Genomic DNA, 54,788 nt, shown 5'->3' with positions numbered 1-54,788 from the left:
AGGAAACGCTGCCATTCTGTACCGGGTTCATCACGGGAGAGGAGGCGGAGACGATCCGAACGCCTCCGCATTGCCCGATCCATTCGGTGTGCCGGTGGCCGTGGAACACCACCAGCCTTTCGGCGAAGGGACGGAGCTGCCTGACGAACCAGGAGCCGTTGATGAGAGCCGTCCCAACGCGCTCTGAGAATGCCTTCGCCGGCGTCGGATATTCCACGAGATGGTGATGGAGTGCGACAATCCAGCCGGCACGCGGATATCGCTCCATCGCGGAGATAAGATCCTGCGCCTGAAGCACGGATATGATGCCAAGGGCATTCGTGAAGGAAAAATGCGCCTCGGCGTTCGAGTTGAGAAGCACCACGCCGATCCCATCATCTGTCCTCGGTGGAAGGATCAGGGGGAACACATCATCCCAGATCTGGGCCAGTCGTAGAGATTGGCGGATTCCTCCTGTATCGGCAAAGGCCTCGATGTCATCTCTGTAGGGCGCCAGCCTTTCCGTGAGCGTGGGGCCGAGGCGTCCAGCTTCGGAATCGAAGCAGAAGATTCTGTCTCCATGCAGAGCCTCGATGGCGGAGAGGGTGCGCAATTGGCGAAGGCGTTTCCCGGGACTTGTCGGCAGCTCGAGTCGGGCGGGATTGGCGCGGTCGACGACATTTACATCATGGTTTCCGGGAAGGATCAGTGTGCGCTCGGCAAGTCCAGGATAAACCGCGACGATGTCCATGAACTCCGCCCATTCCGCCGACCGGCCGGCATCCGTCATGTCGCCGGTGATCAAGACAAGGTCCAGAGGATGTTCTGTGTGCAATGCCTCCAGCCGATCGAAGACACGGCGCATTCTCTCGTTGCCCTGAGGTCCTATCCGGCCGCTTTCGATCCGGAAGCCGTATTGCTCTCCAACTGCATGGAGATCGGACAGATGTGCGACGCGCCAGGATCGAGCCTCCGATGGCATATCGGAAAAGACCATGAGATCGGCTGGCCGTCCCAGCGCAGCATCGGCAATCGCCCACACCAGGGCAGCTCCCATGACATAGCATCCGACGATGACCACGGCATTGGCGAGGGCAGGGACGATCAGCTGGTGCGGTGTCAGGACGTCTCCCGCTTCACCGACCCAGCGCGACGCGGGCCATGCAAGGGTGATGAACCAAAAGGACAAGGCGCTCACCAGGATGCCGCCCCCGACTGCCGCGATGGCATAAAGATGTGTGTGCCGACGGGGCCTGAGATCCGGACCGAGCTTGCCGATGATGTGCCGCAACCCTTCCCGAAACAGCGCGTAGATGGGCTGAACGGCCAGTGCATTGAGGGACCAGAAGCTCTGTTCGGCCGCGCGCAACACAGGCTTGCCGCCGATCCACGCCAGAATGAGGAGGCCACCGAGGATCAGCAGGGACCAGAAGCCCGCCAACGCAGTCGCGACCTGCGCAGATATTGTGGTCGCCCAGCCCAGAATGACCAACGGCGCAAGCCCGAGGAGGATGGCAGGAAGACCGATCAACATGATCCAGGCGAGAAAGAGCTTCGGAAGGCTGATTTCCGCGAGAAGCCGTCCGCCGATGGCAACAAGGGATCGGCTCTTGGTGCTCGCGATGTCATCCTCAGCATCGCCAAGGCGCGGATCGATCAGCATGGGCTTCCACAGATGCGTTCGTGGCACTGGAGTCGGCTCCTGCATATTCTTCCACCTGCCAAGCGCTGCCGCGGCGATCCGAACTACCGCGAGATCAAGTGCGCATTCCCGTTCCCTTAAGAGTTGAAACGGCATAGAGTGGCATGCGCTCACTCAATCCCTTGAGTGCAAAATCACCTCTTTCCTCTAGCGGCAGATCGGATCCGGCGACAAGATCACGTACCGTCCGCGAGACCAGAACGTTGCCGCCATCTGCCTGGGAGGCGATCCGGGCCGCGATGTGAACCGCAATGCCGCCGATGTCGTCGCCCTTCATCTCGATCTCGCCGGTATGGACGCCACATCGGACATTTAGGCTCAAGGGATACAGCGCATCGATGATCGCGCTCGCACATCGCACGGCGCGAGCGGGACCGTTGAAGGTCGCCGCTTCTGGCGTAGTGCGTGTCGACCGGCATGTCCTGGCTCCGAAACTGGCTGTCCAACGCGATCGTCGGAAGCAGGGGCATTCAGGTGGAGTCCGATGCTCCAGAGCAGAGACAAATGCTCTGCTCCGTGTCGCGTCATGTCAAATCGAAAAGCCTGAGAAACAAGATCATCCAGGATAAGCAATAATGTTCCATCGTCCCCCGGCGCGCTTGATGGGGTGGCGAATGGGGATGGCTGTCTTCTTCAAGCCGCCGACGATCTGCTGGGTGGGAGGGATTCCAGCGCGCCCGCCTCGTCGATGCGCCGCACGAGATCGTCCACTTCCTCTTCCGTCTGATAGATGCCGAAGCCGAGGCGCAGGCGTTGGCCGCGCACGTCGGTCACGGCGCGCAATTCCGCGAGGTCGCGATAGATCGCCTGCGCCTCCGGCGTTTGGAAGGTGAGGAAATTACCGCGCCGCATCTCGTCGGCCGGCACCACGAGCGAGGCGTGGTCGAACAGGGCTGAATCGCCGACGCGACGCAGGAAGTGCTGCTGCAGCGCCTTGGCGTGTGCATGAATGATGCCCGGCGTGATGCCCTCGTCCGCGAGCCAGCGCATCACTGCGTTGAAGCGATAGAGACCCGAGGGATCGAAAGTCGCGCCCATGAAACGCCAGGCGTCGTCGCTGTAGCCGACCTGTCCGTTCTGCGCATTGGTGAGGTTGCCGAAGGCCGCGTACCAGCCGGTGTCTCGCGGGCGCAGGCCCCATCCAGGCGGGCAGTGCATGAAGCATGCTCCTTCGCCTGCCATCGCATATTTGTAGCCGCCGGCGATGTAGAATACGCGTTCCGCAATGCTGCCGAGGTCCGTCGGTCGCGCCATGAAACCGTGATAACCGTCGATCACGATCATCGCGCCATCGCAGGCGCATTCCGCAAGCCGGCGCCCGTCCGGTGCGAACCCTGAATTGAAGAAGACCTGGCTGACGAAAACGAGATCATAGCCCTCCTGCGCAGCCGTGAAGAAGCGGTCCTCGAAAGTTGTGAAGGGTTCGGAGGGCACGCGCGTGACGTCAACGATTCGTTCTTCCTCCAAACGCGCAATCTGGCGCGTGAAGGAATGGAATTCTCCGTCCGAAGTGAGAATGCGGATTGGGCGATCCGCGGGGAAGCATGAGAGAATGCGCTTCAGGAATTCATGGGTGTTCGGCGCAACCGCGATAGTCGAGGGGGTGGGCAGATTGAGGTGCCCGGCCACATGGCCGCGAAACTCTTCCAAAACAGGACCTAGAACATGCTCCCATTTGTCGTCGATGAGACGGGCGGCGTCGTCCCAGGCCTGGAGCTGCGCGTCTCGCGTCACATCCGGCCAGGGATGATGGCTGTGGGCTGCAAAGTGTAGGCGGTCCGGCTCGGTGTTGAGGAAGCGGGAGAAATGCGAGCGAAGATCAAGCATAGCGCATCTGCTCCATCAAAGCTTGCCGCGCACGGACCAGAGTTCGGGAAAGAAGTAGCGCTCGAGCGCCTTGCGCAGATAGGTCACACCGGAACTGCCGCCTGTGCCGCTGCGCATGCCGATGATGCGCTCCACCGTCTTCATGTGCCGAAAGCGCCATTGCTGGAAAGCATCCTCGAGATCGACGAGTTCCTCGGCGAGTTCGTAGAGATCGAAATGCTCGCCCGCATGGCGGTAGATTTCTTCCCAGATGGCTTCGACGCCTGGATGGGCTGTGTAAGGCTGCGTCACGTCGCGGTCGAGGACCTCAGCAGGGATCGCATAGCCGCGTCGTGCTAGGAGGCGTAAGGACTCGTCATAGAGGCTCGGCGAGCGATAGGCCGCATCGAGCTGCTCCGCAAGGTCGCTCCGGTGGCGGTGTGGCGCCATCTTGATCGGGTCTTTGGCACCGAGCTTGAACTCCACGAGGCGGTATTGCCAGGACTGGAAGCCGGAGGATTTGCCGAGCGCCGGCCGGAAGCTCAGGTAATCGGAGGGTGTCATGGTCGAGAGCACTGTCCAGGCCTGAATCAGCTGCTCCTGAATCCGGTTGATGCGCGCGGTGCATTTGAAGGCGGGCTGCAGTTCATCGGCCCGGATATGGGCTAGCGCTGTATCGAGCTCCCGGTTCAGGAGCTTCAGCCAGAGCTCCATCACCTGATGGATGGTGATGAAGAGGAGTTCGTCGTGCTCGGCCGTCAGGGGAATCTGCGCGGAGAGGAGTGTGTCGAGCCGGAGATAGTCCCCATAGCTCATGCCTTCTGAAAAATCGGTGTGAATCCCGTCTGTCGCTGCGGACAAATCCATCTCCCTGATCTGCCTCCGCTTCCTCGCGGATTGTCGTGTTATTACCTTGGTCACCCTAGAAGAGTTCAACGAAAGTAGGACATCCCGAGAGGCTTGTCACGTCAGGTAAGCCGGATTTGGCTTTCGCATTCCAAGAGGGTAGGTTGCCGCCCCATATGACCCGTCCTGGAGACACTTTCGCATGAACGACGCGCTTCCCGACCGCCTGTCCTCGAACCCGAACAGCCCCTATTACAACGAGGAGTTGCTCGCAAAAGGGGTGGGTATCCGTTTCAACGGGGCCGAGAAGACCAACGTAGACGAGTATTGTGTCAGCGAGGGATGGATCCGCGTGACCGCGGGCAATGCCAAGGATCGCTTCGGCAATCCCATGACCATCAAGCTCAAGGGCAAGGTCGAGCCTTTTCTGCAGATCAAGGAATAATCTCTTATGGTCTGATAGAGGACTGGACGCGCAGACGAGCGCGGGCCAAGATCCAAGATGAGCTTGTCAATCGGGGAGGGGTCCTCGGGAAAGGCTTGTCCTAGATGGCCGGTGGCTGGCGGCGAACGATACTGGTGATGGCAGGCTGGCTCCTCACTGGGCCGGCCCTGGCCCATAGCTGGTATCCGACCTGGTGCTGCGACGATCATGATTGCCGCGAGCTGATCGAGGCCATGGGCGAAACCGTGACCGAGACGGCGGAAGGCTGGAGGCTCTGGGACGGGCGCCTCATCGGGCGAGACTACGCCAAGATGTCTCCGGATACGAAATTCCACATCTGCGAGGAGCCAACGACGAGGGCGATCATCTGCTTCTTCGCTCCACAGGGATCGTCGTGACGTCTTTGGCCGGAGAGACCGAATCTTCCAAAAAAGAAAGCGCCCGCTTTTCAGGGGCGCTTAAGGTCCGACCCGTAGGGGCAAATATGAAGGTCGGTGGCCCTATCTATTTGTGGAGTAATTTGGCCAAATTGTGACGGTTCGTGACGCCAATGAGGCGTGTCAATAGAATAGCCGCGATATTCTGACGCCACTGAAGAGTTAATTGCAAACTATTGGGGCTTGATACGGCGTAATATATGATTTATGTCGAGCCAGCCGTAGGGGCAAATACGGTTTTAAGGGTCGCGAACACGGTCGTTTAATGACTGGGCGCGGCCCTTTTCTCTATATGGCTATCTTTTCTCTTTATTGCTAGCGTCGACTACCTCTGAGAATAAGATCCGTTACTTGGCCTTGCTGCGCACCGCTTGCAGCCGCTCCATCGTCGCCTTGATCTCTTCCGCTGCTTTCAGCCCACGGATGCCGATCACCCCGCGATCGATGCTCCGCCCGTTCTCGTCCTTCCGTCCGTTGAAGAAGACGTCCCGTTGCTCTTTGGACATCTTGAGAACGGTGCGCGCCTCCGTCTCGATCCGCCATTCCTCGGACCAGGTGCTGATGGATTGGCCAGTGAATTCGGAGGTGGCTTTGGTGTCGCGGGAATAGGTCATGACGATGCTTATGACACGCAGCAATGAACAAAGGCTTTCGTCCCGGCCACCGATCATCGCGTCAATGCATGAACCTTTGCGACCGGCTCATTCCGTCAGACCCGAAAGCACCTGGTGCGCCGCCTTTACCCGCGCCTCGTTCGGATAGCCCTTGTTCGCCAGCATAACGATGCCGATTTTCTTCTCGGGAATGAAGGCGACATAGGCTCCGAAGCCGCTGGTCGATCCGGTCTTGTTGATGATCACGTCTCGCCGCGGCGCCATGGGCGGATCGATCACGGTTGCCGGATGCACTTTCTGGTTCATCGTGTTGCCAGCGATGATCTGGTGCAGCGCAACCGGATAGGGATATTGCTCCCAGATGAGGTCCTGGATCAGTTCGCCTGAGCGGAAATATCCGATATGCGTCGCGTCGACGGCGCGGGCAATCTTCGTCGGCATGGAGCCGATGCCCATATTCACCTCGAGAAAGCGGATCATGTCGACGGCGTTCGACTTCACGCCATAGGCTTCATTCGCGAGCGGGGCTTGAGAGACGCGGATGGACTTGCCATCGCGGTTGTAACCCCAGGCATATGATTTCATCTCTGCTGCTGGAACGTCGATATAGGTTCGCCGCAAGCCGAGTTCGTGGAACAGGCGCTCCGCCAGGGTCTCGAAGCTTGCGCCTATCGCTCTTGCCGTGACGATGCCGAGAAGACCGATGCTCGGGTTGGCATAGCTGCGATAGGTGCCGGGAGCATCTTTCGGATTCCACTCACGATAATAGGCGATGAGCTGCTTCTGATCCTTCACGTTCCCAGGCAATTGGAGCGGGAAGCCGCCAGCGGTATGTGTCGCGAGATCGCGCAGCCGCACCTTGTCGAGGGCGCTTCCTTTAAACTCGGGCATGTGTCGGCTGACGGCATCGTTCAGCGACAGCTTGCCTTCGATCTCGGCATAGGTCGCCAAAGTCGCGGTAAAGGTCTTGCTGATCGACCCCAGCTCGAAGAGCGTATCGCGCGTGACCGGAACCTGTGGATTCTTTGATGCCAGGCCATATTCGATGAAATGACGTTGTCCGTCGATTGTCACGGCGACTGCCAGTCCGGGAATTCCATATTGGTCGATCACCGGCTTCATCGCTTCATCGACAGCCTGCCGCACCTTTGTGGCTTGGTCGGAACCTGCGGCGGATCCATGGGACATGCCGAAGGTGAAAGCGAGAAGAACGGCTGCAAGCCTGTGATGAAGTCGCGACAGCAAAAACATCTCCTTATCGGTTCAGGGACAGCCGATGATGGCCGTGGTTTCGCGAAAATACGTTATGCCCAGGGTATGGCATCAAGGGATGAAGAGATGCTTACATTTGCACGGGCGCGACAGTGAGGCCGATTGAGTGTTGCGATAGGCCCAGTTGTGAGTACATGCGTCCAGTGGTGTAGTGGCCAATGAAAGCGCCCGTTGGACTTGGAGTTCAACTCTTTCAACAAAGACCTGCCCATCCCGCCACAAAGTCTTTACTTTGCGACCAACATCTTGAAACTTCTCTCGAAACTCTCCTGGAGCCTGACAATGCGCTATGTGACAATCGCTTCGCTTCTGATCTTCGGCTTGACGACCCAAGCTGTGGGCCAAACCGGTCCTGCGCCGTCGAATGACGCCGTGACCGCGAGCCGAACTGAGATGCACGAACTGATTGAGGCAATGCAGGCGACGGCAAAAGCATCCCGCGAGAATGTCGACTATGCCCGCGTCGTCCCGGACCTTCTCTATCAGATCCTGACGAAACTCGATAAGATCGAGGACAAGCTCGACAAGGTCGAGACGACGCTGAAAGAGACCCAGGCGCCTGCTTCCAGGAAGCGCTAGGCTGGTTATGGACCGCTCCGATAGAGGCGCGGTCTTCTCGCGATCTTTCTCTCCACGCTCACGCGCGGCCGAGCGGGCCGTCGATGATCACGTGGGGGGATTGGCGCGAGCAATGCTCGATGCGGCCTTCGACCTTGTAGATGCTCTGCAGTAGGGTAGAGGTGATCACCGTATTCACCGGGCCGCAGGTGACCATGGTTCCGGAATCGATCACCATCACCCGGTCCGCCACGCGCAAAACCTGGTTGAGGTCGTGGATGGCGAGGACGACGCAGATTCCGCACTCCTTTGCGAGCGAACGGATCAAGGCTAGCACCTCCACCTGCCGGTGCAGGTCGAGTGCGCTCGTCGGCTCGTCTAGGAGCAGGATCTTGGGGTCGCGCACCAGCACCTGGGCGAGCGAAACCAGCTGCCGTTGACCACCGCTCAGCTCATGCAGGCCCTTGAAGGAAATGGCTTCGATCTGCAGGCTGTAGAGGACGTGATCGACCTCTTCGAGATCCTCGTCCGTCACCTTGCGGGCGGCGCCTTGCTTGCGAGCGAGAAGCACTGACTCATAGACGGTCAGCACCGTGTTCACCGAAGTGTCCTGCGGCATGTAACAGACATGGCTCGGGCCGGGTCGGAGTGCTGCGTCATCGATGCGGATGATTCCGGGACCGTCGAGCAGGCCTGCGATGCGCCGGAACAGGCTCGACTTGCCGGCGGCGTTCGGCCCGATCACGGCCGTGACCTCGCCGCCCTTCAGCACCGGCGTGGTGACGCCGGAGAGAACCTCCTGCTTGCCGTAGCGAACGCCGACATCGGTGAGTTGCAGGGTCGCTACCATGAGCGCCTCCGGCTGGACATGATCAGGCTGAAGAGGAACGGCACGCCCACGAGGGCCGTGATGATACCGATGGGAAAGATCGTGCCCGGCACGATGGATTTGCTGATGACGGAGGTGAGCGACAGGATAGTCGCGCCGGAGAGGACGGAGGCCGGCAGGAAATAGCGCTGGTCCTCGCCCACCAGCATGCGGGCGATATGCGGGCCGACGAGGCCGATGAAGCCGATGGTGCCGACGAAGGCCACGGGCACGGCGGCGAGCAGGCTGATGATCATCATTGTCTCAAGACGCAGCCAGCGCACGTTGACGCCGAAGCTCGCCGCCTTGTCGTCACCGAGGCGAAGGGCGGTGAGCGCCCAGGCGCGGCGCATGAAGAGGGGGAGGGAGATCGCCAGCACGGCGGTGGTGATGGCAAGCTTCGGCCACGTGGCTCGGGTGAGGCTGCCCATGGTCCAGAACACCACGGCGGCGAGCGCCTGCTCGGAAGCGAGATACTGTACCAGTGCAAGGAGTGCGTTGAAGGTGAAGACGAGGGTGATGCCGAGGAGCACGATGGTCTCGACGGTCACGCCGCGCTTCTGGCTCATGAAATGAATGAAGAGGGCGGCCGCCAGGGCCATGAGCAGGGCATTGATCGACACGATGTAATCGATGGCCCAGGGCAGAAAGCCGACGCCGAAGACGAGAGCGACCGATGCGCCGAAGCTCGCTGCCGCCGAGATGCCGAGCGTGAAGGGGCTGGCGAGCGGATTGTTGAGGATGGTCTGCATCTGCGCGCCCGCTGCGGAGAGCGCAGCACCCACCACGACTGCCATGAGCGCCACGGGCATGCGGATGTCCCAGATCACCACGCTGATCTGCAGCGAGACATCGGGCGAACCCATCAGCGCCAGCACGACTTCGCGCATGGAGTAGCGGGCCGGCCCCAATCCGAGATCCGCGATCACGGAGAGGACCAGAACGAGACTCAGCGCAAGAAGCACGAGCTTCTTGCGCTGGACGAGGGCGCGGTAAGCTCCGCGTCCCTTAGGCATGGCGATGGCGGGCGAGTGGGCCAAGGACCTATTCCTTGTCGGTGAGGGAGACCCAGTAGCCGGTCTTGTACGGAACCGGCAGGAAGCGCTCATAGAGAACCTTCATGGTCTGCTCAGGGTCCACGTCCTTGAACAGATCCGGGTGCAGCCACTTGGCCATCGCCTGGATGGCGACGAACTGGTAGGGGCTGTTGTAGAACTGGTGCCAGATCGCGTGGACCTTGTTGTCCTTCACCGCCTTGACGCCGGTATAGGCGGGGCGCTTCATCAACGCAGCGAGCTTCTCGCGCGCCTTCGCCTTGTCAGCGCCGGAGCCGACGCCGACCCAGGCGCCGCCGGGAACATAGAGTTCCCAGTTCGAACCCGTGACGATGACCTGATCCGGATTGGACGCTATGATCTGCTCGGGATTCACGACACCGAAGGTGCCGGGAATGATCTTGGCGGCGAGGTTCTGGCCACCTGCGACTTCCACAAACTTGCCGAAATTCTCATTGCCGAAGGACATGCAGCAATCGTCGGAATAACCGCCTGCACGCTCCACCATCACCACCGGCTTCGCCGGGTTGGCCTTGGCGAGGCGTTCGGTCACGAGATCAATCTGCTGCTTGCGGAAGGCGATGAACTCCTCTGCGCGCGCCTCCTTGCCGAACAGCTTGCCGATCAGGCGCATGCTCGCATCGGTGTTCTCGAACGGCTTCTCGCGGAAATCCACGAACACGACCGGGATGTTGATCTTGGCGAGCTTCTCGATGAGCTTGGCGTCGTCGGTCGCCGTCTTCGCTTCGATGTTGAGGAGAATCACATCGGGCTTGAGCGAGACGGCCTGCTCGACGTCGAAGGTGCCCTCCTTGAAACCGCCGAAGGTCGGGATCTTGTCGATCTGCGGGTACTTGGCGAGATAGTCCTTGTAGCCGTCGAGATCGGCCTTCTGCAGATCGTCGCGCCAGCCGACCACGCGCTTGAAGGGCTGATCCGTGTCGAGGGTGGCGACAAAATACATCTGCCGCCCCTCTCCGAGGATTACTTTCTCAGCAGGCGCTTTTACCTCGACTTGGCGACCAGTAATGTCGGTCACCGTGATCTTGTCGGCCGCATGGGAGGGAACGGGCAGGAGCCCGACGAGCGCCATTGCGGCGCCGAAAGCCAGTTTGGAGAGTTGCATAACGCGCCTCGCATCTAGGGAAAGCGTGCCTTCCCTATGTCTCCAATAGTTGCCACGCAAGGAATATCTTTTAGAATTACTATAATGAGGATCAGTATTGGCATAGTTTATAATAATTCTATTCTATAGTTTATAAGAATTATAATTTGACGGCTCGCCGATTTGTGCCTAGAGCAACGCCGAAAATCACCTGCATTCACGGTCCTTCGATGAACTCGAACTACACTCTCCGGGATGAGATCCGCGACTACTGGTCTTTGCGTGCGCCGACCTTCGACGAGCAGGTCGGGCACGAGATATTCACGGAGGCGGAGCGGCAGGCGTGGCGGGATCTTTTTCTGCGCCATCTCGGGACGGGTGAGGGCCGCAGAGCGCTCGATCTCGCCAGCGGCACGGGTGTCATTTCCCATCTGTTACACGGTCTCGGCTTCGACGTCACGGGAATCGACTGGTCGGAGGCGATGCTGAACCAGGCGCGAACCAAGGCGGCCAAGCGCGGTGCCGATATCCGCTTCGTCATGGGTGATGCGGAGCGCACCCTGGAAAAGCCGGATAGCTACGACGTGCTCGTCACGCGCCATCTGGTGTGGACGCTGGTCGATCCGAAGGCGGCCTTCCGCGAATGGCATTCGTTGCTCAAGCCGGGCGGGCGGCTTCTCATCGTCGACGGCGACTTCGTATCGGACACGCTGGTCAAGCGCATGATCCGGTTCGTCGAGAAGCTGGTGCCGGGCTTCGCCGGAAATCCACATGCGCCCAATGCCATGCGCGAAACCCATGAGCGGATCCTGAGTCGTGTCTACTTTTCCAAGGGAGCGCGGGCGCAGGAGGTGGCGGGGCTGCTGCGCGAAGCAGGCTTTGCGCAAACCGTCATCGACCGCGACCTCAAGCCAATCCATCGTGCGCAGGCAAAGAACCTGCCGCTGCTCAAGGGGCTCGAGCGCGCAACGCAACACCGCTACGCGGTTCTGGCGGTAAAAGCCTCCACCTGAAAAGCCATGGCCTCGCGGGCCGGATCGTGCTCTCCTGATGCTCCCGTTATGAAGAGCGCATCGGGAGAAGGCATATGGAACAGGGCCTGATCAAGCTTTTCGTCATCTATGCTGCGCTGACAGGCGGGATCGCGTTCGACGCGCGTGCGCAGCAGAGCTCCGATGGTGATGTCGCCACGCCGGAAGGCCTGCCTGCCATCGGTAAATGGATGCTGACCGCGAAAGGAGTGCCCTCCGACTGGCTCGGCGAGATCTATGAGGGCAAGAACCTGCGCGAGCCGATCAACGTCATCATCATCGATCAGCGTGCCTCATCCGCCGATGACGCGAAGGCGAGGCTGCTGAGTGCCGCCGTCCGTGCCGGATACCCCATCCGGTTCGGTCATTCGACAGGCTACCAGGGCTCGATAGCCGGGCGGCTTTATCCGCAGCTGCCGCAGGGCAGGGACGATGCCTTCTCGAACGATCTCTTCGAGGTCAGCAACAATCACGGCCGCATCTTCGGCCCACATGAATTCGAGCAGGGCTATCTCTTCACCGCAGCCTTCAGCCGCGAGGAGATCGACCCGTTCCGCGATCCGCCACATAGCTATGGTTCGTTCAACCGGGCACGGGACGACTTCACGCAGCGTCTCGATCGGCATACTGACTACGAGGTGAGCCGCTTCGTCGATCTTGGCAACGCGCTGATCGGCAATCCCAAGCTCACGACCGGCGATCACGATGGGATTGCCGTCGTCGTGCGTGTCGGGCCTTGATGTGCAATGTTCCAACGCGAGCATCCAACATCCTCCCCGTTATCACCGGCCCTGTGCCGGTGATCTCGATGGGGCGAGGCGCGGCGTTTCACATGATCGGGATGGCCGGGGCTGAGCCCCGGATCAAGTCCGCGGACTGCCATGACGTGGAGGGTGTCATCCCCGGCGAGCGAAGCGAGGGAAGGGGATCTACGCACACGTTCAGCGCCATGGATTTTCTTTCTCTCCGATGGCTCCGCCATCTCCGGCCAGGAATGACATTGGAAAAACGGGTGCGAGGCTCCTCTAGCCCGCCAGGAATCCCGCGAGCGTTCTTGGATCCACGTTGCCGCCGCTGATGATGATGCCGACGCGTTTGCCCTTGCAGGGCACGACGCCGTGGAGAGCGGCTGCGGCCGCGAGGCAACCGGTGGGCTCGACCACGATCTTCATGCGCTCGACGAAGAAACGCATACCGTCCACCAATTGCGCATCCGACACGGTGAGGATGTCGTCCACGAGGGCGCGCATGATGGGAAAGGTCTTGTTGCCGACATAGGTCGTCTGCGCGCCGTCGGCGATGGTGGCGGGCACGGGAATCTTGACGATGGAACCCGTGCGGAAGGATTGCTGCGCATCATTGCCGGCCTCCGGCTCGATGCCGTATATCCGGCAATCGGGCGAGAGCGCCTTGGAGGCGAGCGCCGAACCGGCGAGCAATCCGCCGCCGCCGACGCAGACGAGCAGCATGTCGAGCGGGCCGACCTCCTCGATCAGCTCTTTCGTCGCGGTGCCCTGGCCGGCGATTACGTCTTCGTGGTCGTAGGGCGGGATGAGCGTCAAGCCGCGTTCCTGCGAAAGCTTGCGCCCGATGGCCTCGCGATCTTCCTTGTAGCGGTCGTAGAGCACCACCTCGCCGCCATAGCCCTTGGTGGCGGCGACCTTCATGGCCGGCGCGTCCTGTGGCATGATGATGACGGTCGGCACCTCCTGCAGCTGCCCGGCATAGGCGATGGCCTGAGCATGGTTGCCTGAGGAGAACGCGACAACCCCGCGCTCCCTCGCGTCGGGGGACAGCCGTGCGATGGCGTTGTACGCGCCGCGGAACTTGAACGCGCCGCCACGCTGGAAATTCTCAGCCTTGAAGAACAGCCTGCCGCCGGTGCGCTCATCGGCGGTGCGGGACGTGAGAACCGGTGTTCGATGGGCCACCCCGTTGATGCGCCACGCCGCTGTGACGACGTCGTCATAGGTCGGCAGGTTCACCGAGGCCGGGGCCACGGGCTCGAAGTTTTGCGGGGTCTGCACGTTCATCGGTCACTCACGCTCTTTTTCGAAGCTTCGGGTAACCCTCGCACCCCCAACCGCGCAAGGCACTGCTTCATTTTTGTCCATACCAAGTGTGCACAATCCTTGTCACCTTTGGGGCTTTTTTTAGAGCCGGGAGGTCTTTTGGATTAGGTTGGGCCAAAGACCATCGCCAACGGAACAGCCCATCCGCTCCGGCCGTTCATGCATATCAAGGCATGACAGGAGGCCTCCGATGGAATTGTGGCAGATGGTGGTAGCGGATCACGCGAATATCGAAGAGCTCTGCCGCGAGGTTTTGCGCGCTACGGGCAGCGGACCGAACAGCCGTGCCGAACTCTTCACCGACCTCCAGGACGAACTGGAGCGCCATATTGCAGCGCAGCAGAACGTGCTCTATCCGGTCCTGTCCGGGCACGAACGCACGGCGGCTTATCTGGCCGATCTTCAGGGCAAGCAGGATGAGATCCTGCGCGAGCTCGACCGGCTCGCCGCCCGCCCCGACAAGAACAGCGCCGATTGGGCGGCGGATTTCAAGGATCTCACCGGCTCGATCCGGCATGCCTTCACGCTCGAGGAAAACGGCGTGATGATCGTCGCCCGCAGCGCTTTCTCGCCGGAAGAGCTCAAACATTTGTGGCGCCGCTACGAGCGCGAGCGCATTGCGTCCTATGAGGCGGAGCGCTGGCATATGCCGCAAGCCATGATGCCGAGCCGCTATGGCTTGCCCACAGGGACTGTGTTCGGCGTTCTCGCAGGGCTTGCTGCCATCGGGGCCGGCGCGCTCCTGTGGAACGCAACCCGCTCTCACCGCCCGCGCCCGCGGCAGACCCGGCCGATGCGCGGGGAGCCCTGGTATCCCGAACCGCGCCCCCTGTCCGAGAGGGGCAGGTTCGAAAGCGACCCGGATCGATTCCGCCGCAGCGCGATGAGACGGTCATCCCCCGAGGCTCGGACATACCGGACGGGTGGCCAACAGGAATCGACCTCGGGCGATGATGCGCTGCTTCACGGTGCCGGCGCGATGCCTCCAGCGGCGGGCGGGAGCCCTTCGGACGACACCTGGTTCTCCTCGGCCCATCCGCCACGCGCGCCATCCGGGATCTCGACCCCGTTGCAGCCGGGTGGAACGATTCCCGCGGGCAGCACCGCATCCTCGGGCGCCCCTCAGACAGGCGGTGTCGATTCATCAGGATCGCCGAAACAGGACGCGCGGTAAGAAACGAATGGCCGGGTCAAGCCCGGACATAACGGCACAGGTTGTCATCCTCAGGCCAAGCGTAGCGGGGGAAGGGGATCCACTCACGGGCTCGGTCGCTATGGATTCCCTTCCCCTTCGCTGCGCTCCGGCCGGGAATGACAGCGTTTGTCCAACTATATCTTGGAGGAAGAGAGACTCCATCTGCTCTCGGTTCTTCTTCGGCCGAGCTATGCTTCCTTTACATTCGTTCCCCAGCGCCGATGCAGGAAGCGCTCCCATGGGGAGAACAGCAGCCGGTCGACGAGGAGGCCGATCACTACGATCACGATCATGATGCCGATGACCTGCTCCATGGCGTTCAACTCGCGTCCGTAATGCAGAAGGTGACCGAGGCCGAAGCCGGTGAGGATCGTCACATAGATCTCCGCCGCCATCAGCGAACGCCAGGCGAAGGCCCAGCCCTGCTTCATGCCGCTGACGAGGAAGGGCAGCGAGGCGGGGAGGATCACCCGTGTCCATTTATGAAAGCCCTCCGACCCCATGGTGCGCGCCGCGCGGGCATAGATCGGCGGAATGTTGCGTGCGCCGTGATCGGTGGCGATAATCACGGACCATACGGTGCCCATGATGACGACGAAGAGCATCGCGCCCTCGGTCTGGCCAAACCAGACGAGGGCGAGCGGCACCCAGCATACACTCGGCAAGGTCTGGAAGCCGAGAGCCAACGCTCCGATGGTGTCTTCGAAAACCTGTGACGTACTGGTCAGAAGTCCCAGTGGCAGGCCGATGAGGACGCCAGCGGCATAGCCGACCAGAAGCCGCTTGAGCGTAACCCAGGTGGATTCGAGAAGCGTTCCGTCGAGCAGTGCAGCCCAGATGTATTCGCCAACGAAGATGGGCGAGGGAAGAAGGACGATAGACCAGCGTCCGCTGCGCACGGCGAGCTCCCATAGGCCGATGAGAACAGCGAAGAAAAGGAGTGCGACGGCCACGCGTTTCATTCGGACACCGTTCCTTTCAAGGTGCCTTTGAGAGCGGATGCAATCGTCGATGTATAGCCGGCAAGGTCGGGGCTGTTGATGTCGCGCGGATGCAGCAGATCGATCTCGAACACTTGCGAGATGCGGCCCGGCGACGGCGACATGAGCACGACGCGATTTCCCAGGCACACCGCCTCGCGCACGTTATGCGTCACGAACACGATGGTCTTGCGGCTCTCCATCCAGATACGCTGGATGTCGTCGTAGAGCTGATCGCGGGTGAGCGCATCGAGCGCGGCGAAGGGCTCGTCCATGAGCAGCACCTGCGGATCAGGCGCAAGCGCGCGGGCCAGCGCAACGCGCTGCTTCATGCCGCCCGAGAGTTCGTGCACATGCGCGCGCTTGAATTTTTCGAGACCAACGAGCTGCAGGAAATGATTGGCGATGTCCTTGCGCTCCGCATGAGTCAGATCCGGCCGCAATTTCAGCCCGAACATCACATTGCCGAACGCATCGAGCCAGGGAAACAGGGCGGATTCCTGGAACATCACGAGACGCTGTCGTCCGGGACCTTCCACGAGCTTGCCGTCGGCGAGCACGCGGCCTGAATCCGGCATGGTCAGGCCCGCCATGATGTCGAGGAGAGTGGACTTTCCGCATCCGCTGGGCCCGATCAGGCAAACGAATTCACCTTCCGTCACGGTAAGGGATACGTTATCCAGCGCCTGCACGGTGGCACGCGATGATGTGAAGCGCTTGGACACGTTCTCCACGAGAAGTTTCGCAGGCGCAGCCGTGATGGAATCCAGACGGGATACCTCCATCAAGGCGCCTCAATCAGGCGTGACAGATCGGGTGTGCCGCGTAAGAAACCGACCTGCTGCGCGCTGGTCACGAAGGATTGGAAGGCTTCCCGTGACGTATCTGGTGTAATCACCATATGGCTCCAGGCACGTGCGACGAGTTCCGGCGACATGTCGAAGCGGAAGGACGCCTGCAATTCCTCGCGGGCGAGACGCTGCGCTTCATCCGGGTTCTTCTGGATCCAGTCGGTGAGCTCGCGATGGGCGACGACGAAGCGTTTGGCGAGATCTCGGTTCCTGGCGAGAAAAGCCGAGCTTGAGACCAGGATCGTGGTAATGGCATCCTTCTCCTCCACCAGCACCCTGCCGCCGGCCTCGGATTCGAGCCGCGAAACCCAGGGCTCCACGGTCCAGACCGCATCGAGTTGCTTGCCCTGGAACAGGGAGAGCTGATCGGGATTGCTGGTGGGCAGAACCTGCGCATCGCCGCCGGTCTGCGTGATGCGCAGTCCGCCAGCCACCAGCCATGCCCGGGCCGCTACGTCCTGTGTGTTGCCGAATTGGGGGGTAGCGATGCGCTTGCCCTTGAAATCGGCGGGCTTCGATAGAGTGGAATCCCCTTGAACCACGAGCGCGGAGCCACCGTTCACGGCACCCGCGATGACACGGATCTCATCCCCCCGGGAGCGGGCATAGGCATTGAGCGCCGGGTTGGGGCCCACATAGGTCAGGTCCAGCGAGTTGGCGAAAATCGCCTCCATGGCGCTAGGGCCGGCATTATAGGTGTACCACTCGATCTTCACTCCAGGCCCGAGCCGCTCACCGAACCAGCCGCGGCCTTGCCGCTCTAAGGCGCGGGCCACCAGGGCCTGCACATGGGTGATGTTGGGAAAATGCCCGACGCGCACCGTCGTGGCCTGCTGTGCGCGAACCGGCGCGTGCGCCACAACCAGTGATAACGCTGACAAGAGAAGAATTCGCCGTCCGTGCCGCATCGGGAGACCTCCAGTGACAACGAAACAAGGCTAGGGGCGCAGGTTCGAAGGTCAATGAAGAGAGATCTATGAGGTGGCCGGTATCACTCTATGCAATTCGGCACGGCGGATTTGCAATGAAACAACACAACCTCGGGGTTCCCCTTATTGTGTCTCCCGTGTGGCGAGATATAGGCTTTTATGAGGCACAAAATAGGAATGGGGGCCTGTATGCGTAAAATCATCACTACATCTGCTGTCGTTTTCTCGCTAATCCTTGGAACTATCGTCCCGGTGCAGGCTCAGCAAAATCCTTTTGGAGCTCTCCTGGGAGGGGCCGGCGGTGCCGCCGTTGGCGCAGCTGTCGGGAGGGGTAAGGCAGGAGGTATCATTGCGGGCGCTCTCGTTGGAGCGGTGCTCGGCCAAATTCTCGCAAATATGGATGCCCCGTCGAAGGCACAGCGCCAGCAGGCAGTGAACACTGCGGTGAAGAAGCCGGCAGGCTCGACGACAACCTGGAAGAGCAAGGAAGCCACCGGCTCCATCAAAGTCGCCAAGGTCGACAAGATGCCCGACGGAAAGACCTGCCGCACGATCCAGGAGACGATCACCTTCCAGGGCAAGCCCTCGACCGAGGAACGTCAAGAATGCGCCTGAGCCTCCCACGTCGCTTGGCGACGGCTGCTCTCGTCGGAGGAGGCTTCTACGGCCTCCTCTCGACCTCTCTCGCCCAGGAGTTCTCGCTCGACGGGTTCCGTACCTGCGCGCGTGCCGACAATGGCAATCATTATTGCAAGACGTCGGCTTCGGCGAACTGGCAGCGGGTCCCTGTCGAGTTCTACAATCGCTTTAAGCAGGCCGAAGCGGAGGCTGCTGCCGGAGGGGGATCGGGCCAGAGCAAGGAGATGCAGGAAATCGCGGATTTCCTGAATGATATCTCGCAATATCTGAAGGGCAGGGCCGCAGCAGGCGGCAGTCCGGCAAACCTCGCCGAGATCGCGAAGAGTGCTGTGGCGACCAAGGCGGCCGTTGACTCTCAAAACCTCGCAGAATCCCGCAAGGGAAAGAAGACGCTTGAAGCGTTCTTCAAGAATGATGCTACCTTCGGCGTCTTCATGAAGGGCCTCGCAGACGAACGGCAGCAGGCCCTCGACCGCCGGATCTCCGAGGCGGCGCTGGAGGCAGGCAAGAATGTCACCTTCATCGAATCCTATATCACCGGTAATATTCTTTCTTCACACACAGCTGAACTCACCAAGTTCGGCGAGCAGTTCGCCAAAGCCCTGAAGGAGCGGAACCTCAACGGTCTTAATCGCGCGAACAACGAGTTCTCCCGTTTCATAGACACGAAAAACCTGAAGGACGACTATCAGTCGGCGATGGTCGTGTGGACGGAGAAGAACACACCGAAGACATCGGAAGATCCCCAGACGGCGCTTGCCCGCCAGCTCGGCATCACCGAGCGCACGCGTTTCCTGATCGATGGAGACAACGAGGAACTGATCTTCCTCTACAACACTGCATCCGGACGCATCGTGAAAAGCCTCAAGGGCGACCTCGTCTTTAAGGACAGAAACCCGTCGATCTGCTTCGCCCAGGATCGCAGCGTCGAGCGGATCAAGGACTTGGAGCGCCTGACTATGGCGCAGATCCAGAGGCAGGAGCTGGATATCCAGGGAGTCAGGATTGCGCATGCGGCCTGCCCGATCGACGCGATGGAAGGCTATGATGTCATCGTCTTCCAGCGCATTGGCCTCCTGTCGCAGGCACCGGGTTATGTTGCATCCGTCGTCCGTAAGGTCGAAACCACCTTCAGCCGGCTGGCGTCGATCCCCGGTCCGGAGGTCGTGAAGGCTCTGCAGAACGAGGTCATGAGTTCGGCTGCCCTCGAGGCCCAGATCCTCAACGGAAAGAGCTCCGGCTTCGGTCTCATTCTCACTAATCCGAGTCAGGGACGTATCTGCCAGACCGTTGCCGAGGATTCCGAGGCACATCGGATCGCGGTTCTGGGCAAAACGAGCACCGTCTTCAACGTTTCGACCGACAACATCACTTTCACCAAGATGTCCCTCGACGATGCCTTTGCGGATTTCCAGACCCGCAAGTGCAACGCGATCTACGCCTCGGCCACGGATCTTGCAGAAATCGTCAAGGCCATGAAGCGTGAGCGTCTCGACTATGTCGTGGCACCGATGTGGGTCGATTCTCTGGAGATCAAGGCCGTTCTCCAGGCTGAGGCTACTCAAATGGCCAATGCCATGGCCAAGGAAGAGGAAGCCCGCAAGGCTCTGCAGCAGGAGGCAGCGATCTTAAAGCAGCGGGCTCTCGACGAGGCCTCTAGGCGGGAGAACATCGAGCGCGATCTGCAGTCTCGCAACCGCTCCTTCGCGCGTGCAGCACAGGATCAAGTTGCAGGCATTGTCGATACGTTTATCGCCGAGGTGAAGGCGAGCGGCGACAAGCGCGGTGACGGTGTCTTCGGCAAGGCCGCTGAGCTCTTCCCGCCGTTTGTGCGCTCCTTCAAGCAACTAATGCGTGATCGTTGGGAACTCGAGACAAAGACCTACTCGGTCGAGGATTTCGGCGATGCGGACTGGAGCAAGCGCAAGGTGGAGGCAGTCGTCGTCCGGGCCGAGTTCGTGCTGCAGAACAGACCTCTTGGGCGGCGGGACACGGTCTGTTTCCTGCTGGGGGCCGTCATCGATGCGGAGTTCACTTACCTCAGGGACGCTTTTACCCTGCCATGCGAAGGTTCTGAGGACGATGTGAAGCGGTGGCAGATCGGTTCCAAGTTCAGCTCCCGTTGGAGAGCCGCTGCCAACTAGGACCTCTTCCGAAGACGAAGAGAGGGTGCTATCGGCGCCCTTTTTCTTTTCAAGGCATATCATCCTATTCAGGTGTCAAAGCGTTGCGATTGCGCGGAAAACCTTGGTTTTCCAACAAAAAACTTGCTTTCGGCAGAAAATCTTAACCGGGCGGTAACCATAAGAGGCGCCGAATAAGCGGTATCACGTGGCGTAAGAAATCCGCGACAGCCTGATCCGCCTCCGCTCTCCGAACATGTTCTGCGGTCCTCCGGGGAACCTGCTGGTGATGCCGTCGCAGGAGCAGCTTTGTAGGGTGAGGAGAACCAAGGATGGCGAAAGTACTTGTCGTGACATCGGGCAAGGGCGGTGTCGGAAAGACGACCTCGACGGCGGCGCTGGGCGCGGCGCTGGCGCAGAGCGGCAAGAAAGTGGCCGTGGTCGATTTTGACGTCGGCCTGCGCAATCTCGATCTGATCATGGGCGCCGAGCGGCGCGTGGTGTTCGATCTCATCAACGTGGTCAAAGGCGATGCGAAGCTCGAGCAGGCGCTCATTCGCGACAAGCGTATCGAGACCCTTCATCTGCTTCCCGCATCCCAGACCCGCGACAAGGACAACCTCACCGAGGAAGGCGTCGAGCGCGTCATCAACGGCCTGCGCGAGAAGTTCGACTGGGTCATCTGCGACAGTCCAGCAGGTATCGAGCGCGGTGCGACGCTTGCCATGCGTCATGCGGATGTCGCTGTCGTCGTGACGAACCCGGAAGTCTCATCGATCCGGGATTCCGACCGCATCATCGGCCTGCTCGATTCCAAGACGGAAAAGGCGGAGAAGGGCGAGCAGGTGGAAAAGCATCTCCTGCTCACGCGCTACGACAATGCCCGCGCTCAACGCGGCGAGATCCTTAAGGTCGAGGATGTGCTCGAGATCCTCTCCATTCCGCTTCTCGCCATCATTCCCGAGAGCACGGAAGTGCTGCGCTCGTCGAATCTCGGTGCACCAGTGACGCTCGGCAGCCCGAATTCCGCACCGGCCCGGGCCTATCTCGACGCCGTGCGCAAGCTACAGGGCGAGACCATCGTCGAGGTGCAGAAGCAGCGCGGTCTCTTCAGCAAACTCTTCTCCCGGAGGGCCGCATGAACCTCTTCAGCTTCTTCAAGCGCAACACATCCGCGCCTGTCGCCCGCGAGCGGCTTCAGGTTCTGCTCGCCCATGAGCGCACCATCGTGGGTGGTGGCGAATCCGATCTCGTGGCCATCCTGCGTGAGGAGATCATGGCGGTGATCGCCAAGCACATGTCGGTTCCGCAGGACAACGTGCAGATCAAGATGGATCGCGGCGCATCCGTATCGACGCTCGAGGTCGATATCGAGATTCCGACAGCCATCGCGGCTGGCATGCGTCCGGCCGCATGATCGCCAAAGCCACCTGGAGCGGCGTGCATTTCTCTTGAAATGCCGACCGCTCCAGTCACCTGCTGCATTGATGCGTCTATTGACTTTGCATCCTCCCTAAGCCGCTCCGGTTGTCCGCTCCGAACGATGCTCTAGTTTTGCTGGAGTTCCGTTTCTCAAAGGAGCGCCTGATGGGTGACGCTTCCTGGCCTGAACTGCCTTATCCCGTCTGGCGGGACACGGCGGCCACGCTGCAGCTCTGGACGCAGATCGTAGGTAAGATCCGGCTGTCGCTCACGCCCTGGCTCAATCACGGCTGGCAGGTGCCGCTCTATGTCACCGCGCGGGGACTGAGCACCTCGACCATTCCCGCCGGCCACGAAATTCTGGAAATCCATTTCGACTTCATCTCCCATCTCCTGCGCGTGCGTACCAGTCGCGGGGACGAACGAGAGCTGCCACTGCAGCCGCAAAGCGTCGCGGATTTCTATTCACGACTCCTCGCCATCCTGAGCGACCTCGGCATCAAGGTTACCATCAACGAGATGCCGAACGAGCTGCCCGATCCAATCCGCTTTTCCGAGGATCGGGTTCACGCTGCTTACGATCGCGATGCCGCGCAGCGCTTCTGGCGAGCGCTCATGCAGGTGGACCGGGTGTTCAACCTCTTCCGCAGCGGCTTCCTGGGAAAATCTTCGCCGGTGCATTTCTTCTGGGGCAGCTTCGATCTCGCGGTGACGCGCTTTTCCGGGCGTCCCGCGCCTCTGCATCCCGGGGGCGTGCCCGGTTTGCCGGACGCTGTCACCCGCGAGGCCTATTCGCACGAGGTCTCGAGCGCAGGCTTCTGGCCCGGCAGCGATGCCTTTCCCCAACCGGCCTTCTATTCCTACGCCTATCCGGAGCCGCCGGGCTTCCGCGACGCCAAAGTCACGCCCGGCGCGTCCTTCGACACTACGCTCGGTGAGTTCATCCTGCCCTATGATACAGTACGCCAGGCGGATGACCCGGATGCAGTGCTGCTCGACTTTCTCGTCACGACCTACAACGCTGCAGCCGATGCGGGCAGCTGGGATCGCGCCGCGCTCGAATGCGCCATCGGCGCGCCTGCGCAGGTACGGGCGATCTGAAAGCAAACTTTCGAAAGGTGATGACGTTGCCCACCCAGGCCCCGGCTGCGTGCAAAAAATCCACACCTATTCAAAATCGCGGTTGAAGCTGCTTTTCAGGTCCTGATTGCCACGCCTGCGCCACATCCCCCGTCTAGCCCTGACCGACATCACGGTTCCGTCGTCGATGAGATGTGCGAGGATCCCATGCAGGTTGGCGATTTGTCCCGAACCCAAACGCCCCGCGAACCGCACGACAACGCGGCCCTTCAGGCCATGCGCGTTCTGCTGGTGATCGGTCTCATGAGCGCAGGGCTGCTGGCCCTGTGGCGGTTCCAGGACTTCGGCGCGACCACTGACGGCATGGTGGCCGTCGCCCCACCGCAGACGATCACCGTAGAGCCGAGACCCGCGCCCCCGCCCGATCGAACCGACCGCGTCCAAGTCGCCGATGCGGATCCATCCGCCCCGATTTCGCTGCTCAGGAACCGGCCGGCCGTTGCCCCTCCACTGGCGGCCGACGAGGAGGATTTTGACGAGACTCTGGTCGAACCCGCTATCGATCGCGCTTCAATCGAGATCTCTCGCGATCAGTCCCTGGCCGTCCTCAAACAATTCGAGGCCACCGTCGGACAAACCTCCCAGAGCAGACCCTCCAAGCCGTCTCCTGCACCTCGCACCGACATGAACCTAACGGGGACCGTGACCCAGCAGGCGAGCTTGGCGCAACCCTCCGTTCCATCCCCAGCTCCGACCTCTGCCCTCGTCGATCTCAACAAAGGCTCTCTCGAGCAGTTGAACACGCTCAAAGGTGCTGGCTCGCTCGGCCGCGCCATCATGAGAGGGCGTCCGTACAAATCCGTGGAAGATCTCGTGAAGAAGCGGGTGGTGCGCCGCACTGCCTACGAGAGGATCAAGGATCAGGTCACCGTTCAGTAGGAAACTTGATCCCACGTGGTGACTGTAAGCGACCGCTTGCCATGCTGTGAGAAAAGGTGCTAAGCAGGTCGCATCTGACAGGGGTGCTCCGTATTGCCGGGGCTGAGATGGCGGCGCGAAGCCGTTGGACCCTCAAGCTGATCTGGGTAATGCCAGCGGAGCGAGGTGACGATGTTTTCCGGCGCACAGATTTCCCTCTACCCGATGACCGACGATTTCGTCGATGTCATCCTCGGCGCTATCGGGGCACTTGAGCCGTACCGTCCCAACTTCAGAATCGAGACCGACGATATCTCGACGCTGATCGTCGGTCCGCCTGAGCAACTCTTTCCGGCCATGCGCGATCTGTTTCTCGCGGCCTCACACCGCGGCGTTCACTGTGTCCTGGCGGCCACCGTCTCGCGCGGCTGCCCGGGCGAGCCCGACGATCCGATCTGCCCGCCGATTGAAGGCTCGAACCACGATCAGCCGCTCGAGGCGCGCATCGCTGCCGCCGTAAGGTTTGTGGAGGCGGCTCCCAAGACCGGCCAGATAGTGGCTGCGCAATTCTCGCTCTATCCGCTCGGCAGCGGACACCACATGGACGAGATCTACGGCTGCATCGAGTTTCTGAAAAAGTCCGGCGTCTTCGATCGCTCGAAGAATTTCTGCACCAAGCTGCGTGGCGATGCGGGCTCGGTCTTCGCGACATTGAGCGAAGCCTTCCTGCGCTTCGGTGCACCGCAGGGCCATGTCGCGCTCGATCTCAAGGTCTCGGCGAACAGCCCGAGCAAAGCGTAATTTTTCGCAAGACTTTCGTCTCACAAAGGAGGTTGCCATGTCCGTGACCCGTGGCTGGACATTGAGGGAGACCCTCATCGTCACCGTGATCGGCGCGGTGTTCGCCGTGCTCTATCTCGGCTGGGTACAGGTGTGGTTGATCGCACAGGCGGCCTTCGGCCCCGTGACGATGGATGTGTTCATGGGCTTCTGGTTCGTCGCCTCGATGGTGGCCGCCGCCATCATCCGCAAGCCGGGCGCCGCCTTTGCGGCCGAAGTGCTGGCAGCCGCCGTGCAGGTGCTGCTGGGAAGTCCTGCCGGATTGCTGCTCATCGTCAGCGGCATCGTCCAGGGTGCAGGCGCGGAAGCGGTCTTCGCCGCAACGCGCTGGCGTAATTATTCGCTGCCGGTACTGATGGCAGCCGGTGTGGGCGCCGCGGTTTTCTCCTTCATCTATACCTGGATCCGGTTCGATTACGGCGCGCTGCAGCCGACGCTGCTCATAGCCATGTTCGCGCTGCGTACCTTAAGTGGCGCTTTGCTCGGCGGTTGGCTTGCGCACATCATCGTGCAGGCGCTCTATAAGACCGGCGCACTCGCGGGCCTTGCGATCGATGTCGAGAAGCGCTCCGCTGCCGCCTGAGTTTGCCGCGGAGTGGCGAGGGGTTGAAGCCCTCTATCCCTTCGCCAAGCACCCTGCGGTCGGGCCTGTAGATCTATCGATCCGGCAGGGCGAGCGGGTTCTCCTGCTTGGCCCGTCGGGCTCCGGCAAGTCCACGCTGCTGCTGACGCTGACGGGACTCATTCCCGACAGCATTCCGGCGGAGGTGAGCGGACAGATCCGCCTCTTCGGTCAGGATATCGGTACGCAGAAGCCGTGGGGCTGGGCTGCACAAGTCGCACAATACTTCCAGGATGCGGATCAGACGCTCTGCGGCATGCGGGTCGAGGACGAGATCGCCTTCGCGCTCGAGAACCGAGCCCTGCTGCCGGAGCGCATCGCGCAGGCGGTCACAGAGGCCATGCGAAAGGTCGGCGTGCCGGAGGAATGGCGCCAGCGTCGTTCCGCACAGCTCTCGGGCGGCGAGCGTCAGCTCGTGGCACTGGCGGCGACCCTCGTGCAGGGGGCACCGCTCTTCGTCGCCGATGAGCCGACCGCGCATCTGGCTCCTGAGGCTGCGTGTCGTCTGCATGCACTGCTGACGAGCGGGGAGGGCGGGCAGACCATCCTCATCGTCGATCACAGGCTCGACGGCCTGATCGAATCCATCGACCGCATGATTGTGCTCGGCCGCGACGGAACAATCATTGCCGAGGGCGAGCCGCGCGCAATCTTTCGCGACAAGCGCGCGCTGCTGCAATCGCACGGCATCTGGTGCCCCGCCGCAAGCGCGCTCGATGCGGAGTTGATGCGCGTCGGCATCGCAGCCCCGGTTGCGCCTCTCTCCATCGAAGAGGCGCTTACGCATCTCGATCCTGTGCGCGCTCCAAATGATCATCTCGATCAGGCCCGCCCGGCCGTCGAGGCCTTCGTCGCCTCTGCCATGCCGTCTATCGTCCTGCGCGACACGCCTACGCTCGTGCAACTGACTCAGGCCGATTGTGCGCCGTTCCTCGGCCCCACGGTGCTGCGCGGCATCGATCTTGCCATCCGCGAAGGCGAGATTCTGGGCGTGCTGGGCCGGAACGGTGCCGGCAAGTCGACGCTGGGCCTTTGCCTCGCCGGTCTCCTATCGTTGAAAGCCGGAAAATGCACAGGTCCACCCGGTGGCTATGCGTTCCAGCGTTCAGAAAACCAGTTCACTGCCGGCACGGTGCGCGAGGAATTGCTCACCGCATTGCCTGTGCGCATGAAAGCGGAGGAGAAGGCGGTTCGCGCCGATGCTGCGCTTGAATCCTGGGACCTTGTGCATCTGGCCAAGAACCATCCGTTCGAGCTGTCGCAGGGCCAGAAGCGCAAGCTCGCGCTGGCCTCGCTCACCCTGTCGGATCGTTGGCCACTCCTCGTGCTCGACGAGCCGATGGCTGGGCTCGATGCGCATGGTGCAGCGCTTCTCACGCAGGAGATCTTGGCGCTACACGAGAAGGGGCGCACCATTGCGCTGATCACGCACGACATGGATCTCGCGTTAAAACTCTGCCCGCGCTCCATCGTGGTCGGAGATGGCGGCATCCTGGCGGAAGGTCCTACGGAAAAGCTGATGCACGATGCAGCGCTTCTTGCCCGCGCTGGGCTCGCCGAGCCTGCATCGCTTGCGGCCATGCGCTGGCTGAAAGCCGTTGCGCCACGGATGGAGGCCGTCGAGATATGCTGAAGGCGCTCAATCCGCTGTCGAAACTTGTGGTCTGCTGTATCTGGCTCCTCGTCGCCGTGCTGGTCTTCGATCCGCGGTTCCAGCTTGCTGCGATCCTGACGCCGGCGCTCGCGCTCGTCGTCTTCAATCGCACCTCACCACTGGTGCTGCTCGCGCTGATGGTGCCGTTTGCCCTGTTCGGCTTCGGTTTTCTCACCACCAGCCTGCTGTTTCGCCAGGAGAGCGACTTCGCGCTGCGCATGGCGAACGAGTCCCTTCTCACATCGCCGGAGTTCTCGGCCGGCATTACCCTGTTCCTACGTGCGCTCGCCTGCGGTATGATCTCCGTATTCTTCGCGCTTACCACCGATCCCGGCCTCTTCGTGCGTGCCCTGATGCAGCACGCCGGATTGCCGCCGCGCATCGGCTATTCGCTGTTTGCAGCCATGCAGCTCGTGCCCGATCTGGCCGGCGAGGCGCAGCAGATGCGGCTTGCTCGCGCCATGAAATCCGGGTGCCGCCTGCGCCGCATCCCGAGCCCATTCGAGCTCATCGGCCTCGTGATCCCGCTCCTCGCCTTCGCTATCCGCCGCGCTGGCCGCACGGCGATTGCCATGGAGGCGAGGGGTCTCAGTCCCGATGCACCGCGCACGATCATGAACGCGCCTGCGTTTTATAAGCGCGACGGGGCTTTTGTCGTCGTCGCGTTAGCGGTGTTAGGACTATGCGGTGTTGGGACGGTTGTCGGCATCTGAGCAGCCATGCTCGCAGACGTGCATTGAACAGAAATCTAGTTCAGATTTCGAAGTAATTTCAAAGATTATGATGATGGATCGTTCGTTGTTATTGTCGGTCATGACAGCATTTTCATGCATCTGACAACGGTACTGTTATGACCTCGCGATCGACGGCAATTTCCTCTCTCGATAGTCAGACCGCTGCGGCTAATCGGCTTCAGAGCAAGATCATCATGGATGCGCCTTCCGATGACCACAACCCGGATGGCGACAATCTGCTCTCCGGTGGTGCGGGTGCCGACCGACTCACGAGTGGCGCAGGAGACGATTGGCTCATCGGCCGAGATGGAAACGACCGGCTTGATGCCGGCATGGGCAATGATGGCCTCGATGGAGGTGCAGGCAACGACTGGCTCTACGGTGGCGACGGGGACGACATCCTCGTAGGCGGGGACGGCGATGACATCCTGTCGCCTGGTGCCGGAAGCAACGTCATCTTGGGCGGATACGGAAATGACAGGATCGATCTGCAGGGGCAGAACATCATTGTCGGCGGCAATGATGCCGATCGATATAGCCTGAACGACTTTGTCGAGGCGGTGACTACTCCAGATATCATCCGTGACTTCGAAGTCGGCTACGGCGGAGATATTCTCGATCTCGCCTCTGCCATCGAGCGCGTGGATCCGCGCAACAACACCGAGTATCCTTGGCTCCTAGACCCCGTCCAACCCTTCACCAGCGGTCTGGTCCGCATTGTGGCCTCCGGCAATGACACTCTCGTACAGGTCAATCTCGAGTGGATCGGCAAGGGGCAGGGATATGGCACCGTTGTGTGGCTGGAGAACGTCGCGCCCGAGCAACTGAGCGCGTACAACTTCAATCCTCCACATCATCCGCTCGGCCAGGTCTCGAGCGCCATCGGCACGGATGAAAGCGACATGTTGACCGGATCACTCGGTGATGACGTGCTCTCAGGCCTTCGCGGACATGACAGCATCCAGGGCAGCGACGGTACGGATCGGATCGATGGTGGCGAGGGCAACGACACGCTGTTCGGCGGCCTTGGCGCCGACACCATCCTGGGCGGTGCCGGCGACGATGAAATCCACGGTGACCCTTTCTTCTGGGGCGGCGACCACTGGTCTCCGGCACCCAAGGCAGGCGGTGCGGACTCCATCGACGGCGGTGACGGCAACGACACGTTCTACGAGTGGCGAGGTGGATCGAACACGATCAACGGCGGAGCGGGAGACGACGTCTTCCATTATGTTTCGAGCCAAGCGGATTGGGGCGGCTACGAATTCTACCCTGACCAGTCCCTCGATCGCCTGACAGGTGGCGAAGGCCGCGATACCTATCTGATCGGGTACCCGCAAAACTCGCCTGCCGATGTGGTCACCGACTTCGCGACCGGATCCGGAGGCGACATCCTGGACGTCTCGGGCTTGCTTTCCGGTCTGCCGGGCTACATCGGGGGCACCAGTCCGTTCGTCACCGGGCATCTCGTCCTGGAGCAGTCCGGCACGGACACGGTGCTCAAGGCGCTGATCGCGCCCTACTACGGCGCGGAGGCAAGCCTGCAGCTCATCCTCACCTTGGAGAACACCCGCGTCGACGACCTCGCGCCGGACAACTTCGTGCCGCCTTACGATCCGACCGGTAACCATGGCGCCGTCACAGGAACGGCGGGGGCGGATAGTCTCGATGGGACAATGGACCCCGAGTTCCTCGAAGGTCTCGACGGTGACGACATCCTCCGTGGTCACGGCGGGAGCGATCTGATCGAGGGCGGTGAGGGCAACAATCATCTGGAGGGTGGGGCAGGGGGCGACGTGATCGACCTCTCGAACGTGACGCGATACCTGCCGGACTATGTGAATGGCAGCGATCCATTCGAGGCGGGCCTCCTGCGCCTGACCGAGAGCGATGGCGACACGATGCTCCAGGCCAAGGTCTCGACAGCGGGATTTTCGACGGTCCTCGTGATGGCGGATATCTCGCTGGATCCCTTCTCGCCCGAGAATTTCGATTGGATGCCGTGAGGGACCGCAAGGCCGGTTCAAGGGATGCGGCCATGGCGGTGAGGGATCCGGGCGCTTGAAAGGAAGAATTTGTCGGCGGCCCATTCACGAGACGGCTTTACCCCGCTACAAGATTGCTCCCTTTCGCGATTGGATCATACCTCATGGCCGCCAGCGTTACCGACCGTTTCCTCCGCTACGTCGTCATCGACACCCAGTCCGACGCCAAGTCCCAGAGCCAGCCTTCCACCGAGAAGCAGAAGAACCTCGGGCGCCTGCTGGTCGAGGAGCTTCTCGAGATCGGTATCTCCGACGCGCATCTCGACGAGCACGGGTATGTCTACGCGACCATTCCATCGAACACGCCGAAGAACAACGTCCCGGTCATCTGCATCTGCGCCCATATGGATACGGCGCCGGATTTCTCCGGCACGAACGTCAAGCCGCAGATCGTCAAAAACTATCAGGGCGGCGATATCAGGCTGCCGGGCGACACCAATCAGGTCATCCGGGTTTCCGACCATCCTGTGCTGAAGGACCTGATCGGCCACGACATCGTCACCTCGGACGGCACCACGTTGCTCGGCGCCGACGACAAGGCGGGCATTGCCGAGATCATGGCGGCCGCCGAGTTCCTGATCAACAACCCGGATATCAAGCACGGCACGATCCGCATCCTCTTCACCACCGACGAGGAGATCGGCCGCGGCGTCGACAAGGTCGATCTCAAAAAGCTTGGCGCCGATTTCGGCTATACATTGGACGGCGAGACGGCCGGCACGATCGAGGACGAGACGTTTTCGGCCGATGCGGTGGAGATCGCCATCAAGGGCGTCGCGATCCATCCGGGCTTCGCCTACGGCAAGATGGAAAACGCCATCCGGATCGCCGGCGACATCATCGCGCGCCTGCCGAGGGACAAGGCGCCCGAGACGACGAAGGGCCGCGACGGCTTCATCCATCCGATCGGCGTCACCGGCGTAATGGAGAAGGCGAACTTGAGCTTCATCATCCGCGACTTCACGGAAGAGGGGCTCAAGACCAAGGAAGCGCTTTTGGAAAACATCACCAAGGAGGTGATGAAGGCCTATCCGGGCTCCAGCTACACCTTCACGGTCAAGGAGCAATACCGCAACATGAAGGTCGTGCTCGATAAGAATCCCGAGATCGTCGAGAACGCCGTGGAAGCGGTCAGGCGCGCCGGCATGGAGCCCGCGCGCGGCAGCATCCGCGGCGGCACGGACGGTTCGCGCCTCTCCTTCATGGGTCTGCCGTGCCCCAACATCTTCGCCGGCGGCCATGCCTTCCATTCGCCGCTGGAATTCGTCAGCAGTCAGGACATGGAGAAGGCCGTGAAGACCGTCGTCGAGCTCGCCAAGGTCTGGGAGGAGCGCGCTTAAAGCGGCTCTTTGCCTATATCGGATGCGTCTATCGGGTTGACCGCCGGTGATTCCATGCACCGGCGGGACCGTCGTCCATGAGGTGGGAGCTGAACTCTGCCTGTGGCCTCCGCCAGGATTATACCTACTCTTGGAACACCATCTCTCTTCTGACCTGAATGGTCATGGCATTTCCGCGCCAGACCACGTTCTTGCCCACCCAAGCGTAAATCCAGATTGCGGGAATAAGACAATCCCGGACGAGGCAGACCAGAGGGTAGCGCCAAGACACGTGCCAGCCCTTGCTTCGTCCCAGCATGAACTCCACACCATACCAGAGCACAGCGACACCGATGAGAGTCGCGAGAAGGCTGAATTCATCGCCTCCCGCCGCATAGGCGCCGGCCAGCAGCGGGAGCACGCCGCTGATCAGGATCTCAGGTGCGAAAAACAGCGGGAATGTGACCCGCCGCAGCCTTGCCCAGCGAGCCTGGCGAATCCAGACCTGACGGGCTGTTCGGATTCCTAATGGTTGCTCGAAGGGGGCCGGCACCAGGTGAACCTGCAGACCCGCCTCACGAACGAGTTTCGTTGCAGCCGCGTCTTCCGCGATTTCGGCTGCAAGCATCCGGATGCCGCCTTGAGCCTCGAGAAAGCTGCGTCGCCAGAGCATGCTCTTGCCTTGAGCAAATCCAAAACCGAGACTCTCGCCGGCATATTGCCAGCGGGCTTGCAGGCTGTTCAGGAAGGCACACTCGACCTCGGCCCAGAAGCCTCTGGGTTGGGACCCGATGGGAGTCGAGCAGACAAGTCCGGTATCGGACTTCCAGTTCATCTGCATCTGCTGGATATAGTCCCGCGGCATGAGGACGTTGGAATCGGCGAGAATGACCCATTCCGACCGTGTCGCGTCCCATCCTTTGACGCAATTATTGAGCTTGGGATTGGGGCTGATCCTGTCATCGCCGACGAGAAGACGAGAGGCGACCCCAGGGTGATTGGCCATCAGCTTGCGAATGAGCGGCACGACCGGGTCATCTGAGTGCGCGACACAGAAGATCAGCTCGTAGCGTGGATATTCCAGGACGAAGCCTGACGCCAATGTTTGCTCGATGCAGGGCTCCAGACCGCAAACGGGCCGAATGATGGTCACAGGCTCGACCAGTTCGTCGGGCGGAGCTTGCCTTGATGGAGCTCGGATCCGCAGCGCCGCGAGGGTGATGCTGATCAGATTGATGAGGGTCAGGAGAAGGCACAAGAGCGCTGCTGCTTCGGTCACTAAGCCTCTCCTGTAGGGCATGCCGATGGGCATCGCTGGTTCGGTGGAGTTAGACAGCCGTTGCGTTTGCATCCACCAGCATCGGCTGCTCATAGAGGTCTGTGCTCGATAGATAGACACCCCGACAGTCGTGTGACTGTTTTCTGTCAGTTTTGCTTCAACTCGATCCGCAAAGCACCGCCGGGAGCGGCCCCCGGATGAACCGGGGGCCAAGTCGCGTTAGAGCACGAAGTCGGCGCTCGCGAAGGTGTGGTTGCCCAGCACCTTGATGGCGAAGTCGGCAGCTCCGTCCCCGTTCGCGTCGCCAGAAACATAGGTGTTTCCATCCGCGAGACGATAGGTGTGAAGTTCGCCCGCCACCTTGTGGAAGCGATCGGAGCCGATGAAGGTGAAGGCTTGGTTTCCTGATGCGCGGGTGTTGGCGTCGATGCCCGACAGGTTGATCTTGTCAGTGCCATGGACAAAGTCGCTGATCGTATCGCCGTTGGCTTCCGATGCCGTGTCGAACACGAAGCTGTCGCCGCCAGTCTTGCCCCAGAGCACGTCGCGGCCGCCATTCCCGTTCAGGATGTCGTTGCCGTCTGTGCCATACAGCGTGTTGTTGTAGCTGTTGCCGACGATGGTCTGCCCGGTGGGTGTGGTCGGAACGGTTGGCGTCGTGGTGCCGACATCGTTCGCCTCGGCCCGCTCCGCCGCATTCGGCGTACCGAAGTTCTGCGTCACGAACACGACCTTGTAGCCGTTGATCATGCCTTCCTTCAGCCCGATTCCGATCTCCTCGAATGAGCCGTTGACGATGTTGGCGTAATGGCCCGGCGAGTTCATCAGATTGGTGTGCAGCTGGCGAACGGTCGCTTCCGTCATTGCGCCGCTCACATAGGCGATGTTCTCGCCCCAGCCCTGCCATCCATAGCCGGCCGACGTCATGCGGGCACCCGCGCTGGAGCCGTTCACGCCGGTGTGGGAGAACGTGTCAGTCTGGTCCATCCAGGCGCTGTGAGCGTCAGACTAATCCAGAAGTTCTCCGTCGAATGTCAGCGGCTTCACGCCGGCATTGGCGCGGGTTTCGTTGATGAGCTGCAAAAAGAGCGTTTCTAAATTGGTTGGTGTCGTCATTCTTGAAAATGCCCCTTGGACAAAGGTTTTAGGCTTACATTCCGTCGCAATGGATCGGTCTTGTTAGAGTTCGGAATGCATGACCGCGCATGGCCCGCCAATGTGTTGACAATGTGATTGCCGGCGCTGCCGCCATCGCCGCGCGAGCAACGCGAGCCGCATCTCCGGCGGCGCGTTAAGACATTGCTAACCATAGGAGCGAGAAGCGGGACTTGCGGCATGCGATGGTGGGGATCCTGCGCTAGGATATGGGAGTTCCCAGGACAAACCGTTCATTTCGCACGATACCGCGCGGACACGATTCATTATGCTGCGTTTCCTCATCCTCCTCACCCTTGTTGCCGTCTTTGCTCATTTGTACGGACCCGTGCTCTTCAGCCGGGCGCCGCTTCTGAGCAAGCTGAAACGCATCCCGATCCAAACCGGTGTCTTTGCCGTTCTGGCGCTCGCGGCCGTCAACGGGTTCCGCAGCGATCCGCAGGTCTTCGAACCGCAGGTGTCCACGACGAAGCAAACGCCCGATGTCGACACGACGGCGGCCATTACACCGCCCGTCGTGCTGGAGCCCCTGCTGCCGAAGGATGCCGCCGCAGCTTGTGTCGAGAATGCCCTGAGCGAAGCCCGCGCAACGGAAGACGTGGTCGCCCAGACATGGCTGTCCTCCGTCGAAGGCTTTTTGGAGACGGCGCCCGGCGAAGTGACGGTTCAATTCGCCGTCGGCCCGCGAGCCGGTCCGCCCAAGGGCCCGCAATGCCGGTCCGAGGCACGCCTCACCTGCGCCGTTGCCGGTCGGGACGTCAGGCCCATCACGCCCGTTCACATGACAGGAGCGCAGATCGCCTGCTGAGCGGGACATCCGGGCCGATCTGGTCCCGATCCCAGGCAGCTGTCCCAAAATGTCTTGCAGATGTCCGAGACGATCAAGCAGACCTGCTTCAAAGGGTTACCCTGACAAGCCACACTGCCGGCCACTTGTGTGCGAGGAGCAAATGCCATGATCGAATCAAGTCGCCTCCGGATTGTCAGAATCGCCCCGATGGCGTGTCCTTTCTCCTTCCTGATGCTCATGACAATGACGGTTCTTGCGCCGACCTCGGTCAATGCCGGACCTTGCAGCGCTGACATCGACCGCCTTCAGGCCGCCGTCGATGCGCGGATCGACACGACTGCCGGGGTTGGGCGGACGGGGCGTGAAAGCACCGCGGCCACAGACCATCGTCAGCCGACTCCGGGCTCCATCGCCCGGGCTGAGGAAAATCTTGGCGAAGGGGCATCCTATGAGCAGGTTCTCGCGGCCCTGACCCAGGCCCGTGCGGCGGATCAGGCCGGCGACGCGACCTCATGCGAACGGGCTCTCGGGGCGGCCCGCAGCGCGATGGAGCGCTAGAGCATCGGACCCAAGAGTGGACCCACTTTTGGGATCCAATCCGATGCTCCTTCTTTGAGCTAGCGCATCGTTCTTTGCGGAAAACCGGGTCCACTTTTCCGTACGATGCGCTAAGCATCGATCCCAAAAGCGACTTCCACTTTTGGGATCGAGCCGAATAGATTGAGACACGCCGTGCGATCCGGTGATCCTGACTCCTGTGCTGTCCGAAAAGATCGGGGCGGCGTCAGTGCAGACCCGACATGATGCGCCGGATGGTTGCCTGGAGCAGCTCGATTGCGGATTCCGGCTGATCGTCGCCGGCAAGCATTGCGAGAGACGCATCACCACGCCCCATCATCGCCGTCTCAAGCACAGCGTAATAGGCGAGATCCCGTGTCCGGCCGCTGGTCTGATCTCGGAGAGAGCTGATCGCTTCGATGATCCCGAGCGATTGCCCGCTGCCGACGAGATCGCAGGCCTTTCTCAAGACGCCGAGGACTGTTGGTTCCATGGGTGCCCCTGTTGAGCCAGGTTCTGCCTGGCCTCATTCCGTTTGTGATGGTCGGCTCAGATGAGACCGAGCGCTTTTAACCAGGTTACCATAACGGATTGGTATCGACCGATGCGTATTGTCGCGCCCGCCTTCGTTCGCTTGCCAGCGGTACCCGTCCGGGCCTAGGGAACGGCCCGATAACCAAAACAACGACTGCTCCGGGGCATCTCAGTGGAAAAAGGCCTGTCAACTCTCGTCCGGCGAATGGTCTCGTTCTCCGGAAACAATCGCTTCATGGCCGCAATTCTCCCGCTGACCGTTCTGACGGTCACGGTGGCTGTCCTCCTCGGCGAGCAAGGCGCGATTGATGCACTGGCCCAGCGCTCGGCTTCCTTGCAGGTGGATCTCAACACGCCACTCGACTACCGGGATTTGGATGGGCCTCAAATTAAGGTTCTCATCCTGCTGGCGTCGGCGGCAGCCGTGCTTCCCGCCTGTCGGTTTTACGAGTTCCTCAAAGGGACGTTGAAGAGCCGTGCGGACAAAGCCTGAGGACGACCGCGTACGGTCACCTGGTGCCGGGGCGGGAGCCGTATAGGTTCAGTCTGGCACGGCACGCGAACGAAAGTGCTCCGGCTCATGTGAGGCCGGAGCGCTTTCGTGAATGCCGTTTTTAGTGTTAGCGCGCCTTCACGGCGTGATCGGTGAAGTCGCTGAAGATGCCATCGACGCCGAGAGCATAGAAGGCTTTGTATTCCGCCGCCGGGTCGCCCTTGAAGTCGGAGGTCAGGCGCTTCGGCTCGCTGCGGAAGGTCCAGGTGAACACCTGGAGACCGGCGGCATGGGCGTCCCTGACCACGCTCGACGGCTCCACGAGCACGCGGTCGCGCTCGTCGATCCTCCCATCGCCGTTGAGATCGTCCGGCTTGCCGTCGTTGTTCTTGTCGACCTGCTTGCTCGCCAGGATGTACGGCTTCCATGGGGCAACGATGTCGGCATAGGTCTTCACCTCGGCCAGACCTTCCTTCGTCAGGAGGTCCTTGTTGGTGCGTTTGTCGCCGACCACCGCGAAATCGTAGGGCTGCGCATAAGGAGCCTCCATCACCATGTTGCCGTCCTTGTCGACATCGGCTCCGTCGACGAGCTGTGCCAGGCGCACGTCGATCCTGGTGTTGAGATACTTGAGGTTCGCGGTCTCGAAGCTCTGGATCACCACGGGAGCGTCCTTGCCGGACCAGCCGGCCTCCTTGAGGATACCTACGAGGCGGTCTTCGATCGGAAGGCCAAGCGCGCCATGGAAGGTGGGATGCTTGGTCTCGGGTGCGATGCCGATGGCGCGCCCGCGCGCCGCCGATTCTGCCTTCACCAAATCGATCACCTCCTGAAGGGTCGGAACCTGAAACTGGCCGTTCTTGGACTGGTCGCGGTCCGCCATGGCCTGCTTGGCGCGCAGTTGCTTGATCTCGGCAAGCGTGAAGTCGCTGGCGAACCAATCCGTCGTGTCGACGCCGTCGACCTTCTTGGTGGTCTTGCGCGACGCGAATTCCGGACGGGTGGCAACATCGGTCGTGCCGCTCAGCATCGGTTCGTGACGGGCGATCAGCACACCGTCCTTGGTCACCACGAGGTCGGGCTCGACGAAGTCGGCTCCCGTCTCGATGGCAAGCTTATAGGCCTCAAGGGTGTGTTCCGGGAGATAGCCGCTGGCGCCACGGTGGGCGACCACGATCGTTCGTTCACCGGTCAGCGTCTTCTCTTGGGCCATGGCTGGACCGAGCAGCGCGGGCATTGATACGGCGAGTGCGCTCAAAATCACAATATGCTTCATGGGATCCTGTTCCTCCTGGACCGGTCACCTGCCATTGAAGCCATGACATCTCAATGACGATGTCGGCGCAATCCCTTCGACCGGCTCGCGGGAGTTATAGGGTTATATTTGTTGATCTCTTCGCTGGACGAAGTGGCCGCAAAGACGCACCATCAGGTCCTCCACTGGAGGCCCCGGATATGGGCGGCTCTGGCAAGTCAATGGTCCAGCGACGTCTGGCAGCGATTCTTGCCGCTGACGTGGTAGGCTTCTCGGCGCTCATGGGCGAGGATGAGGAAGGCACTCTCGCTCAGGTTAAGAGCCTGCGCCGGGAGATCATCGAGCCCAGAGCAACAGACCATCACGGGCGAATTGTGAAGACGACCGGCGATGGTTTCCTGGTTGAGTTCAGCAGCCCAACCGAGTCCGTCCAATGTGCCGTCGAGATGCAGGAAGCCCTTACATCAGGGGGCGCGGAGAATGCCGCTCGCCCGCTCCAGCTGAGGATCGGGATCAATCTTGGAGAGGTCATCTTCGAAGAGGATGGGGATATCTATGGCGACGGGGTTAATATTGCGGCCCGCCTTGAGCAGATGGCCCAACCGGGCAGCATCTGCATTTCGGCCAAGGTTTATGAGGAGGTGAGGGACAAGTTGCCTTACACCTTCCGGGACCGAGGCGAGCGGGCCGTCAAGAACATCGCCAAGCCGGTTCGGATCTACAGCCTCTTTGATGACAGCGTGACAGCAAGTCCGGCAAGCTTGGCGTTACCAGACCGGCCCTCGATAGCCGTTCTGCCGTTCGATTACATGAGCGACAACCGGGATGGCGAATTTCTGGCCGAAGGTCTTTCGGAGGACATTATTGCAGCCCTCTCGCGCATACGGTCGTTCTTCGTCATCGCACGCAACTCGACCTTCACGTACAAAGGACAGGCTGTGAACGTGCAGCAGGTCAGTCAGGAACTCGGTGTCCGTTATGTTCTTGAAGGCAGCGTCAGGCGCAGTCGTGACAAGGTGCGCATCACAGCGCAGTTGATCGACGCAACAACCGGGGTTCACCTTTGGGCGGACCGTTACGATGGCGCAGTCGACGATATTTTCGACCTTCAGGACCGCATCACGGCATGTGTGATCGGGGCGATCCAGCCCTCGATCCGAGCAGCTGAGATCGAACGCTCGCGTCGCAAGCGGCCGGATAGCCTGAATGCTTATGATCTGGTCATGCAGGCTCTGCCCCACGTCTGGTCCCTGGACGCGGCGTCTAATGAGGTTGCGAGCAGGTTGCTCAACGAAGCGCTGAAGCTCGATCCCGCCTATGCTCTCGCTCTGTCCCTTGCCTCCTGGTGCAGCGGACAGCGGGCCATCTATAACTGGTCAACCCACCCGGAGAATGACAGACGTGATGCATTGGAGAAAGCCCGGGCAGCCGCAGACTTGGATTCAGACGATCCGTTCGTGCTGACTGTGCTCGGAGCCGCCCACGCGATCTCCCGCGAGTTTGAGGCCGCGCTGCTGCTGCTGGACAAGGCCCTGGCACTTGATCCGAACTCGGCTTGGGCCTGGAACCGCAGCGGATGGCTACGCACATTCCGCGATGATCCTGAAACCGGAATCGATCACTTCCAGAGAGCAATCCGACTAAGTCCCTTCGATCCTATGGTCTTCAACTCCTATGCTGGGATTGGGGATGCGCATTTCGTGGCCGGGCGCTACGCGGAAGCAGTCCAATGGCTGGAGAGAGCCTATCTTGCTCATCCCAAAGCGTCCTGGATCAACAGGTTCCTCGCTGCATCATATGCACTGGATGGCAGACAGGATGAGGCCAAAGCGTGCGTCCAAAGGCTTCTCACGACGTATCCCGGCCTGACGGTGACAGCAGTGAGAGCTGCTCCTCCATTCAGTCCGGAGGCAATCAATCGCCTGTGTGAGGGTCTACGACGGGCTGGACTACCGGAATGAGCTTGATGATGCAGGCACCAAGCCGATGGGTGCGCGACGAGCACCTCAACGGCCTAGAGCAGCGGACCCAAAAAAGCTCCGGCCGATTGGGCCTGAAGCCGCCACCAGGATTCCTGGTGGCGGCTTTGCCTTCCGAGAAGTGCGAACCTCGCACGAACGTCAGAGAACGAACGTCACGTCATTGATATTGGTGATGCCTTGGACCACCACAATGTCATTGTCGCCGCCGGCAAGAGTCAGTTGGAGATTGCCGTTGACAACCTGGTTACTGAGCACGTCTGCATCGATCACATCCAACTCGGCTTCGCTGTAGCCGATAATGAGGTCCGTCTCCGTCACACCGTTCGCAGTCGCGCCACCGAAGACGAATGTGTCGCCGCCGAGACCACCTGTCAGAGTGTCGTTCCCAGCGCCGCCATCCACAGTGTCATTATCCGCATCGCCAGATATGGAATCGTTACCCGCACCACCTGTCAGAGTGTCGTTCCCGGATCCGCCTGTGATCTCTAGCGCTACGGCGATGTTCGTCTGAGCCGAACCGTCGATGGAGTCGTTACCGCCCAACCCGTCGACGTCGACGCGTTCTCCATTGGTGGTGTCGACGATGATGTTGCCGACATCACGCGTGAACCGGAATCCGCCGGCGAGGTCGGCGATTGTCATGACCTCGGCGGCGTCCGAACCGTTGAAGATCAGAGTGTCGGTGCCCGCACCGCCATCAAAGGTGTCGTTGCCGTCTCCAGGGTTCCAGGTGAAACTGTCGTCGCCATCTCCGCCGAGGGCGGTATCGTTACCGGTGTTGCCGATGATGGAATCATTACCCGCGCCACCCGTGAGGCTGTCGTTTCCGGCGCCACCGCTGATTTCCAGAACAACACTGGCATTCGTCTGGGCAGAGCCATCGATTGTGTCGTCGCCGCCCAATCCGTCCACATCAACGCGCTCAACGTTGGTGGTATCGACCGTGATGCTGCCGACATCACGGAAGAATTGGAAGCCGCCATTGCCCTGCGTCGTGATCGTCATAAGCTCAGCAGCGTCTGAGCCGTTGAAGATCAGCGTGTCCGTGCCGGCCCCGCCATCGAAAGTGTCGTCGCCGTCGCCGGGATCCCATTGGAAACTGTCGTCGCCAAGGCCGCCGGATGCAACGTCATTGCCGGTATTGCCGAGCATCGTGTCATTGCCGTCGCCGCCGTCCAGAATGTCATTGCCGGCACCACCTTCCAGAGAATCGTTGCCGGCGCCGCCGCTGATGTCCAGCACGACGGCGGCATTGGTCTGAGCGGAACCGTCGATGGTGTCGTTGCCGCCGAGGGCATTGACGTCGACCCGCTCCACATTGGTGGTGTCGACGGTGATATCGCCGACATTGCGGAAGAACTGGAAGCCGCCATTGGCAAGGGTCGTGATCGTCATCCGCTCGTCGGCATCCGAACCGTTGAAGATCAGAGTGTCCGTGCCGGCCCCGCCGTCGAAGGTGTCGTCCCCGTCGCCGGGGTCCCATCTGAAGCTGTCGTCGCCGTCTCCGCCAAACGCGACGTCATTGCCGGTACCGCCCCGAAGCACGTCGTTGCCGCTGCCGCCGTCCAGCGTGTCATTGCCGCTGCCCCCCAGCAGAGTGTCGTTGCCTTGCCCGCCGGACAGGCGGTCATTGCCGCTGCCGCCATCGAGAGAGTCGTTGCCTCGGCCTCCCGACAGGCGGTCGCGGCCGCTGCCTCCGAACAGACGGTCGTTACCGTTGCCACCGTCGAGGGTGTCATTGCCGTTGTTGCCGAACAGACGGTCATTGCCGTTGTCGCCGAACAGTCGATCGTTGCCGTTTCCGCCCTCGAGGGTGTCGTTGCCGCTGCGGCCGAACAATCGATCATTGCCGTTGCCGCCGAACAGGCGATCATTGCCGCTGCCGCCATCCAAGGAGTCATTGCCGCCCAGTCCGAGCAGGCGGTCGTTGCCACCTCTCCCAAAGATTCGATCAGCTCCAATGGTGCCAATCAGAGTATCGCGACGTCCACTGCCAAATATGAGTGCCATTCGATCCTCCCAGTTACGGAGAGCTTTCGCTTATGGGGATATAGGGCTTCACTACACCTTCTGTGGTACATCTTTTGCGGTATGCAGGTTACAGTAGCTGGCTGTCATTCCTTCCAATGAGTATATATTGAATGAATATGGCTTTGTTTAAGTTTTTCTGTGAGTTGATTCCTGTTTCCTCTTGAAGATCATGTAATTCTTTGTAGTTATTATGCCTCATAAACAAGAGCGGTCTTCTCGGTATTGTATGTGAGTACAAATCGCTGACTTCATGAACACATAACGAGAGGAAAAGTTCATTAAGTGCCAAAGCGAGCACATTTCATGAGCGCACCGCCTCGGCGACACGGTTCCAGCCGCGATTAATCGAACCAGAGGATGCAGGCTACCGCATCCTCCCGAAGCGCTCTGTGAGAGCGGACGAGCCGTCGCATCCTTACAAGCTTTGCTGACACGTTGCGGTGCTTAGGATTGCCCATACCTCTCGTGGGGGCGTTCAGGGCAGCGACATCTGTCCATCCGATGATCGGTATCGAAGCGGATAACGAGAGGAGGGGTTGCTGTAGCTCGCTGTCGGCGTTGGAGTCCGATCCGAGGAGGGGATTCGGTACGGGAGAAGATTATTCGAAAGAAATGTCCCGCCCGCCCGATGGTGCTCTTATTTGACAACCTTTCGGGCGGGCGGGCTCCAGCAGCGGTACGCAACATGCCCCTACGTGCCGGACGCTGATCGGTAGCCGGGAGAGAGTACGCTAGACTTGCTCTCGTGAGCCATTGGCTTGCTCGATTGCGCCTGTTTCGTTGAGGGGACGGCACTGGATGGAAATGATTACGTCATTGAAATATCCCGCTTCCTCGTTCGCTCGCTCACGAACCCACTCATCCGGCAATAACTCGGAGGAAGTGGATCGAAATCGACGGTTCCTCAGACAGACCGCCGCTGCGAATGCCGATGCGCCGCAGGTGACGAAAATTGTCATGCTGACGAAGAAGCAGGTGAAGTCGGTACCGTCCGAGGTATCGGCGGTGATCATATAGGTGTCGTGCAGGGCGAACAGCACCATACCCACCAAGGCGCCGCAACAGGCGAACTCGATCGGATCCTCTCTCCTGCGCGATGCAGGTTTCATCGTGCCGCTCCCAGGGAATCGATCATGGGTTGCCGAGAGTTCCGGCTAACCCCGAAAGTGTCGCGACCGGTTCGATCAATGCAGCGTCTGCAGGCAATGAGCGGCTTCCCAGACGAACGCGACGGCGGCAGCCAGTTCGTCTTCGTCGAACTCATGCCAGCCGATGCTGTCGATCTCCGCGCCGCTTGTCTGCGAGTGGAGTTTCAACCAGAACGGCGGCAGGCCAGCCATCGCAGCCTCGGCGTCCTCCGTCAGGCTGACATCGAGGCTGCCGAGCCGGACGACCGTCACCGTCCGGGCGGATTCCAGGTGATCCGGCCCGACGGCGAGCTGAACATAGGCACGGATGATCTTCTGCTCGATCCAGTCGGGGTTGAACTCAGGACAAACGGCATCGGTCGCGCCTATCGTGCGCAGATGGGACATTCCACTCTCCATCGGATTTGCGACAACCGGCGGCAAACAGCCGAACACATTGGGACTGCACAATTCAGCGACCGTCCCTACCCATGATGTCGATGGGAATGTTGATAGCGGAGACATCCTGCGAATGAATTGCTATCGTGGGACAAAGGCTTGTTGGATGGGGTCACCAGCATGCCGCCGGCGCGGATCTTCGTGGGCGAATGATGCGGTCATCCGGGCGAACACACCGTAACGTGCCTCCCAGTGCGGGCGGACTCATGACCAGACTTGCCGTCGCTCGCCTCGTCGCGGCCGGCATCGATCCTGCTCCCCTTCTCGACCAGACCGGAATCACATCCGCAAAGATCGACGATCCCGATGCCTGGCTGGCGGCGGACGGGCAAGTCATGCTCCTGAATCTGGCCGCGGATGCGCTGCAGGATGATCTTCTCGGATTTCACCTGGCCCAGGAATTCGATCTCCGACAGGCCGAACTGCTCTATTACGTTCTCGCCTCGTCCGAGGCTCTCGGCGACGCTCTGACCCGGGCCGAACGGTATTGCTCCATCGCCAACGAAAGCATCGTGCTGCGTTACATATCCGGGACCATGGCTGGGATCCGCTTCAACTATGCCGGCATTCCACGGCACTTGGACCGGCACCAGATGGAATTCTGGATGACGGCCATGGTGCGGATCTGCCGCCGCCTGACGGGCCGCGACATCAGCCCCATCCGCATGTCCATGACCCACCCTCGCTGCGCGAGATCGACAGCCATCGAGGAATTCGTCAGCTGTTCCATTGCCTTTGGTGCCGGTGCGGACGAGGTCGCCTTCGCACGCGGCGTAGCCCAGCTTCGGCTGCGAAACGCCGATCCCTACCTGAACAAGGTTCTCGTCAGGCAATGTGAGGACGCCCTGGCCCAGCACGAGCGGCTCGAAGGATCGTTCCAGGCGCGCGTGGAGAACGCTATCGCGCCATTGTTGCCGCATGGCAGGGCACGGGTGGACGACGTCGCGCGAGCCCTCGGCATGAGCCGGCGGACATTGGCGCGGCGTTTGGCGGAGGAGCACCTGAGCTTCACCGCCATTCTGGAGAGGGTCCGGCTCAACCTGGCGCATCACTACCTCAAGGATCCGGGCCTCTCGGTTTCGCGGATTGCCTGGCTGCTGGGCTTTCAGGAGACCAGTGCCTTCACGAATTCCTTCAGGCGGTGGACCGGCCTCACGCCGACGCAAATGCGCGCTCAGTCGAACGGTCATATGGAGGCTGATCCGTATTGAGCGCCAGGGCCGTGAGTGCCCATCCCTTACCTCGCGCTCGGCAAAACGGCGCCTCGATTGGGCGTCTCGGTATTGTCATGGGGCTGCTGGGATTGACAGAGAGACGGTCCGGCAGGCTATCGGTGATCGTATCGGCCTTGTGAAACGTTGAATCGCTTCGCAAAAGCCGAAGGAGTTCATCGGCCCGGACGGCTCACGCATTGCCGTGGCGAATCGACCCGGGCCGCGCCGGATGGGCGGTGCAGTGGGAGGAACCGAGTTTTGGTCAAGCGGATTGGTTCAAAGGCGTGGCGGGTCCAGGTGTCGGATGATGGTGCGATCATCGCTCTGGGCATTCGTGCCGAAACGGGCAAGGAATACGAGGTTCTTCTGGGCGCGGTGGATTCCACCCCCATCGTGACGGACCTGCTCAACGAGATGGTGCGAACCCACCGGGACAAGCCGCCCCGGACCTTTGCCGCAGATGCCGGGCCGAACCATGCCAAAAGCGTGCCGGTGCAGCCTTTGAGCACACGGGTCGAGCAGAGCGGCGAAAGACCCGTCCTCGTCCTGGACTTCGGCGGAACGGTCCTGAAGGTGGCAATCGACCCTGCCCAACTGCAGCAGGCTCTGTCCACTTCCTAATCTATTTCGACAGGTCCCGATGCCCCGGGCGCTTTCGAACCTTTGCCCAGGGTTGGCCGTTGCACGTCTAGAGCCTTGGATCGAAAAGTGGATTTGCACTTTTGGGATCGATCCGATGCTCTTTTCTTTGATGTGCGCGTCGTTTCCGCGGCCCTCCGGATCCGCACGATGCGCTAGTCTCATGCGGAGGGATGCGCCATGGCCTACGATACAGACGACAAGCCCGTCCTGCTGATCAAGAAGCTCGGGGGCGTTCTCCTCCTCATCTGCGGCCTCGCGCTCATGACGCTGGGCTACAGCGGGGACTCGACCGGACTGATCGTCCTCGGACTCCTCGCCGCCGCAGCAGGCGCGGTCCTGCTCGTGCTCAAGATCGTTCGGCGCAATCAAGGCCGTGAAGTCTGATCGGCGCCGGAGAGACCCTTGATCGCTGGAGTGGATCCGATGCTCCCTCCTATAAGTGGCGCATCGTTCGGCGCGGCCCTCTGGGTCCGCACGATGCGCTAGATCAAGCGGGCCTATCCAAGGCTTATTCGCTATCGCCAGCTTCCCAGAGGCGGCTATTTCGCGACCCGGGAAGGGTTGGACTCTTTTCAGAAGAGGTTCGCGCGGGCTTCAGACCGCTGCGCACATAGACCTGATGATTTTGGCGTAGGATGTGCGCCGTCTCTCACCCGTATGCGGCACCATTTGCGGGAGCCGAAGACAGCATGCAGGGCTTCTCGCTCCAGTGTCGGCGTTGGTCCGATGCGGCCTTCAAGGAAGGTTCGCGGTGTTATCCTGCGGAAAGTCCGCATGCCGCTCACAAGCCGACATTCTCTACAATCGGATCTGGGGGCGAGTTCTTTTAGCCCGTGTTCCGCTGTATACTACCGCTACTCCGTACATGGGGTCCCGGCTTTTCAATCCTGCAGCCCTATCGCGCGGCCCTTCAAGACAACTCCCACAGCCATCGCGGCAACAAGGACAGCGATGCTGCGGAAGAGGCCCTCGTATCCATATGTTGCAATCACGGGCGTGCTGACGAGCGGCGAACAGAACTGGCCGATAAACACTGAAGCAGTCAGGACACCGCCGGACACCCCCCTCCGCTGGGGCGGAGCAAGCCCCAAGGCAAGGGTCACGAAGCTCGGCGAGACCAATGCATAGCCTGCACCGATAGCCGCGGCTGCCGCGAACCAGGCCAGAGGCGTCGCAGCAAAGGCCAGCAACAAGAAACCGAGGGCCATTGCGCCATAGCCCAGAGTGAAGACGCCAACGTAGCCTGTTGCTCGCCGGACCCGGCCGTACAGCAGCGCGAGGCTGCCGCCTGAAAGCATCAGGACGCCGAGCGCTGAGCCGGTCATCACTGGGCTGTCATAGCCCGCCTCTTCGAAGAAGAACGACAACTGCGTCGGCATGACAAAAAAGATCATGTTCGTCGCCGCCTGGAGAAGCACGAGCAATCCGAAGGCGAAGCCCCATGATGAAAGTTCTGGGGCACTGTCCTCCGGCTTGGCATCAGTATTGGGAGAGGTCCGGGGATGATCGACGATGGCCTTCCAAATCAATGGCAGGAAGGCCGTGGCAACTCCGTAGATGACGAACGGCAGACGTGGCGAGACCATCGCGAACCATCCGGCGAGCGAGATGAAGGCGAGACCTCCGAAGTTCCGAGCCGATATCTGAAGTCCTGTCAGTGTGCTCCGGTCGTCGCCGGTGAAGTAGTCGCCGACGAGCGCGGTCTGGGCCGTCATGATGAGGGCGACAGCGACCCCTAAGGCCAGACGGCTGGCAAAGATGCTCGGAAGGTCGGGAAGAAGCAGCCCCGCACAGCCAGAGATCACGAAGAGAATGACCCCTGCAAGGAGCATCTGACGCCGGCTGTATCGGTCAGCAACGAGGCCGGTGAACGGCGCGAAGATGGCGACGCTGAATGAGGGTGCGGGCACCAGCAGGCGTACCAGCGTCGCAGCATGCGGATCATCCGCGAACAGGCGCTCGAGTCCGGGGAGGGCCGGACTGATCGTGGCATTTGCCATGGTCGTGAGCGATGCCGCCATCAGCAGCGCCATCGCTCGCGGATCTCGCCAGATCTGCGTCTGTCTCGGGATTGTAGTGATGGCCACCGCTTGCCTCTTGCTCAAATTGATGATTCGAGAGACGATACGACTTCAAGTCAACTTGAGGTCAAGTATGCGGATGCTGGATATCGGAGAGGTTGCCCAACGATCGGGCGTGCCGCCCTCGACGCTACGCTACTATGAGGAGATTGGCTTGATCCGATCCATCAGCCGGCATGGGCTACGGCGGCAATTCGATGCCGACGTCCTCTTGAAGCTGTCCCTGATCGAACTCGGGAAAACGGCAGGCTTCTCCCTCGCGGAGATTGCGGGCATGTTCAGTGCGGACGGCCGGCCCGACATTCCCCGCGATCAATTGCACGCCAAGGCAGATGATTTGCAGCGGCAGATGCTTGACCTACGGATGCTGCGGGACGCCCTTCGGCACGTTGCGGACTGTCCTGCCCCCACGCATCTGGAATGTCCAACCTTCCGCAAGCTCTTGAAAGCGGCGACGCGCAGACACTTCAGCCGTCCGACATCCAGCATCGGACGTCGAGGAAGCCATCGGCTGGGCGAATAGCTAGCGGATAGCTCCCAGGCATCAGCTCGAATGAAGTGTCTCAGAAAAGAGGGTCGACTTCGGGTCAACGCCGGAAGGCAGGTGAGCCTGTGCAAAGGTCCGTTGATGTTCACGTCTCGGACCTCGCGTCATTCCCTCAAATCCCCTCACCATCCTTGAACCACCATTCCCGCACGTCTCAGCCATCGCCTTCCTCTCGCTGGATGCGTTCGAGATGAGCGAAGAGTTGGTCACGCAGCTCTTGGAGGCTGTGACCTTTTTCTTGAGGTCGGGGTAATCGGGCGACGGGCAGGGGACGTGCTTGTCCATCTCGCCCAGCATGCGGTGGCGTAGATACCCGATGCGGTTTGTTCGCGGGGAACCGGGCCTGCCTGGGTGGCAGGCCCGGCCGATCCCGGTCAGAGCAGATTGGTCTCGACGTTGATGTTGCCGTGCGTCGCCTTGGAGTACGGGCAGATCGCGTGGGCCGCGTCGATCAGCGTCTGCGCGACCTCGCGCTCGATCCCCGGTACGCTGACGTTGAGGCGGGCCTGCAGGAAGTAGGCGCCGCCGTCGCGGATCAGATCGATCTCGGTCTCGACCGTCGGCAGGGTCGGGAAGGTGATCTTCCGTTGGGCGGCCGCCAGCTCGAGTGCACCAATGTAGCAGGCCGACCAGGCGGCGCCGAACAGGTTCTCGGCGGCCGGGTGCGGCTGGGACAGCTTGAGGTCGAGGAACCCGTCGCTGCTGCGCGTGCCGCCGTTGCGGCCGCCGATGTTGTGAGTCTTTCCGGTGAAGAGGACGTTCGCAGCCATGATGAAACCCTTTCTGTGTCGTTTAAATCGTATCCGATTAATTCGGATGCGATGCAAATACGCCTCGGGAAAAGGCATGTCAAGCACTTTCGATTTAATCGGATACGATTTATATTCGGGCAACAGCGACACCCGCGGAGAGGCCCATGCCCCAGACCCCAAGACCGCAAACTCCCACCAGGCCCAGGCCTGAGGCCCCGCAGGCCAGCGGCGACGGCCCGAAGCTGTCGAATTTTCTGTGCTTCGCGATCTACTCGGCCAACCTCGCCTTCGGCCGCGCCTACAAGCCGCTCCTGGACAAGCTTGGCCTGACCTACACCCAGTACATCGCCCTGGTGGCGCTGTCCGAGGCGGACGACCAGACCGTCGGAGCCCTCGGCGAGAGGCTGTTTTTGGAATCCAACACGCTGACGCCGATCCTCAAGAAGCTCGAGGCGAGCGGCTATCTCCGGCGGCACCGCGATCCCGCCGACGAGCGGCAGGTGCGGGTCAGCCTGACGCCGGCCGGCCGCCACCTGCTCGAGACGGATCCGGGCGCGGCGCTGGTCGACGCCATCGGGCTCGGAGCGGACTTTCCTGCCACGCAGAAGACCGTGGCACGAATCCGTGACAATCTCCTGCGCGCCACGCAGGCTAAATCCTGAGGCGCGGAGACACAGCCAGAGCGTCGAATGGTGGAGACTGCGAGAGGCAAGGGACGAGGCGCGTCCGACGCCGCCGCTTGCTCGCCACGCCGCCGAGGTATAGCCTGCTAGGGCGTGTATTTATAAAGGCGCTGATGCCGGCTTTAAGAGCTCAGCAGAATCTTCTGCTTGATTAAGCGCGTTGCCGGTTTGACCCAAACGCGGTCATCATGTTGCGTTTCGCGTGCGAGCAAATTCTTTGACAAGAGATGGGAGTTACCCGTGCCGCGTCGGCGCGTTTGAACGAACGCTCCTGAAGTCGAGCTGCAAATCGAAGCGGAGGAATGAGCATGACGAGAATTCCATCCTCGCTGATGATTGTTGCGTTGGTACCGGCCGTCTTGGGCGGTATCGCCATAGCCGCACAAGACAAGTACACGGTGCAAGTGCCCGATGGACTCGCATTCTCCGACTTCAGGGGATATGAAAGCTGGGAGGTCGTCTCCGTCGCGATGACCGACGCGACCGGCCCGGCGATGTCGGGCGAGGGCGATGCAGTGCTCAACGTGATCATGGCCAATCTGGCGATGATCGAGGCCTATCGAAACGGCGTTCCCGGTAACGGCACGAAATTCCCCGACGGCTCGAAGATTGCGAAGATCCAGTGGATACCGAAAAAGAGTGCCGAGTCACCCTTTTCCGTAAATGTGCCGGACACTCTGAGGAATGTTGCTTTCATTGAAAAGGACAGCAAGCGATTTCCGGACAGTGGCGGATGGGGATATGCCAACTTCAACTATGACGCTGCATCCAAGACGTTCACGCCCGATGGACAAGGCTCCAATTGCGGACACGCGTGCCACACAATCGTGGAGGCAAAAGATTTCATTTTTCACTCGTACCAGACGCGGTGAACACCTTCCCCAGCGGGCTTCAGGCCCCTCCGCGAGTCGCTCGGAAGATTGTGGCGCGTACGTTGCGCAAGGCGACATCAGGGTCCAGATGGGCATTCATCGATGGAACCAAACAAGCTCTTGGCATCCTGACGCTTAGGCTGGGAGCAGAAAGGAGATCGCCGTCCTGACGGGCGATCCCCATCCACGCGACTTCCGAGTTAGCGCATCGTGCGAAAAAGTGGATCCGGTTTTCCGCCCCGAACGATGCGCTACTTAAGGGATTGAGCATCGGATCGATCCCAAAAATGGAGTCCACTTTTGGGATCGATCCGATGCTCTAGACAATGGCGTCGGAGTTGAACTCACCCGGCTGGCCGGCGCCCACGACCGTAATGCCGGTCTCGAAATTGCCGGTCCCGTTCAGGTCCGCCAACAGATAGCCGGTATCGTCGGTTTCGTTGGCGAGGTAGACATAGGTCAGGCCCTCGTTGCTGTGGTTCTGGTTCGCCTCGGCGTGCGCCTCGTCCATCGAGGTCGCTTCGGTGGTCTCCCACACGAAATTGTCGGACGTCCCGGCGATCGGAAGATCAATCTTGTCGTTATCGCCGTTGTAGTGAAAATCGAGGATCCGGTCCGAGTGCGTAGAAGTGGACGGGCTCTCGTTGATCGCGTCATTGTAGTAGAACGTATCCTGACCCGTGCCGCCGATCATTTGGTCTGCCCCCAGACCGCCCATCAGAAGGTCACTGCCGTCCTCACCACCCAGGGTATCGTCTTCATCTCCACCGAAGAGCTCGTCGTTTTCGGTGTTGCCCCAGAGATAGTCCGGGCCCTCGTCGCCATAGAGACGGTCGGCTCCCGGTCCGCCGTCCAGATGGTCGGAACCTTCCTTGCCGAACAGGGTGTCGTTTCCGCCGCCGCCGTTGACCGTATCATCGCTCGAACGGCCCGACAGCGTTTCATCGGCCTCGGTACCATCGATGGTATGTGGGGTGAGTTCGCTGATCTCGGGACGAGTGCTCAGATCACTGGAGTAGGGGCGAAAAAAGGACATGCTGCTTTCCTCTGGTTGCGAGCGCGTTTCTGCTCAGCGAGCCCTATGCCAGAGGGGAGAAGAACGTGCTGTGATGCAGTTCACAGCCGTTGAGGGGCGACGCCCGGCGCCTCGTAAAGCCATAATGCCGATAAACGCATTTACGGAGCCGGATAGAGATGCATTTTCAGGCGGCCTCGACGTCCGTCTCCCACGCGGCGGGTATGGGCGCATTCACGTCGCATACAACTCCGGCAGGATCATAGGTGATGGCGACCTCACCCGCGAGTTCCAGCGCCAGGCTGCGCTCGATCAGGCGCGATCCGAAACCCTTTTGGGCTGGCGGCGACACCGGAGGGCCTCCACGCTCCTGCCAGCGCAAGGCGAGGTGTGGCGGATCGCCGGGCGTGACGGTCCACGTAATCGCCACTCGCCCCGTCGGGACGGAGAGCGCGCCGTACTTGGCCGCATTGGTCGCCAACTCATGCAACGCCAAGCTCAATGCCAGCGCTACCCTTGGTGTCAACCGTAGTTCCGGCCCGCCGATTTCGAAGCGTTGGCGCTGGTAGGGAGCAAGAACCTGGGCGACAACAGCCGCCATTTCGGCCCCGTCCCAGTTCTCGCGTGTGAGCAGGTCGTGAGCGCGGGACAGAGCTTGCAGCCGCGCTTCAAAAATCTCGCGCGCTCCAATGTCCAACGGGCCCGTGCGGAAGCTCTGCCGCGCGATGGCCTGCACGGTCGCCAGCGTATTCTTCACGCGGTGATTCAGTTCATGCACCAGGGTCTGTTGCAGACGCTCGGCCCGCTTGCGCTCGGTGATGTCGCGCGCGATCTTCGAGGCACCGACGACCTCGCCCTTGGCGTTCCTAACCGGCGAGATCGTCAGCGAGATCTCGACCGGACTGCCGTCCTTGCGCTGGCGAACGGTTTCGAAGTGATGGACGCTCTCGCCCCAACGGAGACGTTCGAGAATCTTCGGTTCTTCCTCCAGCCGATCCTCTGGAATCAGGATGGTGATCGGCTGTCCGATCACCTCCTCGGCCTGATAGCCGAAGAGCAGTTCCGCCCCTCTGTTCCAGCTTGTGATGATGCCGTTGAGATTCTTGCTGATGATGGCATCGTCCGACGACTCGATGATCGCAGCCAGCCACCGCTCGACCTCCTCGGCCTGCTTGCGCTCGGTGATGTCAACCACGGCACCGGGAAATCGTATTGGCTTCCCGGCTTTGTCGTAGAGGCACTCGCCGCGCGCCTCGATCCAGTGGATCGAACCGTCCTGGTGCAGAAGGCGATAGTCTTGAATGTATTTCTCGCCCGTTGCGATGGCCTGATTGACCGCATCGGCGATCCGGCTTCTGTCGTCGGGATGGATGCCGGCGAGATAGTCGGCAAGCGGTGCGCCCTTCTCGCCCTTCTTAGGATCGACGGAGAACATCGTCGCGAATCTCGCATCCGAGTAGAACCTGTCGGACGGAATGTGCCAGTCGAAGGTCCCGATCATTCCCGACGCGCTGAGGGCATGGGACACACGCTCCTGGGTTTTCGCCAGCGCCCGTTGCGCCAGGACACGCTCAGTCGTCTCACTGACGATGCACAGGACGCCCGCCACCGCGCCTGCCTCATCGTGAACCGCGGAGTAGGAGATGTCGAAGTATACGTCTTCGGGAGCATCGTGTCGTTCGATGTAGAAGGGCCGATCCTTGGCGAAGACCGTCTCGCCTGTGCGAAGCACGCTCTGGAGTAGCGGCTCAAGATCATCCCAGAGTTCGCTCCAGTTCTCCCGCGCCGGACGTCCGAGGGCTCGCGGATGCTTGTCGCCGATGGTCGGCGCGTAGGCGTCGTTGTAGAGCGCGATGAAGTCCGGTCCCCAGAACAACACGATCTGCGCCTTCGCGGGGAGCAGGAGGCTGACAGCGGATTTGAGACTTGGCGGCCACTCGGAAACCGGCCCCAGGCTGGTCTTCGACCAGTCGAACGCGCCGATGAGCGCGCCCATTTCGCCGCCACGGAGGAAGGCGGGGTCAAACGGAGGTGACTTCTTGTCCATCGCGGTTGTTCTTGTTCTGCTGATGACGGCTGGGCTCCACGCGGCGATCCTGTTCAGCCAACAGGCGCAGAGCGGCCCGAACGACCTCGCTGGCACTGCGGTAATGGCCGGTGCCGATCTTCTCGTCGATGAATGCGGTTAGTTCCCGCGTGAGCGACACGCTGCGAACGAACTTGGCGGGCACGGGAGGGCGATCCTGTCGAGGTCGTAAAAGTTAATACCCTTATAGGGCTTCCCCCAAGCGGAACAAGTAGCAACCGGGCTATCCCTGTCCCCGAACCGGTTCATATTCATTGCCTAGTGAAGGGCCTTAGAGGCTGACTGAAAACTCCCGGAACGCATCCTGTGGCTGCATCCTGGCAGGAATAGGAAGCTTAATCAGGCCCAAACGGGACAGATTTTCACCGTTTCAGGTGCGGGGAGCGCCAGGAAGACACCTCGGTGGCAGCGGATAGCCGCATTTTGAGTCAGACTCTTAGAGCTTCCAAAGCCGTCAGTTTAAATGGACGCCGCTATGCGACGGCTCCTGCCCAACAAAAGTACGATTTGCCAGTAGGCTGTTCGCCTTGGAAATTTTCTCCACCTAACAAGAAGAAAAGGTAGGTAGATGGAGCTGTCAGTCGGCGCTAAGGTGCGTGTGTATTTTTATCCTCCCAAGACGACGCGTAGTTTTGTTGAAGGGGTTATTGACCGTAACGACATCAATACTTTCCGGGGTCTGAGTTTCTCGCTCAAAACTACCCGAGAGGTTGTTCTGGGGCACGAGATCTCAACCCCTCGGAGCCTGCCTTACATCATCGCCTACGTGAAGGAAGACGATTTCGAGGGGCGGATCGAAGTCCTGGAGCCTGCCGTCCGACCCGCGGCAGAGCCGGTGGTCGAGGGTGTGTCCGAAGCCGAAGCAGATCATGTGCCCCAGACGGAGCCCAGCGAAAGCGTCGAAAAGCTTAGTCCCCAGGTTGAGACGCAGGTTGAGGCGGAAGTCGAACCGGAGTCCCAGACGCGGGGCTGGAGACGGCTGTTCAATCGGGCTGCCTGACGAGGGCCGATCGGCAGCCCGGTACCAGGCGCTGCCTTTTCAGCGGCTGTGATGCGAGCTGCGACGGCTCATGCTTTTCGGAAGGTTCGGCGCTATCATGTCGGACATGACCGACAAGCTGAAACGGCGGCTGACCACCGTGCTGTGTGCCGATGTAGAGGGCTATTCACGCCTGATGGAGACGGATGAGGCCAGCACATTGGAGACGCTGCGCCGCTATCGCACCGCCATGGCGGCACTGATCGAGCGCCATGACGGACGGATCGTCAACACCTGGGGTGACGCCGTCATCGCCGAGTTCGCCAGCGTCGTCGAGGCGGTGCAATGTGCCATTGAAACCCAGCAGGAGCTTGCCGCCCAAGACCCTCATCTGCCTGAGGCACAGCGCATGCGGTTCCGCATTGGCATCAATCTCGGCGACGTGATGGTCGACGGCTCGGACATTTACGGCGACGGCGTCAACATCGCGGCACGGCTCCAGGAACTGGCCGATCCCGGCGGGATCCTGATCTCCGGCCCGGTCTACGATCAGGTCCACAACAAGCTGTCCGTGGGCTTCGATTATCTCGGCCGGCAGCAGATGAAGAACGTGGCAGCTCCCGTGACGAGCTACCGGGTGACCGTCAATGGCACGATGGAAGAACGCCATGGCATCGTCAACGAGGTTGCCACGCAACCGGCTTCGGATGAGCGCCCACTGAAAAGGGGCGTGCGGTCGTCCTCCGATTGGTTCGCCAATCTTCCACGCCCTGTCGCGGCGGTCCTTGTCATCAGCGGGTTTCTATTTCTGATCAACGCCTTCAGTGGCCTGCACGAAATCTGGTTCCATTGGCCCACGACCGCGATGCTGTTGATCGTTGGCTTGTGGATGGTATTCCGGCGCAAGCCAACTCAAGAGCGACAGGAACAGCACCGAACAGGCCGCCGCGAGTGAGGGAGTAGCTCGCGCGTTCTGACAAGGCGTGCTTTAAGGCTTGTGGGGATTTATCGTGAATTGATGACGGCGGCTGCGAGATAGATCATGGCGGAGAAGCTTTGGTCGGTTTTGTCGGCTCTCATGGCAATGCGCTTGAACTCTTTGAGCTTGCAGAA

55 protein-coding genes and 1 pseudogene (1 of these 56 running past the window's edge) are annotated in these 54,788 nt (G+C 60.9%); 30 read left to right on the top strand and 26 right to left on the bottom strand.

The features are described from left to right. From ACS5Q1_RS15985 to kynA, 4 genes are all read right to left on the bottom strand, one after another. Window positions 1–1,669, bottom strand: partial view of a metallophosphoesterase family protein gene (locus ACS5Q1_RS15985; RefSeq protein ID WP_473099139.1) — the 5' portion only. The gene continues 173 nt to the left of window position 1, outside the view; 1,669 of the gene's 1,842 nt are visible here — the first part of the coding sequence; its start codon is at window positions 1,667–1,669; its stop codon lies off the left edge, out of view. Between the two features lie 67 nt (window positions 1,670–1,736). Beyond that, window positions 1,737–2,042, bottom strand: coding sequence for an adenylate/guanylate cyclase domain-containing protein (locus tag ACS5Q1_RS15980; RefSeq protein WP_473099138.1), 306 nt, complete (start codon window positions 2,040–2,042; stop codon window positions 1,737–1,739). Window positions 2,043–2,314: 272 nt separating this feature from the next. Next, window positions 2,315–3,508: an aminotransferase class V-fold PLP-dependent enzyme gene (locus ACS5Q1_RS15975; protein ID WP_473099137.1), complete on the bottom strand. Its 1,194-nt coding sequence runs from the start codon at window positions 3,506–3,508 to the stop codon at window positions 2,315–2,317. A gap of 15 nt (window positions 3,509–3,523) precedes the next feature. Next, on the bottom strand, window positions 3,524–4,354 hold the full coding sequence (gene kynA, locus ACS5Q1_RS15970; RefSeq protein WP_473099136.1) for a tryptophan 2,3-dioxygenase: 831 nt from the start codon (window positions 4,352–4,354) through the stop codon (window positions 3,524–3,526). Window positions 4,355–4,535: 181 nt separating this feature from the next. Here kynA and ACS5Q1_RS15965 point away from each other — a divergent pair, with 181 nt between their 5' ends. Continuing rightward, on the top strand, window positions 4,536–4,778 hold the full coding sequence (locus tag ACS5Q1_RS15965; protein ID WP_473099135.1) for a DUF3297 family protein: 243 nt from the start codon (window positions 4,536–4,538) through the stop codon (window positions 4,776–4,778). A 137-nt stretch (window positions 4,779–4,915) separates the two neighbouring features. Beyond that, the gene (locus ACS5Q1_RS15960; RefSeq protein ID WP_473099134.1) at window positions 4,916–5,176 is read left to right on the top strand and encodes a hypothetical protein; all 261 of its coding nucleotides are present in this window, start codon (window positions 4,916–4,918) and stop codon (window positions 5,174–5,176) included. A 386-nt stretch (window positions 5,177–5,562) separates the two neighbouring features. On the opposite strand, the gene ACS5Q1_RS15955 is transcribed toward ACS5Q1_RS15960, so the two are convergent. Continuing rightward, the gene (locus tag ACS5Q1_RS15955; RefSeq protein WP_473099133.1) at window positions 5,563–5,829 is read right to left on the bottom strand and encodes a DUF7696 family protein; all 267 of its coding nucleotides are present in this window, start codon (window positions 5,827–5,829) and stop codon (window positions 5,563–5,565) included. Between the two features lie 87 nt (window positions 5,830–5,916). Beyond that, window positions 5,917–7,017 (bottom strand): class C beta-lactamase, encoded by a 1,101-nt coding sequence (gene ampC / locus ACS5Q1_RS15950; RefSeq protein WP_473099159.1) that lies wholly within the window; start codon window positions 7,015–7,017, stop codon window positions 5,917–5,919. Between the two features lie 366 nt (window positions 7,018–7,383). On the opposite strand from ampC, the gene ACS5Q1_RS15945 reads away from it, so the two are divergent. Continuing rightward, window positions 7,384–7,680 carry a hypothetical protein gene (locus ACS5Q1_RS15945; RefSeq protein ID WP_473099132.1) on the top strand — a complete coding sequence of 99 codons (297 nt, stop codon included), beginning with the start codon at window positions 7,384–7,386 and terminating at the stop codon, window positions 7,678–7,680. 58 nt (window positions 7,681–7,738) lie between these two features. On the opposite strand, the gene ACS5Q1_RS15940 is transcribed toward ACS5Q1_RS15945, so the two are convergent. Genes ACS5Q1_RS15940 through ACS5Q1_RS15930 form a run of 3 tightly spaced genes read right to left on the bottom strand, consistent with a single transcriptional unit; the run spans window position 7,739 to window position 10,675 of the window. After that, a complete protein-coding gene (locus ACS5Q1_RS15940) occupies window positions 7,739–8,509 on the bottom strand; it encodes an ABC transporter ATP-binding protein (protein WP_473099131.1) in 771 nt (256 codons plus the stop codon). Next, window positions 8,503–9,543 (bottom strand): FecCD family ABC transporter permease, encoded by a 1,041-nt coding sequence (locus tag ACS5Q1_RS15935; protein WP_473099158.1) that lies wholly within the window; start codon window positions 9,541–9,543, stop codon window positions 8,503–8,505. The genes ACS5Q1_RS15940 and ACS5Q1_RS15935 overlap by 7 nt, the downstream gene beginning before the upstream one ends. A gap of 28 nt (window positions 9,544–9,571) precedes the next feature. Beyond that, on the bottom strand, window positions 9,572–10,675 hold the full coding sequence (locus ACS5Q1_RS15930; RefSeq protein WP_473099157.1) for an ABC transporter substrate-binding protein: 1,104 nt from the start codon (window positions 10,673–10,675) through the stop codon (window positions 9,572–9,574). A 242-nt stretch (window positions 10,676–10,917) separates the two neighbouring features. On the opposite strand from ACS5Q1_RS15930, the gene ACS5Q1_RS15925 reads away from it, so the two are divergent. Beyond that, on the top strand, window positions 10,918–11,700 hold the full coding sequence (locus ACS5Q1_RS15925) for a class I SAM-dependent methyltransferase (protein ID WP_473099130.1): 783 nt from the start codon (window positions 10,918–10,920) through the stop codon (window positions 11,698–11,700). Between the two features lie 74 nt (window positions 11,701–11,774). Continuing rightward, complete coding sequence (locus ACS5Q1_RS15920) at window positions 11,775–12,458, top strand: hypothetical protein (protein WP_473099129.1); 684 nt, start codon at window positions 11,775–11,777, stop codon at window positions 12,456–12,458. Window positions 12,459–12,743: 285 nt separating this feature from the next. Here ACS5Q1_RS15920 and ACS5Q1_RS15915 read toward each other — a convergent pair whose 3' ends face one another. Continuing rightward, window positions 12,744–13,751 carry a threo-3-hydroxy-L-aspartate ammonia-lyase gene (locus ACS5Q1_RS15915; protein ID WP_473099128.1) on the bottom strand — a complete coding sequence of 336 codons (1,008 nt, stop codon included), beginning with the start codon at window positions 13,749–13,751 and terminating at the stop codon, window positions 12,744–12,746. Window positions 13,752–13,980: 229 nt separating this feature from the next. Between ACS5Q1_RS15915 and ACS5Q1_RS15910 the strand changes: the two genes are divergently transcribed. Next, window positions 13,981–14,964 (top strand): hemerythrin domain-containing protein, encoded by a 984-nt coding sequence (locus ACS5Q1_RS15910; RefSeq protein WP_473099127.1) that lies wholly within the window; start codon window positions 13,981–13,983, stop codon window positions 14,962–14,964. Window positions 14,965–15,173: 209 nt separating this feature from the next. Here ACS5Q1_RS15910 and ACS5Q1_RS15905 read toward each other — a convergent pair whose 3' ends face one another. The 3 genes from ACS5Q1_RS15905 to ACS5Q1_RS15895 are packed head-to-tail and all read right to left on the bottom strand — an operon-like array spanning window position 15,174 to window position 17,724. Beyond that, window positions 15,174–15,947 carry an ABC transporter permease gene (locus ACS5Q1_RS15905; RefSeq protein ID WP_473099126.1) on the bottom strand — a complete coding sequence of 258 codons (774 nt, stop codon included), beginning with the start codon at window positions 15,945–15,947 and terminating at the stop codon, window positions 15,174–15,176. Further along, window positions 15,944–16,750 carry an ABC transporter ATP-binding protein gene (locus tag ACS5Q1_RS15900; protein WP_473099125.1) on the bottom strand — a complete coding sequence of 269 codons (807 nt, stop codon included), beginning with the start codon at window positions 16,748–16,750 and terminating at the stop codon, window positions 15,944–15,946. Before ACS5Q1_RS15900 ends, ACS5Q1_RS15905 begins: the two co-directional genes overlap by 4 nt. Further along, a complete protein-coding gene (locus ACS5Q1_RS15895; RefSeq protein WP_473099124.1) occupies window positions 16,750–17,724 on the bottom strand; it encodes an ABC transporter substrate-binding protein in 975 nt (324 codons plus the stop codon). The genes ACS5Q1_RS15900 and ACS5Q1_RS15895 overlap by 1 nt, the downstream gene beginning before the upstream one ends. A 210-nt stretch (window positions 17,725–17,934) precedes the next feature. On the opposite strand from ACS5Q1_RS15895, the gene ACS5Q1_RS15890 reads away from it, so the two are divergent. The 12 genes from ACS5Q1_RS15890 (at window position 17,935) to pepT (ending at window position 31,162) form a co-directional block, all read left to right on the top strand. Then, on the top strand, window positions 17,935–18,360 hold the full coding sequence (locus ACS5Q1_RS15890; protein ID WP_473099123.1) for a hypothetical protein: 426 nt from the start codon (window positions 17,935–17,937) through the stop codon (window positions 18,358–18,360). Then, the gene (locus ACS5Q1_RS15885; protein ID WP_473099122.1) at window positions 18,351–20,528 is read left to right on the top strand and encodes a hypothetical protein; all 2,178 of its coding nucleotides are present in this window, start codon (window positions 18,351–18,353) and stop codon (window positions 20,526–20,528) included. Before ACS5Q1_RS15890 ends, ACS5Q1_RS15885 begins: the two co-directional genes overlap by 10 nt. A 311-nt stretch (window positions 20,529–20,839) precedes the next feature. Next, complete coding sequence (minD, locus tag ACS5Q1_RS15880; protein ID WP_203440797.1) at window positions 20,840–21,649, top strand: septum site-determining protein MinD; 810 nt, start codon at window positions 20,840–20,842, stop codon at window positions 21,647–21,649. Then, window positions 21,646–21,924 carry a cell division topological specificity factor MinE gene (gene minE / locus ACS5Q1_RS15875; protein ID WP_203440796.1) on the top strand — a complete coding sequence of 93 codons (279 nt, stop codon included), beginning with the start codon at window positions 21,646–21,648 and terminating at the stop codon, window positions 21,922–21,924. The genes minD and minE overlap by 4 nt, the downstream gene beginning before the upstream one ends. A gap of 170 nt (window positions 21,925–22,094) precedes the next feature. Beyond that, window positions 22,095–23,030 (top strand): DUF5996 family protein, encoded by a 936-nt coding sequence (locus tag ACS5Q1_RS15870; protein WP_473099121.1) that lies wholly within the window; start codon window positions 22,095–22,097, stop codon window positions 23,028–23,030. A 186-nt stretch (window positions 23,031–23,216) separates the two neighbouring features. After that, window positions 23,217–23,948, top strand: a complete 732-nt coding sequence (locus ACS5Q1_RS15865) for a ComEA family DNA-binding protein (RefSeq protein ID WP_473099120.1) — start codon at window positions 23,217–23,219, stop codon at window positions 23,946–23,948. A 171-nt stretch (window positions 23,949–24,119) separates the two neighbouring features. Beyond that, window positions 24,120–24,728: a YkoF family thiamine/hydroxymethylpyrimidine-binding protein gene (locus ACS5Q1_RS15860; protein ID WP_473099156.1), complete on the top strand. Its 609-nt coding sequence runs from the start codon at window positions 24,120–24,122 to the stop codon at window positions 24,726–24,728. Window positions 24,729–24,765: 37 nt separating this feature from the next. Then, window positions 24,766–25,350 carry an ECF transporter S component gene (locus ACS5Q1_RS15855; protein WP_473099119.1) on the top strand — a complete coding sequence of 195 codons (585 nt, stop codon included), beginning with the start codon at window positions 24,766–24,768 and terminating at the stop codon, window positions 25,348–25,350. Continuing rightward, window positions 25,322–27,022 (top strand): ABC transporter ATP-binding protein, encoded by a 1,701-nt coding sequence (locus tag ACS5Q1_RS15850; protein ID WP_473099118.1) that lies wholly within the window; start codon window positions 25,322–25,324, stop codon window positions 27,020–27,022. Before ACS5Q1_RS15855 ends, ACS5Q1_RS15850 begins: the two co-directional genes overlap by 29 nt. Then, window positions 27,016–27,756, top strand: a complete 741-nt coding sequence (locus ACS5Q1_RS15845) for an energy-coupling factor transporter transmembrane component T family protein (protein WP_473099117.1) — start codon at window positions 27,016–27,018, stop codon at window positions 27,754–27,756. The genes ACS5Q1_RS15850 and ACS5Q1_RS15845 overlap by 7 nt, the downstream gene beginning before the upstream one ends. A gap of 215 nt (window positions 27,757–27,971) precedes the next feature. Continuing rightward, the gene (locus ACS5Q1_RS15840; protein WP_473099116.1) at window positions 27,972–29,783 is read left to right on the top strand and encodes a calcium-binding protein; all 1,812 of its coding nucleotides are present in this window, start codon (window positions 27,972–27,974) and stop codon (window positions 29,781–29,783) included. A gap of 143 nt (window positions 29,784–29,926) precedes the next feature. Then, entirely contained in the window at window positions 29,927–31,162 is a 1,236-nt protein-coding gene (gene pepT, locus ACS5Q1_RS15835; protein ID WP_473099115.1) for a peptidase T, read from the top strand. Between the two features lie 124 nt (window positions 31,163–31,286). Here pepT and ACS5Q1_RS15830 read toward each other — a convergent pair whose 3' ends face one another. From ACS5Q1_RS15830 to ACS5Q1_RS15820, 3 genes and pseudogenes are all read right to left on the bottom strand, one after another. Further along, on the bottom strand, window positions 31,287–32,441 hold the full coding sequence (locus ACS5Q1_RS15830; protein WP_473099114.1) for a ceramide glucosyltransferase: 1,155 nt from the start codon (window positions 32,439–32,441) through the stop codon (window positions 31,287–31,289). A gap of 198 nt (window positions 32,442–32,639) precedes the next feature. Beyond that, complete coding sequence (locus tag ACS5Q1_RS15825) at window positions 32,640–33,167, bottom strand: M10 family metallopeptidase C-terminal domain-containing protein (RefSeq protein ID WP_473099155.1); 528 nt, start codon at window positions 33,165–33,167, stop codon at window positions 32,640–32,642. Continuing rightward, window positions 33,141–33,410: pseudogene (locus ACS5Q1_RS15820) on the bottom strand (CAP domain-containing protein); the annotation flags it as partial. The pseudogene ACS5Q1_RS15820 and the gene ACS5Q1_RS15825, both read right to left, overlap by 27 nt. Before the next feature lie 433 nt (window positions 33,411–33,843). On the opposite strand from ACS5Q1_RS15820, the gene ACS5Q1_RS15815 reads away from it, so the two are divergent. Both ACS5Q1_RS15815 and ACS5Q1_RS15810 read left to right on the top strand, forming a co-directional pair. Continuing rightward, entirely contained in the window at window positions 33,844–34,383 is a 540-nt protein-coding gene (locus tag ACS5Q1_RS15815) for a hypothetical protein (protein ID WP_473099113.1), read from the top strand. 147 nt (window positions 34,384–34,530) lie between these two features. Then, window positions 34,531–34,923, top strand: coding sequence for a hypothetical protein (locus ACS5Q1_RS15810; protein ID WP_473099112.1), 393 nt, complete (start codon window positions 34,531–34,533; stop codon window positions 34,921–34,923). A 226-nt stretch (window positions 34,924–35,149) separates the two neighbouring features. Here the strand turns inward: ACS5Q1_RS15810 and ACS5Q1_RS15805 are convergent, their stop codons facing one another. Next, the gene (locus ACS5Q1_RS15805; RefSeq protein WP_473099111.1) at window positions 35,150–35,416 is read right to left on the bottom strand and encodes a hypothetical protein; all 267 of its coding nucleotides are present in this window, start codon (window positions 35,414–35,416) and stop codon (window positions 35,150–35,152) included. Window positions 35,417–35,692: 276 nt separating this feature from the next. Here ACS5Q1_RS15805 and ACS5Q1_RS15800 point away from each other — a divergent pair, with 276 nt between their 5' ends. Then, window positions 35,693–35,950 carry a hypothetical protein gene (locus ACS5Q1_RS15800; protein ID WP_473099110.1) on the top strand — a complete coding sequence of 86 codons (258 nt, stop codon included), beginning with the start codon at window positions 35,693–35,695 and terminating at the stop codon, window positions 35,948–35,950. 127 nt (window positions 35,951–36,077) lie between these two features. On the opposite strand, the gene ACS5Q1_RS15795 is transcribed toward ACS5Q1_RS15800, so the two are convergent. Then, a complete protein-coding gene (locus ACS5Q1_RS15795; RefSeq protein ID WP_473099109.1) occupies window positions 36,078–37,226 on the bottom strand; it encodes a glycerophosphodiester phosphodiesterase in 1,149 nt (382 codons plus the stop codon). A gap of 179 nt (window positions 37,227–37,405) precedes the next feature. Here ACS5Q1_RS15795 and ACS5Q1_RS15790 point away from each other — a divergent pair, with 179 nt between their 5' ends. After that, entirely contained in the window at window positions 37,406–39,166 is a 1,761-nt protein-coding gene (locus ACS5Q1_RS15790; RefSeq protein ID WP_473099108.1) for an adenylate/guanylate cyclase domain-containing protein, read from the top strand. 159 nt (window positions 39,167–39,325) lie between these two features. Here ACS5Q1_RS15790 and ACS5Q1_RS15785 read toward each other — a convergent pair whose 3' ends face one another. The 3 genes from ACS5Q1_RS15785 to ACS5Q1_RS15775 all read right to left on the bottom strand — a co-directional run bounded on the left by ACS5Q1_RS15785 (window position 39,326) and on the right by ACS5Q1_RS15775 (window position 42,753). Further along, window positions 39,326–41,197, bottom strand: a complete 1,872-nt coding sequence (locus ACS5Q1_RS15785) for a calcium-binding protein (protein WP_473099107.1) — start codon at window positions 41,195–41,197, stop codon at window positions 39,326–39,328. 752 nt (window positions 41,198–41,949) lie between these two features. Further along, entirely contained in the window at window positions 41,950–42,327 is a 378-nt protein-coding gene (locus ACS5Q1_RS15780) for a hypothetical protein (RefSeq protein WP_473099106.1), read from the bottom strand. Between the two features lie 75 nt (window positions 42,328–42,402). Further along, window positions 42,403–42,753, bottom strand: a complete 351-nt coding sequence (locus ACS5Q1_RS15775; protein WP_473099105.1) for a hypothetical protein — start codon at window positions 42,751–42,753, stop codon at window positions 42,403–42,405. A gap of 257 nt (window positions 42,754–43,010) precedes the next feature. Between ACS5Q1_RS15775 and ACS5Q1_RS15770 the strand changes: the two genes are divergently transcribed. The 3 genes from ACS5Q1_RS15770 to ACS5Q1_RS15760 all read left to right on the top strand — a co-directional run bounded on the left by ACS5Q1_RS15770 (window position 43,011) and on the right by ACS5Q1_RS15760 (window position 45,044). Then, window positions 43,011–44,015 (top strand): AraC family transcriptional regulator, encoded by a 1,005-nt coding sequence (locus ACS5Q1_RS15770; RefSeq protein ID WP_473099104.1) that lies wholly within the window; start codon window positions 43,011–43,013, stop codon window positions 44,013–44,015. Window positions 44,016–44,276: 261 nt separating this feature from the next. Further along, complete coding sequence (locus tag ACS5Q1_RS15765; RefSeq protein WP_473099103.1) at window positions 44,277–44,639, top strand: hypothetical protein; 363 nt, start codon at window positions 44,277–44,279, stop codon at window positions 44,637–44,639. A gap of 198 nt (window positions 44,640–44,837) precedes the next feature. After that, window positions 44,838–45,044 (top strand): hypothetical protein, encoded by a 207-nt coding sequence (locus ACS5Q1_RS15760; protein WP_473099102.1) that lies wholly within the window; start codon window positions 44,838–44,840, stop codon window positions 45,042–45,044. A gap of 497 nt (window positions 45,045–45,541) precedes the next feature. Here ACS5Q1_RS15760 and ACS5Q1_RS15755 read toward each other — a convergent pair whose 3' ends face one another. Beyond that, on the bottom strand, window positions 45,542–46,747 hold the full coding sequence (locus ACS5Q1_RS15755; RefSeq protein ID WP_473099101.1) for an MFS transporter: 1,206 nt from the start codon (window positions 46,745–46,747) through the stop codon (window positions 45,542–45,544). Window positions 46,748–46,814: 67 nt separating this feature from the next. On the opposite strand from ACS5Q1_RS15755, the gene ACS5Q1_RS15750 reads away from it, so the two are divergent. Beyond that, on the top strand, window positions 46,815–47,264 hold the full coding sequence (locus tag ACS5Q1_RS15750; RefSeq protein WP_473099100.1) for a helix-turn-helix domain-containing protein: 450 nt from the start codon (window positions 46,815–46,817) through the stop codon (window positions 47,262–47,264). Between the two features lie 398 nt (window positions 47,265–47,662). On the opposite strand, the gene ACS5Q1_RS15745 is transcribed toward ACS5Q1_RS15750, so the two are convergent. Then, window positions 47,663–48,058, bottom strand: a complete 396-nt coding sequence (locus ACS5Q1_RS15745; RefSeq protein WP_473099099.1) for an Ohr family peroxiredoxin — start codon at window positions 48,056–48,058, stop codon at window positions 47,663–47,665. Between the two features lie 146 nt (window positions 48,059–48,204). On the opposite strand from ACS5Q1_RS15745, the gene ACS5Q1_RS15740 reads away from it, so the two are divergent. After that, window positions 48,205–48,702: a MarR family winged helix-turn-helix transcriptional regulator gene (locus ACS5Q1_RS15740; protein WP_473099098.1), complete on the top strand. Its 498-nt coding sequence runs from the start codon at window positions 48,205–48,207 to the stop codon at window positions 48,700–48,702. Between the two features lie 329 nt (window positions 48,703–49,031). Continuing rightward, a complete protein-coding gene (locus ACS5Q1_RS15735) occupies window positions 49,032–49,595 on the top strand; it encodes a cytochrome P460 family protein (RefSeq protein ID WP_473099097.1) in 564 nt (187 codons plus the stop codon). Window positions 49,596–49,914: 319 nt separating this feature from the next. On the opposite strand, the gene ACS5Q1_RS15730 is transcribed toward ACS5Q1_RS15735, so the two are convergent. The 3 genes from ACS5Q1_RS15730 to ACS5Q1_RS15720 form a co-directional block, all read right to left on the bottom strand. Continuing rightward, a complete protein-coding gene (locus ACS5Q1_RS15730; protein WP_473099096.1) occupies window positions 49,915–50,631 on the bottom strand; it encodes a calcium-binding protein in 717 nt (238 codons plus the stop codon). 166 nt (window positions 50,632–50,797) lie between these two features. Beyond that, a complete protein-coding gene (locus ACS5Q1_RS15725) occupies window positions 50,798–52,657 on the bottom strand; it encodes a PAS domain S-box protein (protein ID WP_473099095.1) in 1,860 nt (619 codons plus the stop codon). After that, a complete protein-coding gene (locus tag ACS5Q1_RS15720) occupies window positions 52,632–52,841 on the bottom strand; it encodes a type II toxin-antitoxin system ParD family antitoxin (RefSeq protein WP_473099094.1) in 210 nt (69 codons plus the stop codon). Before ACS5Q1_RS15720 ends, ACS5Q1_RS15725 begins: the two co-directional genes overlap by 26 nt. A 423-nt stretch (window positions 52,842–53,264) precedes the next feature. Between ACS5Q1_RS15720 and ACS5Q1_RS15715 the strand changes: the two genes are divergently transcribed. Together ACS5Q1_RS15715 and ACS5Q1_RS15710 are read left to right on the top strand one after the other, a co-directional pair. Then, window positions 53,265–53,696 (top strand): hypothetical protein, encoded by a 432-nt coding sequence (locus ACS5Q1_RS15715; RefSeq protein ID WP_203440767.1) that lies wholly within the window; start codon window positions 53,265–53,267, stop codon window positions 53,694–53,696. Window positions 53,697–53,793: 97 nt separating this feature from the next. Further along, window positions 53,794–54,630: an adenylate/guanylate cyclase domain-containing protein gene (locus ACS5Q1_RS15710; protein WP_473099093.1), complete on the top strand. Its 837-nt coding sequence runs from the start codon at window positions 53,794–53,796 to the stop codon at window positions 54,628–54,630. Window positions 54,631–54,788 lie beyond the last annotated feature (158 nt).

The sequence above is a fragment of the Microvirga sp. GN3 genome (assembly GCF_055792825.1).
This window is presented reverse-complemented; position numbering and strand designations above follow the sequence as displayed.

Bases quoted from the DNA above. Each gene is read 5' to 3' on its own strand.
- ACS5Q1_RS15810 (WP_473099112.1), top strand. From the start codon at position 34,531: ATGATCGAATCAAGTCGCCTCCGGATTGTCAGAATCGCCCCGATGGCG.
- ACS5Q1_RS15715 (WP_203440767.1), top strand. From the start codon at position 53,265: ATGGAGCTGTCAGTCGGCGCTAAGGTGCGTGTGTATTTTTATCCTCCC.
- ACS5Q1_RS15790 (WP_473099108.1), top strand. From the start codon at position 37,406: ATGGGCGGCTCTGGCAAGTCAATGGTCCAGCGACGTCTGGCAGCGATT.
- ACS5Q1_RS15815 (WP_473099113.1), top strand. From the start codon at position 33,844: ATGCTGCGTTTCCTCATCCTCCTCACCCTTGTTGCCGTCTTTGCTCAT.
- ACS5Q1_RS15735 (WP_473099097.1), top strand. From the start codon at position 49,032: ATGACGAGAATTCCATCCTCGCTGATGATTGTTGCGTTGGTACCGGCC.
- ACS5Q1_RS15745 (WP_473099099.1), bottom strand. From the start codon at position 48,058: ATGGCTGCGAACGTCCTCTTCACCGGAAAGACTCACAACATCGGCGGC.
- ACS5Q1_RS15840 (WP_473099116.1), top strand. From the start codon at position 27,972: ATGGATGCGCCTTCCGATGACCACAACCCGGATGGCGACAATCTGCTC.
- ACS5Q1_RS15900 (WP_473099125.1), bottom strand. From the start codon at position 16,750: ATGGAGGTATCCCGTCTGGATTCCATCACGGCTGCGCCTGCGAAACTT.
- ACS5Q1_RS15930 (WP_473099157.1), bottom strand. From the start codon at position 10,675: ATGGCGCTCGTCGGGCTCCTGCCCGTTCCCTCCCATGCGGCCGACAAG.
- ACS5Q1_RS15725 (WP_473099095.1), bottom strand. From the start codon at position 52,657: ATGGACAAGAAGTCACCTCCGTTTGACCCCGCCTTCCTCCGTGGCGGC.
- ACS5Q1_RS15925 (WP_473099130.1), top strand. From the start codon at position 10,918: ATGAACTCGAACTACACTCTCCGGGATGAGATCCGCGACTACTGGTCT.
- ACS5Q1_RS15915 (WP_473099128.1), bottom strand. From the start codon at position 13,751: ATGAACGTGCAGACCCCGCAAAACTTCGAGCCCGTGGCCCCGGCCTCG.
- ACS5Q1_RS15850 (WP_473099118.1), top strand. From the start codon at position 25,322: ATGTCGAGAAGCGCTCCGCTGCCGCCTGAGTTTGCCGCGGAGTGGCGA.
- ACS5Q1_RS15940 (WP_473099131.1), bottom strand. From the start codon at position 8,509: ATGGTAGCGACCCTGCAACTCACCGATGTCGGCGTTCGCTACGGCAAG.
- ACS5Q1_RS15845 (WP_473099117.1), top strand. From the start codon at position 27,016: ATGCTGAAGGCGCTCAATCCGCTGTCGAAACTTGTGGTCTGCTGTATC.
- ACS5Q1_RS15910 (WP_473099127.1), top strand. From the start codon at position 13,981: ATGGAATTGTGGCAGATGGTGGTAGCGGATCACGCGAATATCGAAGAG.
- ACS5Q1_RS15960 (WP_473099134.1), top strand. From the start codon at position 4,916: ATGGCAGGCTGGCTCCTCACTGGGCCGGCCCTGGCCCATAGCTGGTAT.
- ACS5Q1_RS15860 (WP_473099156.1), top strand. From the start codon at position 24,120: ATGTTTTCCGGCGCACAGATTTCCCTCTACCCGATGACCGACGATTTC.
- ACS5Q1_RS15975 (WP_473099137.1), bottom strand. From the start codon at position 3,508: ATGCTTGATCTTCGCTCGCATTTCTCCCGCTTCCTCAACACCGAGCCG.
- ACS5Q1_RS15800 (WP_473099110.1), top strand. From the start codon at position 35,693: ATGGCCGCAATTCTCCCGCTGACCGTTCTGACGGTCACGGTGGCTGTC.
- ACS5Q1_RS15965 (WP_473099135.1), top strand. From the start codon at position 4,536: ATGAACGACGCGCTTCCCGACCGCCTGTCCTCGAACCCGAACAGCCCC.
- ACS5Q1_RS15775 (WP_473099105.1), bottom strand. From the start codon at position 42,753: ATGTCCCATCTGCGCACGATAGGCGCGACCGATGCCGTTTGTCCTGAG.
- ACS5Q1_RS15760 (WP_473099102.1), top strand. From the start codon at position 44,838: ATGGCCTACGATACAGACGACAAGCCCGTCCTGCTGATCAAGAAGCTC.
- ACS5Q1_RS15935 (WP_473099158.1), bottom strand. From the start codon at position 9,543: ATGCCTAAGGGACGCGGAGCTTACCGCGCCCTCGTCCAGCGCAAGAAG.
- ACS5Q1_RS15855 (WP_473099119.1), top strand. From the start codon at position 24,766: ATGTCCGTGACCCGTGGCTGGACATTGAGGGAGACCCTCATCGTCACC.
- ampC (WP_473099159.1), bottom strand. From the start codon at position 7,017: ATGTCCCATGGATCCGCCGCAGGTTCCGACCAAGCCACAAAGGTGCGG.
- ACS5Q1_RS15750 (WP_473099100.1), top strand. From the start codon at position 46,815: ATGCGGATGCTGGATATCGGAGAGGTTGCCCAACGATCGGGCGTGCCG.
- ACS5Q1_RS15785 (WP_473099107.1), bottom strand. From the start codon at position 41,197: ATGGCACTCATATTTGGCAGTGGACGTCGCGATACTCTGATTGGCACC.
- minD (WP_203440797.1), top strand. From the start codon at position 20,840: ATGGCGAAAGTACTTGTCGTGACATCGGGCAAGGGCGGTGTCGGAAAG.
- ACS5Q1_RS15710 (WP_473099093.1), top strand. From the start codon at position 53,794: ATGTCGGACATGACCGACAAGCTGAAACGGCGGCTGACCACCGTGCTG.
- ACS5Q1_RS15830 (WP_473099114.1), bottom strand. From the start codon at position 32,441: ATGCCCTACAGGAGAGGCTTAGTGACCGAAGCAGCAGCGCTCTTGTGC.
- ACS5Q1_RS15770 (WP_473099104.1), top strand. From the start codon at position 43,011: ATGACCAGACTTGCCGTCGCTCGCCTCGTCGCGGCCGGCATCGATCCT.
- ACS5Q1_RS15795 (WP_473099109.1), bottom strand. From the start codon at position 37,226: ATGAAGCATATTGTGATTTTGAGCGCACTCGCCGTATCAATGCCCGCG.
- ACS5Q1_RS15905 (WP_473099126.1), bottom strand. From the start codon at position 15,947: ATGAAACGCGTGGCCGTCGCACTCCTTTTCTTCGCTGTTCTCATCGGC.
- ACS5Q1_RS15740 (WP_473099098.1), top strand. From the start codon at position 48,205: ATGCCCCAGACCCCAAGACCGCAAACTCCCACCAGGCCCAGGCCTGAG.
- minE (WP_203440796.1), top strand. From the start codon at position 21,646: ATGAACCTCTTCAGCTTCTTCAAGCGCAACACATCCGCGCCTGTCGCC.
- ACS5Q1_RS15865 (WP_473099120.1), top strand. From the start codon at position 23,217: ATGCAGGTTGGCGATTTGTCCCGAACCCAAACGCCCCGCGAACCGCAC.
- ACS5Q1_RS15780 (WP_473099106.1), bottom strand. From the start codon at position 42,327: ATGAAACCTGCATCGCGCAGGAGAGAGGATCCGATCGAGTTCGCCTGT.
- ACS5Q1_RS15805 (WP_473099111.1), bottom strand. From the start codon at position 35,416: ATGGAACCAACAGTCCTCGGCGTCTTGAGAAAGGCCTGCGATCTCGTC.
- ACS5Q1_RS15945 (WP_473099132.1), top strand. From the start codon at position 7,384: ATGCGCTATGTGACAATCGCTTCGCTTCTGATCTTCGGCTTGACGACC.
- ACS5Q1_RS15895 (WP_473099124.1), bottom strand. From the start codon at position 17,724: ATGCGGCACGGACGGCGAATTCTTCTCTTGTCAGCGTTATCACTGGTT.
- ACS5Q1_RS15885 (WP_473099122.1), top strand. From the start codon at position 18,351: ATGCGCCTGAGCCTCCCACGTCGCTTGGCGACGGCTGCTCTCGTCGGA.
- pepT (WP_473099115.1), top strand. From the start codon at position 29,927: ATGGCCGCCAGCGTTACCGACCGTTTCCTCCGCTACGTCGTCATCGAC.
- ACS5Q1_RS15890 (WP_473099123.1), top strand. From the start codon at position 17,935: ATGCGTAAAATCATCACTACATCTGCTGTCGTTTTCTCGCTAATCCTT.
- ACS5Q1_RS15920 (WP_473099129.1), top strand. From the start codon at position 11,775: ATGGAACAGGGCCTGATCAAGCTTTTCGTCATCTATGCTGCGCTGACA.
- ACS5Q1_RS15870 (WP_473099121.1), top strand. From the start codon at position 22,095: ATGGGTGACGCTTCCTGGCCTGAACTGCCTTATCCCGTCTGGCGGGAC.
- kynA (WP_473099136.1), bottom strand. From the start codon at position 4,354: ATGGATTTGTCCGCAGCGACAGACGGGATTCACACCGATTTTTCAGAA.
- ACS5Q1_RS15730 (WP_473099096.1), bottom strand. From the start codon at position 50,631: ATGTCCTTTTTTCGCCCCTACTCCAGTGATCTGAGCACTCGTCCCGAG.
- ACS5Q1_RS15955 (WP_473099133.1), bottom strand. From the start codon at position 5,829: ATGACCTATTCCCGCGACACCAAAGCCACCTCCGAATTCACTGGCCAA.